The organism is Methylobacterium sp. 17Sr1-1, assembly GCF_003173775.1.
Taxonomy (GTDB): Bacteria; Pseudomonadota; Alphaproteobacteria; order Rhizobiales; family Beijerinckiaceae; genus Methylobacterium.
In genome coordinates this window covers 3,037,735-3,094,253 of sequence record NZ_CP029552.1, presented here as the reverse complement: position 1 = coordinate 3,094,253, position 56,519 = coordinate 3,037,735, and the positions used below count along the sequence as shown (strand labels likewise).

At 71.2% G+C, this 56,519-nt stretch carries 48 protein-coding genes and 1 riboswitch (2 of these 49 only partly in view); of the genes, 24 read left to right on the top strand and 24 right to left on the bottom strand.

Features of this window, described 5'->3' with window-relative positions; translation table 11 throughout:
- The 5 genes from DK412_RS13910 to DK412_RS13890 form a co-directional block, all read right to left on the bottom strand.
- Positions 1-1,457: the 5' portion of a PAS domain-containing methyl-accepting chemotaxis protein gene (locus tag DK412_RS13910; RefSeq protein WP_109972424.1), read on the bottom strand. 19 nt of this gene lie to the left of the window's left edge; the window shows 1,457 of its 1,476 coding nt (coding positions 1-1,457); the start codon lies at positions 1,455-1,457; its stop codon lies beyond the left edge, outside the window.
- Positions 1,458-1,921: 464 nt separating this feature from the next.
- The gene (locus DK412_RS13905; RefSeq protein WP_109972423.1) at positions 1,922-2,176 is read right to left on the bottom strand and encodes a hypothetical protein; all 255 of its coding nucleotides are present in this window, start codon (positions 2,174-2,176) and stop codon (positions 1,922-1,924) included.
- A gap of 445 nt (positions 2,177-2,621) precedes the next feature.
- On the bottom strand, positions 2,622-2,987 hold the full coding sequence (locus DK412_RS13900; RefSeq protein ID WP_093568376.1) for a septal ring lytic transglycosylase RlpA family protein: 366 nt from the start codon (positions 2,985-2,987) through the stop codon (positions 2,622-2,624).
- A 239-nt stretch (positions 2,988-3,226) separates the two neighbouring features.
- Entirely contained in the window at positions 3,227-3,853 is a 627-nt protein-coding gene (locus tag DK412_RS13895) for a response regulator transcription factor (protein WP_093568375.1), read from the bottom strand.
- 52 nt (positions 3,854-3,905) lie between these two features.
- On the bottom strand, positions 3,906-4,790 hold the full coding sequence (locus tag DK412_RS13890; protein ID WP_109972422.1) for a fumarylacetoacetate hydrolase family protein: 885 nt from the start codon (positions 4,788-4,790) through the stop codon (positions 3,906-3,908).
- 487 nt (positions 4,791-5,277) lie between these two features.
- On the opposite strand from DK412_RS13890, the gene DK412_RS13885 reads away from it, so the two are divergent.
- Positions 5,278-6,576, top strand: coding sequence for an outer membrane protein transport protein (locus DK412_RS13885; protein WP_109972421.1), 1,299 nt, complete (start codon positions 5,278-5,280; stop codon positions 6,574-6,576).
- A gap of 851 nt (positions 6,577-7,427) precedes the next feature.
- On the opposite strand, the gene phaC is transcribed toward DK412_RS13885, so the two are convergent.
- Positions 7,428-9,158 carry a class I poly(R)-hydroxyalkanoic acid synthase gene (gene phaC / locus DK412_RS13880; RefSeq protein WP_204165609.1) on the bottom strand — a complete coding sequence of 577 codons (1,731 nt, stop codon included), beginning with the start codon at positions 9,156-9,158 and terminating at the stop codon, positions 7,428-7,430.
- A gap of 211 nt (positions 9,159-9,369) precedes the next feature.
- On the opposite strand from phaC, the gene DK412_RS13875 reads away from it, so the two are divergent.
- The 5 genes from DK412_RS13875 to DK412_RS13855 all read left to right on the top strand — a co-directional run bounded on the left by DK412_RS13875 (position 9,370) and on the right by DK412_RS13855 (position 12,474).
- On the top strand, positions 9,370-9,741 hold the full coding sequence (locus tag DK412_RS13875; RefSeq protein ID WP_109972419.1) for a hypothetical protein: 372 nt from the start codon (positions 9,370-9,372) through the stop codon (positions 9,739-9,741).
- Positions 9,742-9,841: 100 nt separating this feature from the next.
- The gene (locus DK412_RS13870) at positions 9,842-11,062 is read left to right on the top strand and encodes an LL-diaminopimelate aminotransferase (RefSeq protein WP_109972418.1); all 1,221 of its coding nucleotides are present in this window, start codon (positions 9,842-9,844) and stop codon (positions 11,060-11,062) included.
- Positions 11,063-11,319: 257 nt separating this feature from the next.
- Positions 11,320-11,535, top strand: a complete 216-nt coding sequence (locus DK412_RS13865) for a hypothetical protein (RefSeq protein ID WP_109959700.1) — start codon at positions 11,320-11,322, stop codon at positions 11,533-11,535.
- A gap of 106 nt (positions 11,536-11,641) precedes the next feature.
- Entirely contained in the window at positions 11,642-12,013 is a 372-nt protein-coding gene (locus tag DK412_RS13860) for a hypothetical protein (RefSeq protein WP_245447649.1), read from the top strand.
- 26 nt (positions 12,014-12,039) lie between these two features.
- Positions 12,040-12,474 (top strand): hypothetical protein, encoded by a 435-nt coding sequence (locus DK412_RS13855; protein WP_245447647.1) that lies wholly within the window; start codon positions 12,040-12,042, stop codon positions 12,472-12,474.
- A gap of 239 nt (positions 12,475-12,713) precedes the next feature.
- On the opposite strand, the gene DK412_RS13850 is transcribed toward DK412_RS13855, so the two are convergent.
- Entirely contained in the window at positions 12,714-13,730 is a 1,017-nt protein-coding gene (locus DK412_RS13850) for a zinc-binding alcohol dehydrogenase family protein (protein ID WP_109972416.1), read from the bottom strand.
- 97 nt (positions 13,731-13,827) lie between these two features.
- On the opposite strand from DK412_RS13850, the gene DK412_RS13845 reads away from it, so the two are divergent.
- Positions 13,828-14,208, top strand: coding sequence for a helix-turn-helix domain-containing protein (locus tag DK412_RS13845; protein ID WP_109972415.1), 381 nt, complete (start codon positions 13,828-13,830; stop codon positions 14,206-14,208).
- A gap of 4 nt (positions 14,209-14,212) precedes the next feature.
- Here the strand turns inward: DK412_RS13845 and DK412_RS13840 are convergent, their stop codons facing one another.
- Positions 14,213-14,422, bottom strand: a complete 210-nt coding sequence (locus tag DK412_RS13840) for a hypothetical protein (protein WP_093568363.1) — start codon at positions 14,420-14,422, stop codon at positions 14,213-14,215.
- 264 nt (positions 14,423-14,686) lie between these two features.
- Here DK412_RS13840 and DK412_RS13835 point away from each other — a divergent pair, with 264 nt between their 5' ends.
- The 4 genes from DK412_RS13835 to DK412_RS13820 all read left to right on the top strand — a co-directional run bounded on the left by DK412_RS13835 (position 14,687) and on the right by DK412_RS13820 (position 19,201).
- Positions 14,687-15,835, top strand: coding sequence for a histidine kinase dimerization/phosphoacceptor domain -containing protein (locus DK412_RS13835; RefSeq protein ID WP_109972414.1), 1,149 nt, complete (start codon positions 14,687-14,689; stop codon positions 15,833-15,835).
- A gap of 278 nt (positions 15,836-16,113) precedes the next feature.
- The gene (locus DK412_RS13830) at positions 16,114-17,451 is read left to right on the top strand and encodes a sugar ABC transporter substrate-binding protein (protein ID WP_109972413.1); all 1,338 of its coding nucleotides are present in this window, start codon (positions 16,114-16,116) and stop codon (positions 17,449-17,451) included.
- Positions 17,451-18,380 carry a sugar ABC transporter permease gene (locus DK412_RS13825; protein WP_109972412.1) on the top strand — a complete coding sequence of 310 codons (930 nt, stop codon included), beginning with the start codon at positions 17,451-17,453 and terminating at the stop codon, positions 18,378-18,380. Before DK412_RS13830 ends, DK412_RS13825 begins: the two co-directional genes overlap by 1 nt.
- Complete coding sequence (locus DK412_RS13820; RefSeq protein WP_109972411.1) at positions 18,377-19,201, top strand: carbohydrate ABC transporter permease; 825 nt, start codon at positions 18,377-18,379, stop codon at positions 19,199-19,201. Before DK412_RS13825 ends, DK412_RS13820 begins: the two co-directional genes overlap by 4 nt.
- 333 nt (positions 19,202-19,534) lie before the next feature.
- Here the strand turns inward: DK412_RS13820 and DK412_RS13815 are convergent, their stop codons facing one another.
- The 9 genes from DK412_RS13815 to DK412_RS13775 form a co-directional block, all read right to left on the bottom strand.
- The gene (locus DK412_RS13815; RefSeq protein ID WP_109972410.1) at positions 19,535-20,701 is read right to left on the bottom strand and encodes an ABC transporter permease; all 1,167 of its coding nucleotides are present in this window, start codon (positions 20,699-20,701) and stop codon (positions 19,535-19,537) included.
- The gene (locus DK412_RS13810; protein WP_109972409.1) at positions 20,698-21,723 is read right to left on the bottom strand and encodes an ABC transporter permease; all 1,026 of its coding nucleotides are present in this window, start codon (positions 21,721-21,723) and stop codon (positions 20,698-20,700) included. Before DK412_RS13810 ends, DK412_RS13815 begins: the two co-directional genes overlap by 4 nt.
- Positions 21,720-23,663: an ABC transporter substrate-binding protein gene (locus DK412_RS13805; RefSeq protein WP_109972408.1), complete on the bottom strand. Its 1,944-nt coding sequence runs from the start codon at positions 23,661-23,663 to the stop codon at positions 21,720-21,722. Before DK412_RS13805 ends, DK412_RS13810 begins: the two co-directional genes overlap by 4 nt.
- 121 nt (positions 23,664-23,784) lie before the next feature.
- Positions 23,785-24,666: a hypothetical protein gene (locus DK412_RS13800; RefSeq protein WP_109972407.1), complete on the bottom strand. Its 882-nt coding sequence runs from the start codon at positions 24,664-24,666 to the stop codon at positions 23,785-23,787.
- Between the two features lie 16 nt (positions 24,667-24,682).
- Positions 24,683-26,560 (bottom strand): ABC transporter ATP-binding protein, encoded by a 1,878-nt coding sequence (locus DK412_RS13795; RefSeq protein ID WP_109972406.1) that lies wholly within the window; start codon positions 26,558-26,560, stop codon positions 24,683-24,685.
- Positions 26,561-26,603: 43 nt separating this feature from the next.
- On the bottom strand, positions 26,604-28,619 hold the full coding sequence (locus tag DK412_RS13790; RefSeq protein ID WP_109972405.1) for a glycosyltransferase: 2,016 nt from the start codon (positions 28,617-28,619) through the stop codon (positions 26,604-26,606).
- Positions 28,616-29,974: a glycosyltransferase family 4 protein gene (locus tag DK412_RS13785; RefSeq protein ID WP_245447646.1), complete on the bottom strand. Its 1,359-nt coding sequence runs from the start codon at positions 29,972-29,974 to the stop codon at positions 28,616-28,618. The genes DK412_RS13790 and DK412_RS13785 overlap by 4 nt, the downstream gene beginning before the upstream one ends.
- On the bottom strand, positions 29,971-31,215 hold the full coding sequence (locus tag DK412_RS13780; RefSeq protein WP_109972404.1) for a glycosyltransferase: 1,245 nt from the start codon (positions 31,213-31,215) through the stop codon (positions 29,971-29,973). Before DK412_RS13780 ends, DK412_RS13785 begins: the two co-directional genes overlap by 4 nt.
- A gap of 12 nt (positions 31,216-31,227) precedes the next feature.
- Positions 31,228-32,427, bottom strand: a complete 1,200-nt coding sequence (locus DK412_RS13775; protein ID WP_109972403.1) for a hypothetical protein — start codon at positions 32,425-32,427, stop codon at positions 31,228-31,230.
- A 281-nt stretch (positions 32,428-32,708) separates the two neighbouring features.
- Between DK412_RS13775 and DK412_RS13770 the strand changes: the two genes are divergently transcribed.
- Positions 32,709-33,827: a ring-opening amidohydrolase gene (locus DK412_RS13770; protein WP_280953985.1), complete on the top strand. Its 1,119-nt coding sequence runs from the start codon at positions 32,709-32,711 to the stop codon at positions 33,825-33,827.
- A gap of 76 nt (positions 33,828-33,903) precedes the next feature.
- The gene (locus DK412_RS13765) at positions 33,904-34,194 is read left to right on the top strand and encodes a DUF1330 domain-containing protein (RefSeq protein WP_109972402.1); all 291 of its coding nucleotides are present in this window, start codon (positions 33,904-33,906) and stop codon (positions 34,192-34,194) included.
- A 430-nt stretch (positions 34,195-34,624) separates the two neighbouring features.
- On the opposite strand, the gene DK412_RS13760 is transcribed toward DK412_RS13765, so the two are convergent.
- The 3 genes from DK412_RS13760 to DK412_RS13750 all read right to left on the bottom strand — a co-directional run bounded on the left by DK412_RS13760 (position 34,625) and on the right by DK412_RS13750 (position 37,887).
- Positions 34,625-34,942 (bottom strand): cytochrome c, encoded by a 318-nt coding sequence (locus DK412_RS13760; protein ID WP_109972401.1) that lies wholly within the window; start codon positions 34,940-34,942, stop codon positions 34,625-34,627.
- Between the two features lie 61 nt (positions 34,943-35,003).
- Positions 35,004-36,293, bottom strand: coding sequence for a PQQ-dependent sugar dehydrogenase (locus DK412_RS13755; protein ID WP_109972400.1), 1,290 nt, complete (start codon positions 36,291-36,293; stop codon positions 35,004-35,006).
- A gap of 151 nt (positions 36,294-36,444) precedes the next feature.
- Positions 36,445-37,887, bottom strand: coding sequence for an amidase (locus DK412_RS13750; protein WP_109972399.1), 1,443 nt, complete (start codon positions 37,885-37,887; stop codon positions 36,445-36,447).
- Positions 37,888-38,212: 325 nt separating this feature from the next.
- On the opposite strand from DK412_RS13750, the gene DK412_RS13745 reads away from it, so the two are divergent.
- Positions 38,213-38,974, top strand: coding sequence for a bacteriorhodopsin (locus DK412_RS13745; protein WP_109972398.1), 762 nt, complete (start codon positions 38,213-38,215; stop codon positions 38,972-38,974).
- A gap of 139 nt (positions 38,975-39,113) precedes the next feature.
- On the top strand, positions 39,114-39,905 hold the full coding sequence (locus DK412_RS13740) for a Brp/Blh family beta-carotene 15,15'-dioxygenase (RefSeq protein WP_245447644.1): 792 nt from the start codon (positions 39,114-39,116) through the stop codon (positions 39,903-39,905).
- 10 nt (positions 39,906-39,915) lie between these two features.
- Here the strand turns inward: DK412_RS13740 and DK412_RS13735 are convergent, their stop codons facing one another.
- The gene (locus DK412_RS13735) at positions 39,916-42,090 is read right to left on the bottom strand and encodes a PBP1A family penicillin-binding protein (RefSeq protein WP_109972397.1); all 2,175 of its coding nucleotides are present in this window, start codon (positions 42,088-42,090) and stop codon (positions 39,916-39,918) included.
- Positions 42,091-42,337: 247 nt separating this feature from the next.
- On the opposite strand from DK412_RS13735, the gene DK412_RS13730 reads away from it, so the two are divergent.
- Positions 42,338-43,189: a type 1 glutamine amidotransferase gene (locus tag DK412_RS13730; RefSeq protein WP_109972396.1), complete on the top strand. Its 852-nt coding sequence runs from the start codon at positions 42,338-42,340 to the stop codon at positions 43,187-43,189.
- Between the two features lie 122 nt (positions 43,190-43,311).
- Here DK412_RS13730 and DK412_RS13725 read toward each other — a convergent pair whose 3' ends face one another.
- Together DK412_RS13725 and DK412_RS13720 are read right to left on the bottom strand one after the other, a co-directional pair.
- On the bottom strand, positions 43,312-44,451 hold the full coding sequence (locus DK412_RS13725) for an acyltransferase family protein (RefSeq protein WP_109972395.1): 1,140 nt from the start codon (positions 44,449-44,451) through the stop codon (positions 43,312-43,314).
- Positions 44,452-44,909: 458 nt separating this feature from the next.
- Positions 44,910-45,284: a restriction endonuclease gene (locus DK412_RS13720; RefSeq protein WP_109972394.1), complete on the bottom strand. Its 375-nt coding sequence runs from the start codon at positions 45,282-45,284 to the stop codon at positions 44,910-44,912.
- Positions 45,285-45,423: 139 nt separating this feature from the next.
- A riboswitch (TPP riboswitch) is annotated at positions 45,424-45,535 on the top strand.
- Between the two features lie 59 nt (positions 45,536-45,594).
- On the opposite strand from DK412_RS13720, the gene thiC reads away from it, so the two are divergent.
- The 6 genes from thiC to DK412_RS13690 all read left to right on the top strand — a co-directional run bounded on the left by thiC (position 45,595) and on the right by DK412_RS13690 (position 54,425).
- Positions 45,595-47,493, top strand: a complete 1,899-nt coding sequence (thiC, locus tag DK412_RS13715; RefSeq protein WP_109972393.1) for a phosphomethylpyrimidine synthase ThiC — start codon at positions 45,595-45,597, stop codon at positions 47,491-47,493.
- 11 nt (positions 47,494-47,504) lie between these two features.
- Complete coding sequence (locus tag DK412_RS31395) at positions 47,505-50,225, top strand: ATP-binding protein (RefSeq protein WP_348629391.1); 2,721 nt, start codon at positions 47,505-47,507, stop codon at positions 50,223-50,225.
- 203 nt (positions 50,226-50,428) lie between these two features.
- A complete protein-coding gene (locus DK412_RS13705) occupies positions 50,429-50,842 on the top strand; it encodes a response regulator (RefSeq protein ID WP_048426740.1) in 414 nt (137 codons plus the stop codon).
- Complete coding sequence (locus DK412_RS13700; protein ID WP_109972392.1) at positions 50,839-51,876, top strand: response regulator; 1,038 nt, start codon at positions 50,839-50,841, stop codon at positions 51,874-51,876. Before DK412_RS13705 ends, DK412_RS13700 begins: the two co-directional genes overlap by 4 nt.
- Before the next feature lie 102 nt (positions 51,877-51,978).
- The gene (locus DK412_RS13695; protein WP_109972391.1) at positions 51,979-53,289 is read left to right on the top strand and encodes a lipopolysaccharide biosynthesis protein; all 1,311 of its coding nucleotides are present in this window, start codon (positions 51,979-51,981) and stop codon (positions 53,287-53,289) included.
- The gene (locus DK412_RS13690) at positions 53,286-54,425 is read left to right on the top strand and encodes a GNAT family N-acetyltransferase (protein ID WP_109972390.1); all 1,140 of its coding nucleotides are present in this window, start codon (positions 53,286-53,288) and stop codon (positions 54,423-54,425) included. The genes DK412_RS13695 and DK412_RS13690 overlap by 4 nt, the downstream gene beginning before the upstream one ends.
- Here DK412_RS13690 and tsaA read toward each other — a convergent pair.
- On the bottom strand, positions 54,391-54,930 hold the full coding sequence (gene tsaA / locus DK412_RS13685; RefSeq protein ID WP_109972389.1) for a tRNA (N6-threonylcarbamoyladenosine(37)-N6)-methyltransferase TrmO: 540 nt from the start codon (positions 54,928-54,930) through the stop codon (positions 54,391-54,393). The genes DK412_RS13690 and tsaA overlap by 35 nt on opposite strands.
- 116 nt (positions 54,931-55,046) lie before the next feature.
- Between tsaA and DK412_RS13680 the strand changes: the two genes are divergently transcribed.
- Both DK412_RS13680 and DK412_RS13675 read left to right on the top strand, forming a co-directional pair.
- Positions 55,047-56,501, top strand: a complete 1,455-nt coding sequence (locus DK412_RS13680) for an AMP nucleosidase (RefSeq protein WP_210207990.1) — start codon at positions 55,047-55,049, stop codon at positions 56,499-56,501.
- Between the two features lie 4 nt (positions 56,502-56,505).
- On the top strand, positions 56,506-56,519 hold the beginning of the coding sequence (locus tag DK412_RS13675; protein WP_109972387.1) for a hypothetical protein. The gene runs 490 nt beyond the window's last position; the window shows 14 of its 504 coding nt (coding positions 1-14); its start codon is at positions 56,506-56,508; its stop codon lies off the right edge, out of view.

Genomic DNA, 56,519 nt, shown 5'->3' with positions numbered 1-56,519 from the left:
GCCTGCGACACCTTGCGGATCGAACTGTCGACGTCGTCCGCCGAGCCGGTGATCCGCTCCATGTTCCGGCGTACCGAGGCGACGCTGCGGGCGGCGTTCTGCATGTTGGCCGACATGTCGCGGGTCACCGCGGCCTGCTGGGTGATGGCGGTCGAGACCCCGACCGAGATCTCGCTGACGGTGCCGATCGCCGTGACGATCCCCGCGATCGCCGCGACCGCCTCGGAGGTCGCGCCCTGCACGGCGTCGATCTGCGTGCCGATCTCCTGCGTCGCCCGGGCCGACTGGCCGGCGAGCGCCTTGACCTCGGCGGCGACCACCGCGAAGCCGCGGCCGGCCTGACCGGCCCGGGCCGCCTCGATGGTGGCGTTGAGCGCGAGCAGGTTGGTCTGATCGGCGATGGAGCGGATCAGCGACACCGCCTCGCCGATCCGGTCGGCGGCCTGGGTCAGGCTCGCCACGATGCCGCCGGCATCCTGGGCCTTCTGCACCGCCGCGTCGGAGGCGGCGCGGGCATCCTCGGCATGGCGGCCGAGCTCGGCGATCGAGGCGGCGAATTCCTCGGTGCCGGCGGCCACCGCCTCGACGTTGCCGGAGGTCTGGGCCGTCTGCTCGCTGGTGGTGCGGGCCTGGGCCGAGACCTCCGAGACCGCGACCGTGATCGCCGCGATGTCCGCCTCGATCGTCCGCTGGCCCACGCTGCGGCGCTGGCGGTCGAGCACCTGCTGGGTGATGTCGGTGGCGAACTTCACCACCGCGCAGGGCTTGCCGTCGAGGTCGAGCACCGGGTGGTAGGCGCCGAAGATCCACACGTCGCGGCCGCCCTTGGCGACGCGGTGGAACTCGCCGGCCTGGTGGCGCCCGGCGGCCAGGCCCTGCCAGAATGCGGCGTAAGCAGCGCTCGTCCGCTCGGCCTCGGCGACGAACAGGCCGTGGTGGCGCCCCACCACCTCGTCGCGGGCATATCCCATCGCGTCGAGGAAGATGGCGTTGGCCTCGGTGATGATCCCGTCGGGCGTGAAGTGGATCACCGCCTGCGAGCGGTCGAGGGCGGCGATCTGGCCGGCCAGATAGGCGTCGTGCTCCTTGCGGGCGGTGATGTCGGAGGCGAGCTTCACGATCCGCACCACACGGCCGCGCCGGTCGAGCACCGGATTGTAGGAGGCCTGGATCCAGATCGAGCGCCCGTCCTTGGCGATCCGGCGGAACTCCCGGGTCTCGAACCGGCCCTCCCGCAGACCCTGCCAGAACGCCGCGTAGTCCGGGCCGTCGCGTTCGCCCGGCGGCATCAGCAGGCTGTGATGCCGGCCCCGGAGTTCGGCCAGGGTGTAGCCGGTCAGGCCCAGGAAGCAGGCATTCGCGTCCAGGATCATCCCGGCCGGGTCGAACTCGATCCGGCCTTGCGACCGGTCGACGGCCGCGAGCAGGGCGGCATGGCTCGATTGGAGGAAGGACAAGGGGTTGGTCTCTCGCAGCACGTACCGGAGACCGTGCTCCCGAATTCTTATTGAAGGATGAAGGAAATCATACTTATGATCAAAGATTGGCTATGAAAATATACCTATTACCCAACGAGATTTCTTGTCAGATCAAATACTGACGCAGCAAAAGAGCCGTGCATCTCGGAGTATTGCCATAGGATCCGATCGACGGCGCGCGATGCTCCGGCGCGGACCTCGCGTACCGGCGAAAGATAGAGCGGCAGCGTCGCCGGCCAAGCGTGATGTGGAGGCCCTGTCACGATTTGCCGCGCCGCCTCGGATGTGCCGCCCGGGCAGGCGCAAATCATGGAGCAAGCCAATGATTGGGGCGCAATATTGTGGAAGGCAGTCGACCGGCCGCGGACCGGGTGCCCGGGGCTCCGCTCGGTGGGTGCGGCGCCGGGCCGACCGCCCTCCCGCCAGGGGAGGGCCCCCGGTCGTCAGCCCTTGCGCTGCGCCTTCATGTAGCTGCTGATCGCGGCCTGGCAGTCCGGCGACAGCTTGGACTTGTTGTGGCGGAAGCAGGCCTGCACCTCGGGCCCGTCCGGCGAGAGGTTGCCGCAATAGGTCAGATAATCGCCGGTGCAGTACTGCTTGAGCACCGCGCGATCGACCATCGCCGATTGGGCGAGGGCGGGCTGGGCGAGGGCGGCGCCGGTGGTCAGGACGAGGATGAGGGTGGAACGCAGGAGCACGATGTCTCTCCGGGAGGGTGGGGGAAGGCCGGGGGCGGGCGAAGGCGGGAGCCTGCCCGACGATCCCGGCCGCAATAGGGTACCTTGGCCGTACGCGCCCGCCTCGCGGCCGAACAAGGCCGCGCAGACGCGTCCGCTGCGGTAGGATCCAAGACTTGATCATCGGCGAAAGCCGCGGCCGGCGCCGGAACGCCCCTCTCGACTGCCGCACGAACCGATCGACCCGTCCCGGACCGCACCGCTTTCAAGACGAGGCGGCGTCGGGACTGGACGGATCGGATATCGTCTTCGCCGTAGATGATTTCCAGAAGATTTCTTCCGGAGGCTGAATCGCACCGGATGGCGGCGCAGGATCGCGAGAAGTCGGGCCCCCCCTACGCCGCGACGTCTCTTGGTGCGACGTCTCTCGGCGCAACGTCTCTTGGCGCGAGAGCGGGAGCGCCGCTCAGAGGCGGCTGAGGCGCACGCGGGCGACGCCCGCGATGCCGATCGCCCGGGCGGAGGCCTGGGACAGGTCGATCACCCGGCCGCCGACGAAGGGGCCGCGATCGTTGATGCGCACCACGACCGAGCGGCCGTTCGACGTGTTGGTGACCCGAACCCGGGTGCCGAAGGGGAGGCGGCGATGAGCCGCCGTGAAGGCGTGCGTGTTGAAGCGCTCACCGTTCGCAGTGCGCCGGCCCTGAAATCCGGGGCCGTACCAGGAGGCACGACCGGACTGGGCTTCGGCGGGCGTGCTGGCTTGTAACGTCACTCCGACGGCGCCCGCTGCTGCGAGACCGAGGATCGCCAGCTTTGCCTTCGAAACCATTTCGCATTCCCGTTTTTGTTGCTTGACGCGGCGCAACATAAAACTGAAGAAGGCGACATTATGGAACAGTGTAAATAATGATATTCTAGCGTATACTCGAAGATGTTTGTTTCGTCTCCTGGTATGGTTTACATCGGTTAACTGTCTTCGCAAGGAAGACCCGCGCCAAGCGGTGCGGCGCGGCGCGCCATCGTACGGCCAAGGTTCGGGCAAGGTCAGGGGAAGCCGGCCTGCGGGAATCAGGGGTTCCGCCCCGCCTCGCGCAGGGCGATGCGGATCAGGTCGGCGAGGGTGCGGGCGCCGAGCTTGCGGCGCAGCTGCGTGCAGGCATTGGCGATGGTCTTGTAGCTGAGCCCCAGTTCCTCGGCGATCGCCCCGTGCGAGCGCCCGGCGCCGAGGCGGGCCAGGATTTGCCGCTCGCGCGGGGTGAGGGGAGGGGCGGCCGGCGCCTCGCGCCGCAGGCGGTCGACCTCGGCGGCAAGCGACGGCGCGACGTAGGTGCCGCCGTCCCGCACGCGCTCGAAGGCGAGGTGCAGCTCCGACGAGGCGGTGTCCTTCAGCACGTAGCCGGCCGCCCCGCTCTCCAGGGCGCGGACCGCGATCTCCGGGTCGTCGTGCATGCTGAAGACCAGGATGCGGGTGTCAGGAGCCACCGCCCGGATCCGGCGGATCAGCGCCAGGCCGCTGAGCGAGGCGCCCTGGAAGGTCAGGTCGGCGACCACGAGGTCGGGCCGGTGCCGGCGAAAGCGGCGGTAGCCCGCGGCGATGCCGGTGGCCTCGTGCACGGTCCCGACACCGGCATCCTCCAGCACCCGGCGGCAGCCCTGCAGCACGATCGGGTGGTCGTCGACGACGAGCACGTCCATGGCTCTGCCCTCCGGACGGGCCCGCGGGACGCAGCCCGCGGGCCGTCGCGCCTCAGTTGGTCGGCTGGCCGGCCGCCACCTTGGCGGTCCAGTCGTCGAAGGCCACGACGGTCTGGCGCTGCTCGCCCAGGGACTCGATCCCGAGGGTGACGACGTCGCCGGACTTCAGGAAGCGGGCCGGCTTCATGCCCATGCCGACGCCGGGCGGCGTGCCGGTGGTGATGACGTCGCCGGGCTCGAGCAGCATGAAGTGCGACAGGTAGGAGACGATCTGCCGGCAGTCGAAGATCATCGTGCGGGTCGAGCCGGTCTGCATCCGCTCGCCGTTCACGTCGAGCCACATCCCGAGATTCTGCACGTCGGCGATCTCGTCCGGGGTGACGAGCCACGGGCCGAGGGGACCGAAGGTCGGGCAGCCCTTGCCCTTGGTCCAGGTGCCGCCGCGCTCGAGCTGGAACTCGCGCTCGGACACGTCGTGGCAGACGCAGTAGCCCGCGACGTAGTCCAGCGCCTCGTTGGCGTGGACATAGGACGCGCGCTTGCCGATCACGATGGCGAGCTCGACCTCCCAGTCGGTCTTGGCCGAGCTCTTGGGCAGGATCACGTCGTCGTTCGGGCCGACGATGCAGGACGGCGCCTTGTTGAACAGGATCGGCTCGGCGGGGATCGGCGAACCGGTCTCGGCGGCATGGTCGGCGTAGTTGAGGCCGATGGCGATGAAGTTGCGCACATGGCCGACGCACGGCCCCAGCCGCGTGCCGGCCGGCACCTCGGGCAGGGTCGCAGGGTCGATGCCGCGCAGGGTCTGGAGGGTGTCGGCGGCGAGGAACGGGCCGGCGATGTCGCGGATCACCCCGGACAGGTCGCGGATCGCGCCGCTCCCGTCGACGAGGCCCGGCTTCTCCGCCCCGTTCTCGCCCCAGCGCACAAGCTTCATTGGTCGTCTCCCCAAAGCATTTTCCGACGAAGTGGAAACCGGTTCGTCGCAGAAAATGCGACAAAATCAAAGAGCTGGAGCAGTGCCCGATCGCAACGCGATCGGGCACTGCTCCAGATCCACGCGGGCCAGGACATTGGCGCCGGCGCCGGGCCGCCGCAAGCCGGCGAGCCCGTCCGAGGGCGGCTTCGCCCGTTGCAGTTTCGTCACATCTGGGGCGAAACCGTGTCGGCGCGGCGGGCGGGGCCGGCCGGCTCCATCTTTGCCTCTACAGGAGAGGGCCTGATATGCAGACCGGATTCCTAATCTCGACTGAGATGATGCGATCTTGAGCAGAAATTGCACGCCTTTACTTAAGTCGGCCTGATAGATCCTGGGCACGTCCCCGGGATTGCCTGAAAGCTGCCTGCTGCCGCATCATCCCGCTCAAGCTGTGGGCGTCCGTAGAGCCGCGCGGCACGGAATTCTTGGGGTCTGGGGTAACGTCATGACGGGTTCGAGGAGGGTGGCGCTGCTCGCCGGTGCATCGCTGATGCTGCTGGCGGGGGCCAATGGTGCGGCGCAGGCGGCGGCGTTCGGGTTGCGCGAGCAGAGCGCCCAGGCGATGGGCCTCGCCTTCGCGGGCGCGGCGGCCGGCTCCGGCGGCCTGTCGTCGATGTTCTGGAACCCGGCCGTCGTGACGATGAAGCCGGGCTGGAACTCGGACTTCAACGCCACCCTGGTCGCGCCCTCGGCGACCATCACCCCCACGACCGGCACCTTCCCGCCGCTGATCGGGCTCGGCAATTCCGGCGATATCGGCCAGGCGGCGGTGCTGCCGGCGACCTACACGAACTACCAGCTCAGCGACCGGCTGTTCATCGGCCTGTCCGGCGCCGCGCCGTTCGGCCTGATCACCAAGCCGAACCCGGTCTGGGCCGGCCAGACCTACAGCCGGTCGTCGAAAATCTTCTCGCTCAACTTCAACCCGGTGATCGGCTACAAGGTCAACGATTGGCTGTCGGTCGCGGCCGGGCCGGTGCTCGAATACTTCAAGCTGACGCTCCGCCAGGCCACCGGCATCACCCCGGGCGCCCAGACGGCGTTCCTCAAGGGCGACGATTGGGGCTGGGGCTTTACGGCGGGCGTGGTGGCGCGCCTCTCGGAGGGCACCACGGTCGGCGTCGGCTACCGCTCCTCGATCAACCACCAGATCGAGGGCTCGGCCTACGGCATCGGCCAGGTCCGCGCCTCGCTCAACACTCCCGAGAAGGTCTCGGTCGGCCTGACCCAGGCGATCACCCAGGACTTCCGCCTGAACTTCGGCTTCGAGTGGGACAACTGGACCCGGATCGGCTCGCCGGCGATCGTCTCGCTGGCGCTCGGCCGGCCGGTGACGGCTCTGCCGCTGAACTACAAGAACGGGTTCTACTACTCGGTCGGCGCCGAGTACGACTTCACCCCGCAATGGACCGGCCGCCTCGGCTTCGCCTACGAGCAGTCGCCGATCGACCTCTCGAACCGCTCGACCCGCCTGCCCGACGGCGACCGCTACTTCGCCTCGGTCGGCGCCAGCTACCGCTACAGCGAGAAGATCCAGTTCGACGTCTCGTACCAGCACCTGTTCTCCGTCGGCGGCCGCAACCGGATCGCGATCGTGCCGGGCGAGCCGCTCTACACGGCGCCGCTCGCCTTCCTGGCGACCTCGGAGGCCAGCGCCGACATCGTCTCGGTCGGCCTGAAGTACCGCTGGGACAACCCGCCGGCCCCGGCGCCGATCCCGGTGCCGCTGGTGCGGAAGTACTGACGGGAGGGGCTTCGACGGGGGCGTTCGACCGCTCCTCTCGACGGCGTCTCCATATTGCACGTCGTTCCGGGATCCGCTGCGCGGCCCCGGAACCGACCGCGGTACATGACTGCACGCCAATGCCGAGCTTGTAAGGCGATCGATCGTAGACCTCCCCTTTCCCGGACGACTGGAGCGTCAGCGGAAGGAGATCCGGGATCCAGCGTAAGAAGTCGCGAAGCGTCTCTATGTCTGCAACGCCGCAGCATGCAGAGCCGCTTCGCGGCGCTTTCTCTGCTGGATCCCGGATCTCCTTCCGCTATCGCTTCAGTCGTCCGGGAAAGGGGCGAGGTGGAGAACGGGCGATTCGAACAAAAAATCTTAGCATTAACAAATCTCGGCTTTGCGCCGCTGTTGCTTGCAGTCTAGAGTGCGGACAAATCAACGTAAATATTGTATATAATTAAAATAGCGCGATAATTTATTCTATAATAATTCAGTTGGCCGGCGTGGCCAGATCAAGCTCATGTAAGGCAGATGAGAGCGGCATCCGGATTTTTCTCTCTTGTCGCGCGGGCTCTGCGTCCCAACATGTTCTTGCACGGATCGCTCTGCGAGGCCTCGTTCCGTGAACGAATACGCAGTTCTCTCCCTGATCGTGCCCGTCGTCGTCGCCGCCTACGTCGCGGTGCGCCACCATGAGCGACAGATAGCCCGCCTCAGGAGAGACCTCGAGGCCGAACCGAGCAGGCACGGCGCACTGCCCTCGGCTAAGTGTCTCTCACAAAACTCCCGATCGCCGTTGTCGCTGGCTGTGGCGGCGTCAGCATCGAATAGCCCCCGGGACAGGGTCCCGGAGGCTATTCGTCATCTCACGCCTTCTCGAGCACGTAGGTCCCCGGCGCCGCGCCGAGCGACGGCAGCACTCCGCCGCCGGGCTGGCGCGCCGGCACCCGCTCGGAATTCTGGTACTCGAGCCATGAGAACCAGTACGGCCACCACGAGCCGGGATGCTCGGTGGCGGAGGCGATCCAGTCCTGGAGCGAGCCGTGGGCGGGACCGCCGGTCCAGTACCCGTATTTGGGCTTGGCCGGCGGGTTGACGACGCCGGCGATGTGGCCCGACCCCGCCAAGACGTAGTCGACGGAGCCGCCGAAGGCGCGGCAGCCCTCGAAGACCGAGAGGGCCGGGGCGATGTGGTCCTCTCGCGTCGCCAGGTTGAAGACCGGGACCGTCACCTTGCCGAGGTCGAGGCGCACGTTGCCGATCATCATCTCGCCGCGCGACAGCTTGTTGTCGAGGTAGCAGTTGCGCAGGTAGAACGAGTGGTTGGCGGCCGGCATCCGGGTCGCGTCGGAGTTCCAGTACAAGAGGTCGAAGGGCAGCGGCGCCTTGCCCTTCAGGTAGTTGTTGACGACGTAGGGCCAGATCAGGTCGTTCGGCCGCAGCATGTTGAAGGCGTTGGCCATCTTGGCGCCTTCGAGGTAGCCGCGGCTCTGCATGCCGGATTCGATCGAGCGGATCTGCGCCTCGTCGACGAAGACCTTCAGGTCGCCGGCATGGGTGAAGTCGACCTGGGTGGTCAGGAAGGTGGCGCTGGCGATACGGTCGTCGCCGACCGCCGCCATGTAGGCCAGGCTCACGGCGAGCAGCGTGCCGCCGACGCAGTAGCCCACCGCCGAGACCTGGCGCTCGCCGGTCGCCCGCTCGATCGCCTCCAGTGCCGCGAAGATGCCCTCGCGCATGTAGCTCTCGAAATCCTTGCTGGCGTGGCGCGCGTCCGGATTGACCCAGGAGATCACGAACACCGTCAGGCCCTGGCTCACCGCCCAGCCGATGTAGCTCTTGTCCTTGTTCAGATCGAGGATGTAGAACTTGTTGATCCACGGCGGCACGATCAGCAGCGGGCGCTTCAGCACCGTGTCGGTCTGCGGGGCGTACTGGATCAGCTCGATCAGGTCGTTGCGGAACACCACCTCGCCCGGGGTGTTCGCCATGTTGACGCCGACCTTGAACTGGCCCGGATCGGTCTGGCGCACGCGCAACTCGCCGCCGCCGGCCTCGACGTCCTCGGCCAGCATCTTCATGCCGCGCACGAGGTTGGCGCCGTTCTCGCGAAACGTCTCGCGGATCAGCTCCGGGTTGGTGGCGAGGAAGTTCGACGGCGACATCGCGCCGGAGATCTGCCGGACGTAGAACTGCGCCTTGGCCCGGGTATGCGGATCGAGCCCCTCGGCCTCGTCGACCAGGATCTCGGCCCAGCGGGTGGTGATCAGGTAGCCCTGCTTCAGGAAGTCGAAGACCGGGTTCGTCGTCCATTCGGGCGCGGCGAAGCGCTTGTCCTTGGGATCGGGCAGGGCGACGGGGGTGACCGTCGTCTCGCCCTGCATCCGCTGCAGCGTCGAGCCCCACAGGGCCAGGAACTGACCGCCGATCAGCGACTGGGCCTCCAGCGCCTTCTGCGGATCGGTGAACCACTTCTCGGCCACGGTGCCGAGCGTGCGCACCACCTCGGTCACCGATTCGGCGAGCGCCGTGTTCGGCTTGCCCTCCTCGAGGGGCTTGGCGTAGGCGGCGAGCGCCCGGCTGAACTGCTCGGTCATCAGGCCCGCATTGCGCGACAGGGCCTCCACATCCGCAACCGGCGCCGTACTCCTCTCAGACGTCACGCGCGTTCTCCTCCCTCATGTCGACGGTCCGCCGCAGCAAGCCGCCTTTCCGACAAAATATCGTCGCAAACCGCCGGTTCCGCCAGATGACCGGACCGGGTTTCCGCACTGCCACGGTGCCCTCGCGCAAGGTTTCCCAAACGTCATGCCCGCGTTTCCTGCTCTTTCGCCCGTCGCCGCCCGCACCGCAATCCTCTTGACCTGCCTCTCCGCCGGCGGCTGCGTCCTCGACGGGGCCGGCATCCGCGACGCCGCGAAATCCGCCGGGTTCGGCCCCAAGGAGGTCGCGGCGCCGGACTTCGTGAAGGAGACCCGCCGCGGGGGCGGCGAGTTCCTGCCGGTCGGCGTCTCGGCCCCCCCTCGCGAAACCCGCGCCAAGTCGGCCGCCGGGGTGAAGCAGCTCGAGGCCGAGCTCGATGCCAGCCGCCAGCGCAACGAGGCGAAGGGCCGCGACGCCGCCAAGGTCGGCGGCGCCGTCAAGCCGCCGGCTCCACCGAAAGTCCCGCCGGCCGAGTGACGCGACGCCCCGTCCTCGAACTTCCTCTTCCCCCAAAACCCCTCTAGACAGCGTGTGTGACACGCGCGTCGCAGCGGCGGCGCCGATCCAGGACCCGGCCATGACCGATTTTCATCGCATCAAGCGACTGCCCCCCTACGTCTTCGAGCAGGTCAACCGGATCAAGGCCGCCGCCCGCGCCAACGGCGCCGACATCATCGATCTCGGCATGGGCAACCCGGACCTCGAGGCGCCCCGCCACGTGATCGAGAAGCTGGTGGAGACCGCCGGCAAGCCGCGCACCGACCGCTACTCGGCCTCGAAGGGCATCGCGGGCCTGCGCCGCGCCCAGGCGCACTACTACCAGCGCCGCTTCGGCGTCTCACTCAACCCCGACACCCAGGTCGTGGCGACGCTGGGCTCGAAGGAGGGCTTCGCCAACATGGCGCAGGCCATCACCGCGCCCGGCGACGTGGTGCTGGTGCCCAATCCCAGCTACCCGATTCACGCCTTCGGCTTCCTGATGGCGGGCGGCGTGATCCGCTCGGTCCCGGCCGAGCCGACCCCGGCCTTCTTCCCGGCGGCCGAGCGGGCGATGCAGCACTCGATCCCCAAGCCCGTCGCGCTCGTCGTCTGCTACCCGTCGAACCCGACGGCCTACGTCGCCTCGCTCGATTTCTACCGCGACCTCGTCGCCTTCGCGAAGAAGCACGAGCTGATCCTGCTCTCCGACCTCGCCTATGCGGAGGTCTATTTCGACGACGACAACCCGCCGCCGTCCGTGCTCCAGGTGCCGGGTGCGATCGACGTCGCGGTCGAGTTCACCTCCCTGTCCAAGACCTTCTCGATGGCGGGCTGGCGGATGGGCTTCGCGGTCGGCAACGAGCGGCTGCTCGCGGCCCTGACCCGGGTGAAGTCCTACCTCGATTACGGCGCCTTCACGCCGATCCAGGTCGCCGCCACCGCGGCGCTCAACGGCCCGGAGGATTGCATCCACGAGATGCGCGCCACCTATCGCCGCCGCCGCGACGCGATGGTCGACGCGTTCCAGAAGACCGGCTGGGACATCCCGGTGCCGTCGGCCTCGATGTTCGCCTGGGTGCCGATCCCGGAGCGTTTCCGGAGCCTCGGCAGCCTCGAATTCTCGAAGCTGCTGGTCGAGAAGGCCGACGTCGCGGTGGCGCCGGGCATCGGCTTCGGCGAGCACGGCGACGATTACGTGCGCATCGCACTGGTCGAGAACGAGCAGCGCATCCGCCAGGCCGCCCGCAACATCCGCCGCTTCTTCGACAACGCCGACCGCACGCTGCACAACGTCGTGCCGATGCAGAAGGTCGGCTGAGCTTTCCCATGAACGCGCCCTGCCATCGACGATGTCGGTGGCAGGGCGTCCGGCGCATCAGCGCCGGCGCCCGGTCGGGCTTGCCCAGCGATGACGAACGGATCCGCTCGCCATCGCCGGGGTATTTCTTGTGGCCGGGGGGCGACAGGAGCGGCGCAAACGCGTCCCCGGTCGCCCCCCGGTCCGGCTCCGGCTTGATCCGGGGCCGTCGCGGCGTCAGGGTGCGGCCAAGGTTTGGTTTCACCTTAGGGTCTCCGATGCGTCGCTCGCTGAAGCTCGTCGTTCTCGCCGCCGCGGCCGCCCTGCCGGCCGCCTGCGCGCCGAACCCGATCATCGCCCGCGACCCCGTCCCGGCCCCGAGCCCCGACATCGCCTATCGCTGCTCCTCGACCCCCGCGCTCCTCAACGGCTACTGGGCCGATTGCGAGCGGGTGCGGCGCGAGCGCGAGGTCGTGGTCCGCACCAAGGGCTGATCGGCGGGGCCGAGTCGGGCCCCGACCCAGGACAGCACGCCGCGCCCCGGAACCGGGCGCCGCTCCCCGCGCGTTGACCGGCATCCGTCACCGGAGGATGCCCCGCGTGGTCCGTCATCGTCTCCTGCCGCTCGCCGCCCTGGCCTGCCTCGCGAACCCCGTCGCGTCCGGCCCGGCCCTGGCGCAGTCGCCGCTCGCGGTGCGGGTGCGCCCGCCGGCCGTCGAGCCGGACATCTACAATCGCGTCGCAGCCAGCGGTCCCGCCGTCCTGCAGGTCTCGCCCGACCTGGTCGCCGGCCCGCTGCCGGTCGGCCGCACCGGCCTTGTGGCGATCCGCGCCGTGCCGGTCGCCGCCGTCACCAATGGCGGCGCCTTCGGGCCGACCGGGTTCGGCTACTACAATGACAGCGTGAGCGAGGGCCCGCTCAACCGCCCGCACCGCATGGCCGAGTACGTCCTCGGCAGCCGGGCCTACTGACCGTCACATTCGGAAAGGACACGTCCATGCGCGCACGCTTCCTCGCGGCGGGTCTCCTCGCCGGCTTCGCCACCCTCGCCGCAGCCCTGCCGGCCGCCGCCCAGAGCGTCGGCTACGTCACCGGCTTCCCGGGCCGGGACCCGGCCGGCGACGACGAGATCGGCTGGGGCCCGGCCTACCGGCCCGAGACCAGCTTCTCGCAGCCCGGCACCCCGCCGACCCCCGGCGACTTCGCCGGTGCGGCCTACCGCGCGCGGACCGGGCACGGTCCCTACGACGCGGTCCAGGCCCCGATGCGGCCGGTCCGCGGCTACCAGTACGGAGCGCCGGGCGACGGCTACGCGCCGGCGGGCTATTACGGCGAGCCCGGCGCCGCGCCGCGGGCGCGGGCCGTGCGGGTGAAGCACCGGCATCACGCCAGGGCGAAGATGCATCGGACGTCTCGGCAGGTGATGCGCTGAGGCCGTGCGAGAATTCGCGCGACGTTCTTTCCACATACAGGGTCATGCCGGGGCCGCGTAGCGGAGCCCGGAATCCAGAAACTCAGGTGGTGCAGAACCAAGCCGAGCGCCCCAGCCCTCTACCCGAGGCCTCGGCGTTTCTGGATCCCGGGCTCTCGCCTGCGGCGAGCCCCGGGATGACCCTGTGAGTTCGGATCGTCAGTTCGACATCGGTCGACCGATTCCCGAGCGGGCGCCCCTCACGCGAACCCCTCCAGCACGATCTTCCCCTTCGCCCGCCCGCTCTCGAGGAGCGCGTGCGCCCGGCGCAGGTTCGCGGCGTTGATCGGCCCGAAATGGTCGGCGAGGGTGGTGCGCAGCTTCCCCGCCTCGACGAGCCGTGCCACCTCGTCCAGCAGCTCGCCCTGCGCCGCGATGTCGACGGTGCCGAACATCGGCCGGGTGAACATGAACTCCCAGTGCAGCGACAGGCTCTTGCGCTTGAGGAGCGACACGTCGAGCGTCGCCGGATCGTCGATCAGCGCGAGCCGCCCCTGTGGCGCCATCAGCTCGACGAGGGCCGGCAGGTGCGTATCGGTGTGGGTGGTCGAGAAGACGAGGCCCGGGGCGCCGAGGCCGAGATCCGCAACCTGTTGCGCCAGCGCCGCCCCGTGATCGACGACGTGATGGGCGCCGAGCTCCCGGCTCCAGGCCTGCGTCTCCGGCCGCGAGGCGGTGGTGATGACGGTGAGGTCGGTGAGCTGGCGCGCGAGCTGCGTCGCGATCGAGCCGACGCCGCCGGCCCCGCCGACGATCAGCACCGCCTTCGCCGCGCCCGGCACGGGCTTGCGCAGGTCGAGCCGGTCGAACAGCGTCTCCCAGGCGGTGATCGCCGTGAGCGGCAGCGCCGCGGCCTCGGCGAAGGAGAGCGAGGCGGGCTTGTGGCCGACGATGCGCTCGTCGACGAGGTGGAACTCGGCATTGGTGCCGGGGCGCTCCAGGGCGCCGGCATAGAAGACTTCGTCACCGGGCCGGAACCGCGTCGCCTCGGGGCCGGCGGCGACGACGATGCCGGCGGCATCCCAGCCCAGCACCTTCCAGCCGCCGGCCTCCGGCGCGGCGCGGCGGCGCACCTTGGTGTCGACCGGGTTCACCGACACCGCCCGGACCTCGACCAGGAGGTCGCGGCCCGTGGGCTCGGGCCGGGGCAGGGTGATGTCCTGGAGGGCGGCTTCGTCCTCGATCGGCAGGGAGGTCTGGTAACCGACGGCGCGCATGGGCGGGCTCCTTGATGACGACACCGGAAATGACCGCTACCCTCGAACCGCGCAAGAACGCACATGAAGCGCCCATAGTGTCGAAAAGGATACCGTGATGGCCCGCACCCGGCACCGCAGCCTGGATTGCAGCCCGGGCTGCGCCGTCGAGGCGACGCTGCAGCTGATCGACGGCAAGTGGAAGGGCGTGATCCTCTACCATCTGCTGGCGGAGGCGCCGGCGCCGGAGGAGTCGCTCCGGTTCAACGCCTTGCGCCGCCGGATGCCGAACGTGACCCAGCGCATGCTGACCAACCAGCTGCGCGAGCTGGAGGCGGACGGGTTCATCCACCGCACGGTCTATGCCGAGGTGCCGCCGCGGGTGGAGTATCGCCTGACCGAGCGCGGCCGCAGCCTCGAACCGGTGATCCGGGCGCTCAAGGCCTGGGGCGACGCGCATGCGGCGCCGGCCGTCGTCTCGACGGCGGACGCCGCCTGACCCGTCAGCGCGACAGGCTGCGGAAGGTGCAGACCCGGCCGCGATCCTCGTAGCCCGCCGGACACTGCGCCACGCAGGCGCCGGCGGCGAACTTGAGGGGAGGGCGGCAGTAATACTCGTCCTGCTGCGCCCGGACCGGCGGTGGCCGCAAGAGGCTCGCCAGGATCGTCACGGCGGCGGTCAGGATGATCCCGAGGGCGACGAGGCGCAGCACGGATCCGCACTCCTGCTGTGTGTGCACTGCACTGTATCATATGGAACAGGGCTAAGCACGAACAGTGCGGCGCCGGATTCGGGAATCCCGGGGGCGGGCCTGGGGATGACGCAGTGCGGCATCCTGGCTTCGCCCGCCTGCGCGCTTGACCCGCCCAAGCAGACGTGGCCCCACTCACCGACGCTTTTCCCGGCCACGCTGCCGGCCTCGCCCTCGAAGCACGGACCCCGCATCTCGCGCAGGGAAAGGACAGGATTGCAGACGATGGCGGAGCTCAGCCGTCCGGATCTCGATTACCGCCTGAAGCAGCAGAAGATCCTGTCCGAGTTCGGCGTCGAGGCCCTGCGCGCCGACGATCTCGGCCGGCTCCTGCAGCGCGCGACCGAGCTCTGCGCCGAGGGGATGTCGGCGCAGTTCTGCAAGGCGCTGGAATACAAGCCGGGCCAGGACACCCTGCTCGTCATCGCGGGCGTCGGCTGGGGGCCGAACGTCGTCGGCCACGCCCTCGTCGGCGCCGACCTCGCCTCGCCGGCGGGCTACGCCCTCAAGACCGGGCAGCCGGTGATCTCCAACCACCTCGAGAACGAGCGCCGCTTCCGCACCCCGCAATTGATGGCCGATCACGGCGTGCGCCGGGCGCTGAACGTGCTGATCCGCAACCGCGAGGGCGATTTCGGCGTGCTGGAGGTCGACGACACCCGCGAGGGCCAGTTCGACGAGACCGACATCGCCTTCATGCAGGGCTTCGCCAACCTGCTCGGCGGCGCCATCGAGCGCCAGCGCAGCGAAGCCCGGCTCCAGGCCGCCCTCGACCGGCAGGAGCTGCTCACCCGCGAGATGAGCCACCGGGTCAAGAACAGCCTCGCCACCGTCGCGGGCCTGCTCTCGCTCCAGGCCCGCACCACCGAGAGCCAGCAGGCCCGCGACGCCCTGGCGGATGCCCGTTCGCGGGTCGAGGCGGTGGCGCAGGTCCACGACCAGCTCTGGCGCCAGCCCGACCTCGCGGCGGTCGAGCTGTCGGGCTTCCTCGGCTCCCTGTGCGAGAAGCTGCGCGAGAGCGCGCCCGGCCATGCCATCACCTGCACGGCCCCGGCCATGCCGATCCCGGCCGATCTCGCGATCCCGCTCGGCCTGTTCGTCAACGAACTCGTCACCAACGCGGTCAAGTACGCCTATCCGGGCGCGCACGGCCCGGTGCGGGTCGAGGCGGTGCCGGCGGGCGAGGGCAAGGTCCGCCTCAGCGTCTCCGATGACGGCGTCGGCCTGCCCGAGGGGTTCGACACGGCTGCGGCGCGCCGCAGCCTCGGCATGCGGGTGATCCACGGGCTCGCCCGCCAGCTCGGCGGCGACCTCGCGGTGTCGGGCACGAAGGGGGCGTGCTTCGCCCTGACGCTGGACCTCGCCGCACCGTAGCCGCGTCCTCACGGATTTTCCGGGGCCGTCCCGTCGAGCCGCTTCCCACGGCGGCGCGTCTTGCACCAGAGCATTTTCCGACGAAGCGGATGCCGGTACGTCGCAGAAAATGCGGCAAAGCCATGAATCGAGAGCGGTGTCCGATTGCAACGCGATCGGGCACTGCACTAGGCTCCGGCAGCGCTGCCGTTGACGCGGCGCGACGGGGACGGAGCACCGGCCCCGAACCGAACAAGCCCGGGCACCAGACCCGGGCGGATCGTCAAGGGCAGGAAACGATGGGCGAGTTCTCTCGCGGCGGGCCGACCCGCCGCCGCATCCTGGCATCCGGCGCCGCCGCGGCCGGCCTCGGTCTGGTCGGTGCCCGCCCGGCCTTCGCGGCCGTGGACTGGAAGCGCCACGCCGGCACCACCCTCGAGGTCAACCTGATCAAGGGGCCGCGGGGCGACCTGCTCCAGCGCCACGCCGCCGAGTTCACGGCGCTGACCGGGATCAAGGTCAATTCCGAGGTGATCCCCGAGCAGCAGCAGCGCCAGAAGATCGTCATCGAGCTGACCTCCGGCCGGCCGAGCTTCGACGTGGTGCACCTGAGCTACCACGTGCAGAAGCGCCAGTTCGACAAGGCGGGCTGGCTCGCCGACCTGTCGGGCTACCTCAAGGATCCGAACCTGACCGATCCGGCCCTGCGCGAGGCGGATTTCAGTGCGGCTGGCCTGCAATACGCCAAGACGCCGAAGGGCGAGATGCGCTCGCTGCCGATGTCGGTCGACTACTTCATCCTGTACTGGAACAAGGAGCTTTTTCAGAAGAAGAACGTCGCCTACCCTGAGACCTTCGACGACATGATGCGGGCGGCCGAGACGCTGACCGACCCGAAGGCCGGCACCTACGGCTTCGTCGGCCGGGGCCTTCGCAACGCCAACATGGCGCTCTGGGGCGCGTTCTTCCTGGCCTATGGCGGCCGCTTCCTCGACGACAAGGGCAACCTGCTGATCGACGGCCCCGAGGCGGTCGAGGCGACGAAGCTCTACCAGCGCCTGCTGACCAAGACCGCGCCGCCCGGCGTCGTCGGCTTCAACTGGATGGAGTCGATGGCGGCGTTCACGCAAGGGAGGGCGGCGATGTGGCTCGACGGCGTCGGCTGGGCGCCGCCGCTCGAGGATCCCAACGCCTCGCGCGTCGTCGGCAAGGTCGGCTACGCGGTCGTGCCGAAGGGCCCGAAGGACCACGCCTCGGCCACCTACGGCGACGGCATCGGCGTGACGGCGGCGAGCACCAAGAAGGAGGCCGGCTACCTCTACTGCCAGTGGGCCATCTCGAAGATCATGGGCGGGCGCCTGCTCCAGGCCGGCGGCGGCGTGCCGTTCCGCGATTCGATCCTCAGCGACGCCGAGGTGCAGCAGGGCGTGAAGATGCCGCGCGAGTGGCTCGATTCGGTGATCGGCTCGTCGAAGATCAGCAAGCTCGGCCTGCCGGTCGTGGTGCCGGTGGCGGAGTTCCGCGACATCGTCGGCTCCGCCGTCACCGCCACCCTGTCGGGGGCCGACCCGGCGACCGAGCTGAAGAAGGCGGCCGAGCAGTACCGGCCGATCCTCGAGCGCAGCGAGAAGGCTTGATGGCCCGGGCCGGCCTCGCGCCCTCGTCCGTCGCGCCGGCGTCCGACGCGGCGCCGGCGGCCCGCTGGCGCCCGCCGGGCTACTGGCCCTTCGTGGTGCCGGCGCTCGTCGTCGTCGTCGGGGTGATCGTCTTCCCCTGGGCCTTCACCCTGTGGATGAGCCTGCACGAGTGGAAGGTCGGGGCGGACCCGGCCTTCGTCGGCCTGTCGAACTACGCGCGGTTGCCCACCGATCCGCGCTTCCTCGACGCGGTGTGGCAGACGCTCGTCTACACCGCGCTCTCGGTGGTGCTGCCCTTGATCCTCGGTACGCTCGCGGCCTGCGTGTTCCACGCGAGGTTCCCCTTGCGCGGCTTCCTGCGCGGCGTGTTCATCCTGCCGATGATGGCGACGCCCGTCGCCATCGCGCTCGTCTGGACCATGATGTTCCACCCCCAGCTCGGGGTGCTGAACTATCTCCTGTCCCTCGTCGGCATCCCGCCCCAGCTCTGGGTGTTCCATCCCGCGACCGTGATCCCGTCGCTGGTGCTGGTCGAGACCTGGCAGTGGACGCCGCTCGTGATGCTGATCGTGCTCGGCGGCCTCGCGGCGCTGCCGACCGAGCCCTACGAGAGCGCGCAGATCGACGGTGCCTCGCTCTGGCAGGTGTTTCGCCACATCACCCTGCCGCTGGTGGCGCCGTTCCTGTTCGTCGCCGCGATGATCCGGATGATCGACGCGGTGAAGAGCTTCGACATCATCTTCGCCATTACCCAGGGCGGGCCCGGGACGGCGTCGGAGACGATCAACATCTACCTCTACAGCGTCGCCTTCGCCTATTACGACGTGGGGTATGGGTCGGCGATCGCCGTGGTGTTCTTCCTCCTCATCATCGCGCTCGCCGCCGCTCTCCTGGTCGTCCGCAAGCGTACGCAGGGAGCCGTCGCGTGAACTGGCGCTGGCTCCTCAAGCAGGCCGCCCTGCTCTTTGCCGTCCTGGTGATCGTCTCGCCGGTGATCCTGTTCTTCGTCTGGATGCTGTCGCTCTCGGTCAAGTACGAGATCGACAACGCCGCCTATCCGCCGATCCTGATCCCCGAGCGCTTCGCCTGGAAGAACTACCTCGACGTGCTCGAGTCGAACCGGTTCTCGACCTACTTCCTCAACAGCCTGCTCGTCACCGGCACCGCCACGGGGCTCGCCCTCCTCGTCGGGGTGCCGGCCGGCTACGGCATCGCCCGGATGAAGGCCGCCAAGGCGGCGGTGGTGATCCTGGTCGCCCGCATCACGCCCGGCCTGTCCTACCTGATCCCGCTCTTCCTGCTGTTCCAGTGGCTCGGGCTCCTCGGCACCCTGTGGCCGCAGATCATCATCCACCTCGTCGTCACGGTGCCGATCGTGATCTGGATCATGATCGGCTACTTCGAGACCACGCCGCTGGAGCTGGAGGAGGCGGCCACCATCGACGGGGCGAGCCGCTGGCAGGTCTTCCGCTACGTCGCGCTGCCGATCGCCAAGCCCGGCATCGCGGTGGCGATGATCCTGGCGGTGATCTTCTCCTGGAACAACTTCGTCTTCGGCATCGTGCTCGCCGGGCGCGAGACCCGCACCCTGCCGGTCGCGGTCTACAACATGATCTCGTTCGACCAGCTGAGCTGGGGGCCGCTCGCCGCCGCGGCGCTGATCGTGACGCTGCCGGTCCTGGTGCTGACGGTGTTCGCCCAGCGCCAGATCGTGGCGGGCCTGACGGCGGGGGCGGTGAAGGGGGGGTGATACGGCTTCCCGCCTGCTCCCTCGAACAAAGATGAGGCGCCTCTCCCCTCTCCCGTGTGGGAGAGGGGCCGGGGGTGAGGGTGCTACGGTGCCGCGTGAAGCGCTCAGCGTTCCGCTGCCAGCACCACGCTCAGTAGCTAATCCTTAAACGTGTCACCCTCGCGCGATCTTCGATCGCCCCTACCCCTCTCCCACACGGGAGAGGGGATCCCGCGCTTTACTGAAGTATTGGTGCAGATCAGGCGGGCAGGTTAGGATCTCTCAACCTCAGGATGGCGGGTCGGGGGGCGAGATACGGACATTCTCAAGGATCCCGATCCGCCCCAACAACCCTCAATGGTACGGATCCGCCGCGTCCCGCAGCCCATCCCCGAGGAAGTTGAAGGCCAGCACCACGATCACCACCGGCAGGATCGGCGCCAGCAGCCACGGATGCAGCTGCACCGCCGCGAGGTTCTGCGCCTCGTTCAGGAGCACGCCCCAGCTCGTCACCGGCGGCCGCAATCCCAAGCCTAGGAACGACAGGGCCGTCTCGCCGAGGATCATCGAGGGGATCGACAGGGTCGCCGAGGCGATCAGGTGGCTCATGAAGTTCGGGATCAGGTGCCGGGCGATGATCCGGGTCTTCGAGGCACCCATCAGCTCGGCGGCGCGGACGTAATCCTCCTCGCGGAGCGCCAGCAGCTTCGAGCGCACGGCGCGGGCGAGGCCGGGCCAGTCGAGCAGCCCGAGGATCAGCGTGATGCCGAAGAAGACCAGGATCGGGCTCCAGTTCGGCGGCAAAGCCGCCGAGAGGGCGAGCCAGAGCGGCAATTCGGGCAGGGAGCGCAGGATCTCGATCATGCGCTGAATGACGTTGTCGACCCAGCCGCCGAGATAGCCGGCGAGCCCGCCGAAGAAGAGCCCGAGCGCGAAGGACACCGCGATGCCGACGAGGCCGACGGTGAGCGAGATCCGGGTGCCGGTGATGATCCGCGAGAGCAGGTCGCGCCCGAGCCGGTCGGTGCCGAGCAGGAACATCGTCCCGTCCTTCGGCGGGCAGACCAGGTGCCAGTTGGTGTCGACGAGGCCCCAGAACGAGTAACCCTCGTCGCGGCAGAAGAAGCGCAAGTGTTGCACCTTCGTTCGGTCCACCGTGTAGTCGCGGTGGAAGGTCTCGATGTTGAAGGTGAAGTGGTAGGGATGGGTGTAGGGGCCGACGAATCGCCCCTCGTGGAACAGGTGGATCGATTGCGGCGGCGCGTAGAGGTAATCGCCGTGGCGCTTGGCCGGGTTGTAGGGCGCGATCACCTCGACGAAGGGGATCAGCGCGTAGAAGACGATCAGGATCAGCCCCGCCGCCACCGCGACCCGGTGCTTGCGGAACTTCCACCAGGTCAGACGCCAGGACGAGGCGCGGTCGACAGCGCTGCTCTCCGCCCCCACCGGCTCGGTACGGCCGGGATCGAAGGGGGCGGTGTCGACGAAGTGGCTGGGTCGGTCGCGCAACTCGAGACTCATCGACCGTCCCCTCCGAGGCGGATGCGCGGATCGAGCCAGGCGAGCAGCAGGTCGGAGATCAGCATGCCGATCACCGTGAGCATCGCCACGAACATCAGGATGAAGCCGGCCAGGAACTGGTCCTGGCTCTTCAGCGCGGCGAGCAGGATCGGCCCGACGGTCGGCAGGCTCAGCACCAGCGACACCAGCACCGAGCCCGAGATGAGATGGGGCAGGAGGTTGCCGATATCGGCGATGAACGGGTTGAGCGACATCCGGAACGGGTACTTCAGGAGCGCCCGGGTCGGCGGCAGGCCCTTGGCGCGGGCGGTGACGACGTATTGCTTGCCGAGTTCGTCGAGCAGGTTGGCGCGCATCCGCCGGATCATCGCCGCGGTGCCGCCCAACCCGATCACCAGCGTCGGGACGACGAGGTGGGCGAGCAGCGAGCGGATCTTGTCCCAAGTCCAGGGCAGGCCCGAATAGGCGCTGTCGTAGAGCCCGCCGATCGACACTTCGAACCAGCGGTTGGCGTAGAACAGCATCACCAGCGCCAGCAGGAAGGACGGGGTGGCCAGCCCGATATAGCCGATGAAGGTCGCGACGTAGTCGCCGATCGAGTATTGCCGCGTCGCCGAGTAGATCGCGATCGGGATCGACACCAGGTGGACGAAGATCACCACCGCCAGGTTGACGACGAGGGTCAGCCACAGCGCGTCGCCGACCACCTCGCGCACCGGGCGGTCATACTCGAACGACCAGCCCCAATTGCCCTGGATCAGGCCGTTGAAGGCGCCTTCCGGGTTGGGCCAGAGCCCGATCCAGCGCAGGTACTGCTCCCAGACCGGCCGGTCGAGGCCGTATTGCTGCATCAGGAACTGCGCCTTGGCGACCGACGCCGCCTCGCCCTGCGAGCGCAATTCGGCGATCTGGTTGGTCAAAAAGTCGCCCGGCGGCAGCTTGATGATGACGAAGACGAGGGCGGAGATGATGAGCAGCGTGACCGCCATGGTCAGGAGGCGGCGGGCGAGGTAGCGGATCACCGCGACGCCTCCTTCGGGTTCGGGCCCCAGTAGAACTGGTCCATCCGGTAGACCCCGATCAGGGCCGTCGGCTTCCAGCTATAGGTCTGCTTGTCCGGCACGTTGAGGAGCCGGGTCTTGGCGACCACCGGCTGCAGCGCCCCCGAGACGGTGCCGATCACCCACTGGTTCTCGGCCCGGTTCTTCAGCATCTCGGCCCAGATCGTCGCCTGCTCGGCATTGTCGGCGGTCGCCATCCAGCGGGCGTTGAGGTCGATCAGGACCTTCGCCTCGGGGATGTCGCAGGCCTCGCCCTCCTTGCCCCGCGTCTCGACGTACTGACCCCATTTCGGCCAGGCATAGGTGTCCTGGTGGACCGGCGCGAGCTCGTCGGGCGACATCTCGGCGGTCGGCATCGCGAGGTCGAGCCCTTGCGCCGCCACCATCACGGCGGCGCCCGAATAGGCGCGGTTGCGCAGGACCGTGCGGTCCTGCGGCTTGACGAACAGCTTGACGCCGACCTCGCGCCAGAATTCGGAGATCAGCGTCAGCCCGTCGGTGAGCATGCTGCTCTCGCCGTCGGTCTCGACCACGATCTCCAGTTCGCGCCCGTCCGGCAGGAGGCGGATGCCGGCGCCGTTGCGCTGGGTCAGCCCGACCTCGTCGAGGAGGCGGGAGGCTTCCCCGGGGTCGTAGCCGGCGTTGAGGGTGCGGTATTCGGGCTTGTAGAGCGGGCTCTTCTCGACGACCGTGTCGTTGCCCTCGGTGCCGAGGCCGAACAGCAGCGCGTTGTTGAGGGTGCGCCGGTCGATGGCGAGCGAGAGCGCGCGGCGGTAGCGCAGGTCGCGGTTGAGCTGGCGCCAGACCGGGTCGGTGACGGTCAGGTTCGGGTAGAGCGCCAGTTCCGAGCCGCGGGCGGTGGGCCAGAGATGGGTGCGGTAGCCCTTGGCGCGCTCGCCCTCGCGCAGGATCGGGATGTCCTCCATGTTGAGGCCGCGAAACAGCAGGTCGGCCTCGCCGGCATTGGCCTTGGCGGCGAGGAGCCCGCCGGCCGCCACATCCATGTTGACCTTGTCGATGTAGGGCAGTTGCTGTCCGTTGGTGTCGACCCGGTGGTAATAGGGGTTGCGCACGAAGACGAAGCGGGCCGCCGGCGCGGTGTTGGTGACGCGCCAGGGCTGGAGGGTCGGCAGGTCGGGGTTGGTCTGCTCGAACATCGCGTCGAGCCGGTTGTGGAGCGCCGCCCAGCCCTTGACCTTGGCCTGCTTCACCAGCGGCTCGATCTCGGCCTTCGACGCGTACTTGGCGTGGAATTTCTTCAGGTAATGCGCCGGCCGGTAGATGAAGGGATCGCGCGGCGAGGCCAGCTCCGGCAGGAAGCGCGGATTCGGCTTGTCCCAGGTGAAGCGGACGTGGAGCGGGTCGATCAGCTCGAAACGCGGCGGCTGCCCGTCGACCATCATGAATTCCGGCGGGCCGGAGGGGCTCAGCTCCTTGTTGAGGGCGACGTCCTCCCACCAGTAGCGGATGTCCTCCGCGGTGAAGGGCTGGCCGTCGGACCAGCGATGGCCCTCGCGCAGGGTGAAGGTGTAGACCTTGTCGCCGTCGTTCTCGAACTTTTCCAGGATGTCGGGCTGCAGCGCCAGCTTCTCGTCGTAGCCGACGAGGCGGGTGTAGGCGTAGGTCGAGATGTAGCGGATGTCCCGGGCCTTCGAGACCAGGGTGACGATGTCGCCGCCGGGCTTGCCGGTCTGGCGGCCTTGCGCGGCGAGGTCGACGACGAGGGGTTGCTTGGGGAGGCGGTCGGAGGTTTCCGCGGAGAAGGCGGGGGAGGCAAGGAGCGGGAACAGGACGGACAGAAGTGCGACGCGCCGCCAAACCTCCCCCCTCTGCGGGGGAGGGTGCCCCGCGGAGCGGGGCGGGAGAGGGGACGCCGTTTCCGGAGAGGTCGAGGCCGTCATGAAGGGAGCCCCCTGGATCAGCGTCGCGCTGCCCCTCTCCCGCCCCGCATCCGCGGGGCACCCTCCCCGCAGAGGGGGGAGGGGTGAACCGTCGCGGTTGTGAAAAGGCGTCCGAGCCAGGTCATGTCCCGTCCCTCCCGTGCAGGCGCACCCAGGTGAGGCGGGTGGGCGAGTAGCCGGTCGCGGCGTGCAGGTCGTCGAAGGCGTGGGTGGCGGCGATCACCGCGCGGGCGGCCTTCGCCTCCGGGTCATCGGGCCGGTAGACGAATTCCCGCCCGTTGCGGCGCCAGCGCACCGGCTCGCCGGAGCGGGGCGCGGTCAGCATCGCGATGGTCGGGAAGGCCGGGCCCCCATGGGCGTGGAGCCGGTGCGCCGCGGCGTCGTCGTCGAAGATCAGCCGGGTCAGGCCGCGCTCGCGCGCCTCCAGCACCCGCCGGGCCTGGCTGATATGGTCGTCGAAGAAGCCGACCGCCTTGTCCGCCTCGAGACGCGGCAGGCGCGCCGCCGACCAGTCGCCGGCGTGGTAATGGGCGCGTGCATCGCGGTAGCGCAGTCCCGAGAGGTCGGGATCGAAGCAGAAGATCTCGGCCTGCGGGCAGGCCTGGCGCATCACCCAGGTGGTCAAGCCCCGGAACACCCCCGATTCGACGATCACCTCAGGCGAGAGCGCCCGCATCAGCACGTAGAGCTGGAGCGCTCCGTTGAAGCCGTTGCCGCCGCGCTTCTGCGCCACCGGGGCCGCGGCGATCAGGTCCCAGAACGTCGCGACGGCTGGGCCTGTGCCGCCCGGCAGGCTCAGGCCGGATTCCGCGAGGTCGTGGTCGAGGCGCGCGGCCGCCGCCGCGATCAGCGCGTCGGTCTCCGGGCCCGAGAGCGGGCGGTGGTTCCAGTCGGAGACGGCCGGAACGAGGTCGTAGCCGAGGCGGTCGAACAGGCGGCCGAGGAAGCGGCGGCGCAGCCGCTCGACGAAGGGGTGAGGACGGAGGGCGGCGCCGTGGGGCATCGGAGTCTCTGAGAAATCAGGCGGCTTGCCGGAGCACCGGCCCGGCGACCCGGACGAAATGCCCGGGTTCGATCTCGGTCATGGTGCCGGCCGCGCCGCCGGTGAGGCGATAGGGTTCGGGCCAGCTCGCCGGGTCGGAGAAGCGGTCGCTCATCAGGAGCTTGAGGTCGAGGGGATGGTCGAGGTCGGGCTCGGGGACCGCGGCGAGCAGCGCCCTCGTGTAGGGGTGGGCCGGGTTCTTGAACAGGGCGGCCTTCGGCGCCTCCTCGACGATGTACCCCCGGCACATCACCGCGATCGTGTCGGCGATGTAGTCGACCACCGCGAGGTTGTGGGACACGAACAGGTAGGAGACGCCGAGGCTCGCCTGGAGGTCCTTGAGGAGATTGAGCACCTGGGCCTGGACCGAGACGTCAAGGGCCGAGACCGGCTCGTCGCAGAGCAGCACCCGCGGCTTCAGGGCGAGCGCCCGGGCGATGCCGAGGCGCTGGCGCTGGCCGCCCGAGAAGGCGTGCGGGTAGCGGCGCAGGGACGACTGGTCGAGCCCGACCATGTCGAGCAGCTCCTTCGCCCGCTCGTAGCGCTCGTCCGACGACCCGACGCCGTGGATGCGCAGGGGCTCGGTCAGGAGCTCGTAGACCGTCATCCGCGGGTTGAGCGACGAGAACGGGTCCTGGAACACGAACTGCACCGCCCGGCGGAAGTCCTTCAGCTCCCGGTCCTTGAGGGCGAAGACGTCGCGGGGGCCGCGGCCGGAGCCGTCGTCGAAGGTGACGGTGCCGGAATCGGGGCGCAGGGCCCGCATCACCACCTTCGACAGGGTGGTTTTGCCGCAGCCCGATTCGCCGACGAGGCCCAGCGTCCGGCCCGGATGCAGCTGAAGCGACACGCCGTTGACGGCGTTGATGGTGCGGGTCTTCCCCTTGAACCAGCCCGAGCGCAGGGTGAAGGACTTGCGCACCCCCTCGATGGCGAGCAGCGGCCCGGCCGGATCGGGGCGGTGCGGCTCGCCGGCCTTGCGGGCGAGCACGGCGCTCTTCACCTCGCGGATCGGCGTCAGGCGCTCGCCGGGCGCCATGTGGAAGCGCGGCACCGCCCGCATCAGGGCCTTGAGGTAGGGGTGGCCGGGGCGGCGAAAAATCTCGTCCCGCGCGCCCGCCTCCATCACCCGGCCGCGATACATCACCACCACGTCGTCGGCCATGTTGGCGACGACGCCGAGATCGTGGGTGATGAGCAGCATCGCCATGCCGGTCTCGGCCTGGAGGTCGCGCATCAGCTCCAGGATCTGGGCCTGGGTGGTGACGTCGAGCGCCGTGGTCGGCTCGTCGGCGATGAGGAGGGCGGGCCGAGTGATCAGCGCCATCGCGATCATCGCGCGCTGGCGTAGGCCCCCCGACAGTTCGAACGGGTAGGTGACGAGCGCCCGCTTCGGGTCCGGGAAGCCGACCCGCTCGAACACCTCGATCGCCCGGGCCTTGGCCTGATCGGCCGAGACGTCGGCGTGCAGCCGCAACGCCTCGGTGACCTGATCGCCGACGGTGTGGAGCGGCGACAGCGAGGTCATCGGTTCCTGGAAGATCATCGCGATCCGCCCGCCGCGCAGCGCCTGCATGCGGGAGGAATCGGCCTTGAGGGCCGCGATGTCGACGCCGCCGGCGGGGCCGGAGGGATCGGCGAAGCGGATATGGCCGCCGCTGATCCGGGCGACCTTGGGCAGGATCTGCAGGATCGCCTGCGCGGTGACCGACTTGCCCGAGCCCGATTCACCGACGAGCGCCACGGTGCGGCCGGCCGGCACGTCGAGGGACAGGCCGTCGACCGCCCGGAACGAGCCGGAATCGGTGGTGAAATCGACCGTGAGGTCGCGGATCGACAGGAGCGGTGCCGTCATCCTGGTGCCGTGCGGTCCTCTCGGGGGGAGCGTCCCCGGATTGTCACGGGAAGATAGGGTCCGTTTGTGACACGGGCGACGCCGTGGGCGCAAACAAAGCGGCGGCGCGCGATATTCTCGAGGCCGGATCTTTCGCCGCATGGGCGGCGAGGTGGTCGAGCAGGCGCTCGCAGAACGCCCAGGTCGCCGCGTCCTGCACGAGGTGGTGGGTGAGGAGCCCGACCGGGCCGCCCTCCGCCACCGCCCGGGCGGCCCGGGCGACGACGCCACCCGGATCGGCGAGCCCGCCGCCGGCGCGCCAGGCGACCGGGTCGATCGCCGCGTGGGCCTGGGCGAGGCCTGCGACCGGGCGCAGGGAATGGGCCGCCGAGACGCCCTGGTAGCCGAGGGCCGGGAGAGTCGCGGGCAGGTCGGGGGCGAGGCGGTTCCAGGGCGGCACCAGCACCGGCAGCAGGCGGGGGCCGAGGCGGGCCTTCGCGAGGGCCAGGGCTTTTGCGGCGTCGGCCTGCAATGCAGCCAGTGGCCGGTGCGAGCCGAACTCCGCCCTCTTGCTGTCGAGCGGCGCGTGGTTGGTATGGGCGAGGCCGTGGACGAGGAGATCAATCCCCGCCTCGTCGGCGACGCGTGCGGCCAGCGACGGCTCGGCCCGGGCAGGAATCGCGGCGAGCGCCACCGGCCAGCCGGTCCGGACGGCGAGGGCGAGCAGGCGGTCGAGGGCAGGGGTGTGGGCGACCGCGTCGTCGTCGCGCCACCAGAGGATGGTGGTGCGGCCTGCATCCGCGGCGCGTGCGAGGGCGTCGGTGAGGGGTGTGAAATCGACGGCAGCGTCAAGGTAAACCGCCTTCCCCTCCCCAGGCGATCTCGGGCTTGCCCGAGATCCAAGCCCGAGATCGCCTGGGGAGGGGAAGTGCCGTACTTCGTCACGATTGAGGCTGGCATCCGCCAGCATCGCCTCCACGATCGCTACGCTCCGCCGCGCCCCGTCCCGCGCGATGGCGTGCCCGATCCCCGGCGGCGGGGCGGCCAGGACCGCTGCCGCGAGGCGTTCGGCCGTGAGGTCGCTCTCCGGCAGCACCCGGGCGAGGCCGTGGGCGGCCAGCGTCTCGGCGCGCAGGCGCTGCTCGGTCTCGTGGCCGGCCTCGAACGGCACCAGCAGGGCCGGGCAGCCGCCGTGCAGGAGATCGAGCACCGTGTTGTAGCCGGCCTGGCTCACCGAGAGCGCGGCCCGGGCGAGGAGTGCGCGAAAGTCCGGCCGCGCTCGCTCGACGACCACGTTTCCGGGCGCCGCCGCCGCGAGGGCCGCGAAGGCGGGCTCCGGCACGGCGCGGCCGACGAGGATGCGCCAGGAGAGGCCGGGGGTGAGGGAAGCCGCCGCGACCGCGGCCTCCTGCAACGGCAGGCCCGCGGCGCTTGACCCGCCCGAAACCACGATCCCGGCGCGGGGACCATCCGGCGCCAGCGCCGCGTCGCTCTCGTCGACGTAGCCGGTGTAGCGCAGGCGCCGCGCCACCGCCTCGTCGACCGGCCATGAGGCGTCGAGGGGCAGGAAGGCGGGATCGCCGTGCACCAGCACGGCGTCGTAGGAGTGAAGGCGGGCGTGGGTCGCGGCGATCCGCTCCGGGCGGCTCGGGGTCGCGAGGATGTCGCGGATCGAGGCGAGGAGCAGCGGGCGTGCTGCGGCCCCCCGCACGGCCTCGGCCAGCGCCTCGAATTCCGGCGCGAGGACCCGGCGGCCGAAGGGATAGAGCTCGGTGATCACCGCGTCCGGGGTCGCCTCCGCGAAAGCGGCGCGCAGGGCATGGCTCCGGGCCGCCAGACGCTCCGCCGTCACGGGCGCGCCCTCCGGGTCGAGGAGCGCCGTGAAGGCGGTGCCGGTGATCCGCACCGGCGGCAGCTGCACCAGGCGGATGCCGTCGAGGCGGGGCAGGGCCGCCGGGAGGCCGCCGGAGACGAGCGTCACGGCGTGGCCCGCGCCCGCGAAGGCCCGGGCCAGGGCCGCCGCCCGGGTGAGATGGCCGGCGCCGAGAAGGTGGGTGACGGCGATCAGGATCCGGCTCATGCGCGCTCCCCCAGGAGCGGGGCGAGCGCCGCGCGCAGGCGGGACGCCGCCCCGTCGAGGCTCCGCTCCGCGCGGGCGAAGGCCAGCGCGGCCGTCCGCATCGCCGCGAGGCGGCCCGGTGCCGCGGCGAGGTCGCGGATCGCGGCGGCGAGCGCAGCAGGGTCGCCCGGCGGCGTCACCCGGCCGGTCACGCCGTCCTGGACCACGTCCGCCACGCCGCCGTAGCCGCCGGCCACCACCGGGCAGCCATGGGCCTGCGCTTCCAGCAGCGCCATGCCGTAGGCCTCGTTGACGGCCGGCCAGACCAGGAGGTCGGCGGCGCCGTAGAGGGCCGAGAGGCCGGTGGCGTCGACGGCGCCGTGGCGGCGCACCCGGTCGCCGAAGGGCGCGAGCAGGGCCGACACCTCGGCCGCGGCCGGGCCGTCCCCGGCGACGTCGAGGCTCCAGGCATAGTCGCCGATCTGGCCCAGGGCCTCGGCCAGCAGGCGGTAGGAGGCGAGCTTGTCGCCTTCCCGCATCATCGCGACAGTGAGGAGGCGCAGAGGGCGGGGCGGCGTCGCGATGCGATGGTCTGCCCGGATACTCGAGAGCCGCGGGATCCCCTCTCCCGTGTGGGAGAGGGGTAGGGGCGATCGAAGATCGCGCGAGGGTGGAGACGGTGCCGCAAGTGGCACCGAACGTTCCGTTGCCAGCACGACAGTTCGAGCCTTACTCGGAAGCGCGCCACCCTCGCGCGATCTCCGATCGCCCCCACCCCTCTCCCACACGGGAGAGGGGATCCCGCGCCAATCTCGCCTCGGGTCGTGTCCAGACAGACCCCGAGCCCCGGTAGACAGCGGCCACTCCGCCGGATCGAGGAACGGCGGCAGGTCGGCGAGCACTTGGGCCCCCGGCCGCGCCGCCTCCAAAGCCGGCCGGTCGCGACGGTTCATGACGAGGATCAGGTCCGCCGCGTCGAGGGCAACCTCGGCCCCGGCATGGCCGAGGGCGTGCGGGCCGGACGCGCGCCGGGGCGCCCGCGAGCCCTCCGCCACCACGTACGGGATTCCGAGGGCCCGCGACACGACCGGGCCGATCCAGTCCGGCGCCTTGTAGTAGACGTGGTAGGTGAACCACAGGGCCGGCGGATCGGCTCGGTACGCCGTAATCAGGCGCTCGGCCTCCGCCAGCGACGCGGCGCGCAAGCCCGGATGCCGCGACCCGTCGGGATCGCGGGTGCGCAAGCAACTGGCGACCTCCGGGGCGAACCCGGCGACGGCCAGCGCCCGCAGCAGCAGCCGCGCCATCGTGCGCTCGCCGGACGGGACCGGGTGGCCGGGGGCCTTGAGGGGCGCGTAGAAGGCGACCCGGCTCATCGCCCGGCAGCATTCCGGAGCAGGCGCGCCACGGTCTCGAACCCGGCCTCGGCGCCGAACTCCGCCCGCAGCCGGGTGAGGGCCGCCGCCGCCAGGCGGGCCCGTTCGGCGGGATCGCGGGCGAGCAGGTTGACGGCGTTCGAGAGCGCCCCCCAATCCCCCGGCGGCACCAGCCGGCCCTCGATGCCATCGCGCAGAAATTCCGGGATGCCGGCGAAGTCGGTGGCGACGACGGCCAGGCCCTGAGAGGCCGCCTCCATGATCACGTTGGGCAGCCCGTCGCGGTCGCCCGACGGGGCGCGCTTGGCCGGCAGCACGAACAGGTCGGCCTCGCGCAGGAGCGCCACCACCTCGGGCTGGGGCTTCGCGCCGAGAAACATCACCTTCTGCGACAGGCCCAAAGCCGCGGCCTTCGCGCGCAGCGACCCCAGCGCCTCGCCGCCGCCGACATGGGCGAGGCGCCAGTGCAGGTCGGGGGGAAGGGCGGCGAGGGCGTCGAGGAGGTCGTCGAAGCCCTTCTTCGCCACCGCCCGGCCGACGGTGACGATTCTCAAGGGATCGGCCGGGTCCGACCCGTCCCGGGCCGGGCGGGATTCCGGGGGGGCGGGAAACCGCGACAGGTCGAGGCCGTGATAGACGAGCGCGACCCGCGTCGGATCGCCGGCGACCTCGCGCAGGCGCGCCGCGCCCGCTGCCGTGCAGGTGACCGCGAAGGCGAGCCGCGCGTCGGTGAGCTTCTCGGCCAGCTCCCAGTCCGGCGTGGTCCAGATGTCCTTGGCATGCGCCGAGGCGCTCCAGCTCCGCCCGGTCAGCAGGGCGGCGTAGCGCGCTACCGAGGCCGGGGTGTGCAGGTAATGGACGTGGATGTGGCCGATCTCCGCCGGCAGCTCGCGGGCGAGCACCAGGGCCTGGCCGAGGCGCCGGCCGCGATTGGGCGTGCGGTCGCGGGCGAGGTCGCGCCAGGCGAGGCGGATGAGCGGCAGGAGGCCCGGCCGGCGCAGGGCGGAGAGGGCCCCGCGTAGCACCCGGAGCGGCGCCTGGTAGAGGTATTCCGGCAGGTAGGTGACGGGGGCGCGGATCTGCCGGTGCATCGGGTGCACCGCGCCGTCATGCGGTTGGCGCAGCGACCAGATCGCGAGGTCGAGGCCCCGCGCCTCGAGCCCCAGGAACTCCTGGGCGATGAAGGTCTCGGACAGGCGCGGGTAGCCCTTGACGAGGACGGCGATGCGGAGCGGGGGCATGGAGGGGGAGGCTTACTCGGCGGCCACGCAAGGAGCGTCCGCGGCGGCGGCGAGGCGGCGGATCGCCGGCAGGCCGTCGAGGAGGCCGGGGATCGGCCGGGACGAGGGGGTCGGACGGTGGGGCAGGGCGTCGAGCGCCGCGGCCATGCGGGCGGTATCGTCGTCCGCCCCGGGCTCGATGACGCCGACGAGGCCGAGCCGGGCGGCGGCGCGGGCGCGGATCAGCTGCTCGCGCCGCGGCCGGACCCGCGGCAGGATCAGGGCCGGACGGTCGAAGGACAGTATCTCGCAGAAGGTGTTGTAGCCGCCCATCGCCACCACGCCGGCGGCGCGGCGCATCAGCCGCTCCAGCCGCGCGTCGAAATCGAGGGAGGCGAGGCGCGGATGGGCGGCGATGCGGGCGCGAAAGCGCTCCTGCTCGGCGGCCGGGAAGAACGGGCCGAACACCACCAGCGCCCGGTGCTCCAGCGTTTCCGCCTCGTAGGCGCGCACCACCGCCTCGACCAGCTCGACCCCGTCGCCGCCGCCGCCCGGGGTGACGAGGAGGAACGGCTCCTCCGCCGCCTCGTCGGGCCCGCCCGCGTCGGGGGCCTCCCGGCGCAGATAGCCGGTATAGGTCAGGCGGTCCCCGACGCCGGCGGGCAGCGCCAGCCCGTCGAGGGGGGCGTAGATCGCCTCCAGGCCGTAGACCCAGAGCGAATCGTAGAGCGGCAGCACCGCGAGCGCGCCCTTGCGCTCCCATTCGGGTGCCAGCAGGTCCGGCGCGTCGAGCACGTCGCGCAGGCCCAGCACCAGCCGGCAGCCCCGGGCCTTGAGGCGGTGGAGCGTCGGCAGCACCTCGCCGTGGAAGCCGGCCGGCTCCTTGTCGACGAGGAAGAGGTCGGGGTCGAAGCGGTCGGCGACGTGGCGGATCAGGGCGGCGCGGGTCGCCACCACCTCGTCGAGGCCGTGGCCGGGACCGAGGCTCTGGTACTCGCCGCTGGCGAGCTTGGTCACGCCGGGCAGGCGCCGGCAGCTCACCCCGGGGGCGAACCGGAAGGCGTGGCTCACCGGCGAGCCCGACAGGATCACCACCCGCCGCTCCGGCGCCCCCGCCACCAGGGCATGCGCGATCGCCCGTGCCCGGCGCAGGTGGCCGAGCCCGAACGTGTCGTGCGAGTAGATCAGCACCCGCTGCGGGGACCCGCCGGGCACGGGCGAGACGAAGCTCATCCTGCGGACACTTCAGTCCGGGCGGACATCTCGGTCCGGCGAAACAGGGAGGCCCGTGCGGACACGGCGGGCCGGGTGCGGCTCAACGGTATCGGCATCGGGTTGCGGACCTCCCGGGCGCGGAACCCCAGACTAGCGCATCCGCCCCCGGCCCGGCTACCCGGGTGGGGCCGTTATGGTCACGCTTGTGGCGGCGCCGCACCGCCGAGCGGGTTGGCGGCGCATTTGCAAGGGCGGCGCGGCCGCTCCCCGGTCGCACGCATCCGGGGCGGCGAGATGTGATGACGGAGTCCCCGATGCCCGAATGCCTCGTCTTCCGCGTGCCGACCCGGCACCCCGCCGACGTCTCGGGCCTCGACGCCCTGATCGAATCCGGCGCGGTCTCCGCCGGCGAGATCGTGGCGGTGTTCGGCAAGACCGAGGGCAACGGCTGCGTCAACGACTTCACCCGGCCGCTCGCCGTGATGGCCCTGGAGGCGGCGCTCGGCGCCCGACTCGGGGTTTCGCCCGCCGCGATCGGCGCCCGGGTCGCCCTGGTGATGTCGGGCGGCACCGAGGGCGGGCTCTCGCCCCACTTCCTCGTCCTCGCCCGGCGCGAGGGGCCGGCGGGGACGGGCCGGGCCCTCTCAGTTGGCACCGCCTTCACGGAGGATTTTCTCCCCGAGGAGATCGGCCGGATGGCGCAGGTGCGCGCCACCGCGGCGGCCGTGCGCCGCGCCATGGCGGCGGCGGGGCTCGACGCGGTCGAGGACGTGCATTTCGTGCAGGTGAAGTGCCCGCTCCTCACCAGCGCCCGCATCCAGGAGGCGGCCGCCCGGGGCGAAACCGTCGCAACCCACGACACCTACGCCTCGATGGGCCTCTCCCGCGGCGCCTCGGCGCTGGGGATCGGGCTGGCGCTCGGCGAGATTCCGGACGCGGCGCTCGACGATGCGGTGATCGGCACCCGCACCGACCTCTATTCCGGCCGCGCCAGCGCCTCGGCGGGGATCGAGCTGATGCGCAACGAGGTCATCGTGCTCGGCAACGCCCCGGGCTGGAGCGGTCCCCTGCGCATCGCCCACCGGGTGATGCGCGACGGCATCGACCTTCCGGCGATCCAGGGGGCGCTCGCCGATCTCGGCTTCCCCGCCGCCGGCCAGCTCGCGCCGGAGGCCGCCGCCCGCGTCGTCGCCCTGCTGGCGAAGGCCGAGCCCTCGGGCGACGGGCTGATCCGCGGGCAGCGCCACATCATGAACGACGACAGCGACATCAACGCCACCCGCCACGCTCGCGCCCTGGTCGGCGGCGTCGCCGCGGCGGCGATCGGCCGGACGGACCTGTTCGTGTCGGGCGGGGCGGAGCACCAGGGGCCGGACGGGGGCGGGCCGGTGGCGGTGATCGGGCGGGTGGAGGCGTAGTCCCGGCCCGGCTCGCCGTTCCCTCGGCCTGGGGACCGGGCTACAACCCGCGTCGCACTCCTGGGAGATGTCCACCATGGCCAAGGCCTACTGGGTCGCGACCTATCGCGCCGTCAGCAACCCCAACGCGCTCGCCGCCTACGCCAAGCTGAGCGCACCGGCGATCACCGCCGCCGGCGGGCGAATCCTCGCCCGCGGGATGCCGGCGCATACCTACGAGGCCGGGCTCATGCAGCGCACGGTGGTGATCGAGTTCGACAGCGTCGCGCAGGCGATGGCGGCGCATGACAGCCCGGCCTACCAGGAGGCCCTCGCCGCCCTCGCGGGCGGGGCCGAGCGCGATATCCGCATCGTCGAGGCGGTGTGATCGGTTGCCCTGAGCGATGGCGGCAGACCGACATCTCTCGACGTAGTCCCGGGGCGAGCCTTGGCGAGCAACCGGAGTGATGAGGACGGTTGGATTTGGGTGGTCGGCCACCTGACGGTTTCGATACCCTTTTCGTCATCCCGGGGACGCGCAGCGGAACCCGGGATCCCCAACCGCTGACGCTTCAGGATAAAGCGGATCGCGTCGCAACCCATCCTGCATCGTCAGCGGTTAGGGATCCCGGGTTCTCGCCTTCGCGAGCCCCGGGATGACCTGGAGAGATGCCGGTCTTTTTGCCAGAGCGGCGAGCGTCATCGATCAAACAGGTTCTGAATATCCGGAATCCGAGTTCCGCCGACTCGGGATGATGCGGAGAATGTCAGGATTTCTTATAATGTAAATTAGCTCTCAGGCTCTCGGAGAGCACCGCTCACCCCGGCGGAATGACATCGATCTGAATCCCACTGTAATACGCCGCCAGGTTCGCGATATCGGCATCCGACAGATCCTGCGCCGCCACCGACATCACCTCGTTCTTCCGCGTCCCGTTGCGGAACTCGGTCAGCGCCTTGACGAGGTAGGGCTCGACCTGGCCGGCGAGGTTGGGGGCGTCGGGCAGCTTCGAGAGGCCGTCGAGGCCGTGGCAGGCCTGGCAGCCCACCGCCTTGGCCCGGCCGGCCTTGGCGTCGCCGGCCGCAGCAGGCGCGGTCGCGGCGAGAAGGAGCAGGAGGGCGAGGGCACGGGTCATGAACGGTTCCTGAGAGAGGGGAGGGAGCGGCCCTTCGGCCGCCCCCTCCTCGAGAAAAAACCTATTTCTCGTAGGAGATGCGGTAGATCGCGCCCGCGGTGTCGTCGGAGACGAGCAGCGAGCCGTCGGGCAGGGTCGCGACGTCGACCGGCCGGCCGAGATACTCGCCGCCTTCCGTCAGCCAGCCCTCGGCGAAGGGCTCGGGCTTGCCGGCGGTGCCGTCCTTGTTGACCGGCACGAACATCACCCGGGCGCCGATCGGCGTGGTGCGGTTCCACGAGCCGTGCTCGGCGGTGAAGATGCCGCCGCGGTACTTCTCCGGGAACGACTTGCCCTTGTAGACGATCATGCCGAGATCGGCGGCGTGGGGCGGCAGCTCCGCCTTCGGCGGCACCACATCCGCCGGGACCTTGTCGTCCTTGTACTCGACCGTGCGGACGCCGCCGCCGCCGTAATACGGGAAGCCGAAATTCTGGCCCGGCTTGGTGATCTGGTTCAGTTCGCCCGGCGGCTGGTCGTCGCCCATGCCGTCGACCTGGTTGTCGGTGAACCACAGGGTCTTGTCGGGCGCGAAGTCCATGCCGACCGAGTTGCGGATCCCGGTGGCGTAGACCTCGCGGTTCTTGCCGTCGGCATCCATGCGGATGATGCCGCCGATGCCGGTCTTGGCGTAGAGTTCGGCCTTGTCCTTCGGCGGTACGTTGTAGGGCTGGCCGAGCGAGACGTAGAGCTTGCCGTCAGGCCCGATGCGGCAGATCCGGGCGGTGTGGTTGTAGCTCTCCTCGGCGGGCGGGATCAGCTCGCCCTGCTTGACCACCACGACCGCCGGGCCGTCCGTGCCCTCGTAGAAGAACTCCGCGGCCGGGAAGGCCAGCACCCGATTCTGCTCGACGATGGTGAGCACACCGTCGCGGGAGAAGCAGACGCCGTTCGGGATCTTGAAGTCGACGCCCGGCGCGTAGACCTTCACCTCGTCGGCGACCCGGTCCTTGTCGCGGTCGGTGACGGTGTAGACCTTCGACTTGCGGGTGCCGACCCAGACCACGCCGGCATTCGGTCCGACCGCCATGGCGCGGGCATCCGGCACCACGGCGTAGAGCTCGATCTTGAAGCCGTCCGGCACCTTGATCTTCTGGAGCGTCCGGTTGATCGCGTCGGCGCGCCGGCCGGTCTGCGGGATCGGCGGCGGCTCGGCGACGCCGGTCTGCTTGAAGCTGCCGAGCTTCTCCAGGTTGTCGACCTTGGCCTTGGTGTCGCCGGCGGTGCTGTCCTGCGCGAGGGCGGCGCCCGCCAAGGATACGCCCACGAAGGACACGCTCGCGGCGAGGGCCGCCATCAGGAAGGGCTTCATCGGGGTCTCCTCGCGTGTCGGCCGGTTGAGGCGTGGCCGAGCTTGTTGCCCGCCATGTATGCCGGCAGCTCTGACAAGCGGCAAGCACAGCAGGGCGCCTCGACCGATCACGCCGCCGTGATCGGCCGTGCAAGGATCGGCCGTGCAAGGATCAGCCGCGCAAGGCCGGCGGCACGACCCGGTCGAAGCCCGTCACCGCCTCGTAGGCCGCCGCGATGGCGAGGAGATCGGCCTCGGCGTGGTTCGGAGCGATGAGCTGGATGCCCATCGGCAGCCCGGCCGGGTTGAAGCCGACCGGCAGGCTGATCACCGGGCAGCCCGACAGCGTGCCCGGCACCACCACCTCCATCCAGCGGTGGTAGGTGTCCATCGGGCGACCATCGATGCTGCGCGGCCAGGTCTCGCCGGCGTCGAACGGGAAGACCTGGGCGGTCGGCAACGCCAGCACGTCGAAGCGCTCGAACAGCCCGCGCACGCAGTGGTACCAGGCGGTGCGGGTGACGCTGGCGGCGTGCACGTCGAAGGCCGAGAGGGTTTGGCCCTGCTCGACCTCCCAGACCGCCTCCGGCTTCATCAGCGCGCGCTTCTCCGGATCGCGCCAATGGGCCGCGAGGGTGGCGCCGGTGGTCCACTGGCGCATCACGCGCCAGGCGCGCCAGATCGCCTCCGGATCGAAGGCGGGGAGCACCGGCTCGACCGCGGCGCCGTTCGCGGAGAACACGGTGAGGCCGGCCTCGCAGAGGTCGAGCACGCCGGGCTCGAAGGGCAGATGACCGCCGAAATCGCCGATCCAGCCGATGCGCAGGCCCTTCAGCTCCCGCGGCGGGACGGATGCGAACATCGCCGGATCCTGGCGGATCGCGTTCGGGGTGCGGGGATCGTACCCGGCCTGGACCGAGAGCAGCAGGCCGAGATCGGCGGCGCAGCGCGCCATCGGCCCGTTCACGCCGAGCGGGGGCAGGAAAACCTCGTCGGTGTGGCCCGGCACCCGGCCGGCGGCGGGGCGCAGGCCCAGCACGTTGTTCCAGGCGGCCGGGTTGCGCAGCGAGCCGCCGTGGTCGCTGCCGTCGGCGAGCGGCACCATGCGCATAGCGAGCGCCACCGCCGCCCCGCCGCTCGAGCCGCCACCGGCCTTCGCCGGGTCGTAGGCGTTGCGGGTGACGCCGAAGACCGGGTTGGTGCTGTGCGAGCCGAGGCCGAATTCCGGCACGTTGGTCTTGCCGATCAGGATCGCGCCCGCCGCCCTCAGCCGCGCGACGTGGAGCGCATCCAGCTCCGGCACGGTGTCGCGGAACAGCGGCGACCCTTGCGTGGTGCGGATCCCGGCCGTGGCCGAGAGGTCCTTGACCGCGTGCGGCAGGCCGTGGAGCGGCCCGCGCGGGCCGTTCGCCGCCAGGTCCCGGTCGGCGGCCTCGGCCTCGGCCAGCAGCGCGTCCGGATCGCGCAGGGAGACGACCGCGTTCACCGCCGGGTTGTGACGGGCGATCTGGTCGAGATGGGCCTGCATCACCTCCCGGGCCGAGACGGCCCGGTCGCGGATCGCCCGCGCGAGGTCGGTGGCACGCATCGTCACGAGATCGGAGGAAGGGGGCATCGGGTCGTCCTGGAGCGGCGTCGCGGCAGCTTCGCCCGGGGCAGGAGGCGCGGCAAGCGCGGCCGGCGCAGGGGTCTGCCTCGTTTCGCGCGATGGTTCGGCGCCGCAGCGCCCGGACCGCATCCGCCATCGGCGCGGGACGACGATCGGACCTCCCCGGGACGCTCGCGGGCGATCCGAGCGGCTACCCTCGTCCTGCCCTGCGGCAACCCCGCGGCCCTGACCCAGAGGAACCGTTCCCGGCGGGCGCGGTTGTCCGGCGCCGCGCGGCCGCACGTTCGAGCCGTCGCGATAATCCCGCCTCCGAGACGAAACGGACGATTCGATGACCCCTCAGTTCTGGCTCTGGCTGGGCTTCGCCGGCATGAGCGTCGGCGCCGCCCTCATCCTGTTCATCGGCAAGAGCCGTACGAGGGCCGAGGAGACCGACACGATCATTCACGGGCTGGTGCCGATCATCGCCGCCTGCTCGTACCTCGCCATGGCCGCGGGACAGGGGAGCATCGCGCTGCCGGCCGGCCCCGATGCCGGCACGGCGACCCGCGCGTTCTACTTCGCCCGCTACATCGACTGGTCGTTCACCACGCCGCTCCTGCTGCTCGGCCTCGCCAACACCGCGATGCATAGCGGGATGCGCCGGCCGGCGATCGTGTGGGGCATGATCGGCTCCGACCTGATCATGATCGTCACCGCCTTCGTGTTCGGCCTCTCCCAGGTGGCGTGGCTGAAATGGACCTGGTTCGCGATCTCCTGCGGCGCCTTCCTGGCGGTCTATTACGGGATCTTCGTCCAGCTGCGGCAGGAGAACGCCCGCGAGCGCGACGACGTCCGCGCTGCCTTCCTGCGCAACGCCGTCTTCCTGTCGGTGGTCTGGCTCGCCTATCCGGTGGTGCTGCTGTTCGGCGACGACGGCCTCGGCCTGCTCGGCCCGGCGCTCGGCCTGGGCATCATCGCGGTGCTCGATCTCACGGCGAAGGTCGTCTACGGCCTGATGGCGACGGTGCAGACCGCCAAGCGCGTCGATCGCGACATCGCCGAGGGCATCGGGTCATCGCCGGCCCGGCCCCACCTCGCGGCGGCGGAGTAGGGCGGTGGCGCGCCGGCCCGCTCCGATCCCGGCGCCGGCCGGCGCGCGGATGCTCGACGACTCGACCGCGACGCTGCCCCGGGGCGCGGCCGCGTGCCTTCTCCCCGCGGCTTCCCTCCTCCTCGCGGCGACAGCCCTCATGCCCCGGGAAACCGGGTGGGCCGTGGTGCTCGCCCTCGTCATCGGTCTGGGGGTGCCGCACGGCGCCCTCGACGGCGAGGTGGCGAAGCCCTTCCTGGCGCCGCGCTTCGGCCGGGCCTGGTTTCTCGTCTTCGCCGCGCCCTACCTCGCGCTCACCGCCGCGGTGCTGGTCGCCTGGCGGCTCGCGCCGGACCTCACCCTCGCGGGGTTCCTCGGCCTGTCGGTGCTGCATTTCGGCCGCGAGGATGCCGGGCCCGGCCGGCCGGTCGAGGCCCTGGTGCGCGGCGGCCTGCCGATCGCGCTGCCGGCCCTGATGCAGCCGGGCGAGACCGCCCGGATCTTCGCGGTCGTGACCGGTACGGCGATGCCGGTGCTGCCGGGCTGGTGGACCGCCTTCGCCTGGGCCTGGCTCGGCCTCGCGCTCGCCTGGCTCGTCCTGCGGCGGCCCCCGCCGGGGCTGCTCGCCGAACTCGCGGCACTCAGCCTCGCCTTCCGGGTCCTGCCGCCGCTCAGCGCCTTCGGGCTCTACTTCGTCTGCCTGCACGCGCCGCGGCACATGCGGGCGCTGGCCGCCGATCCGGTGCGGGCGCCGGCGGTCGACGGGATGGGCCGGGCGGTCGTGCTCGCGCTGCCGGTCTTCGGCCTCACGCTGCTGATCGGCCTCCTGCTGTGGCCGACCTATCCCCAGCCGGACGGGACAGAGCGCCTGCTCGCGCTGACGCTCCAGCTTCTCGCGGCCCTGACCCTGCCCCACCTCCTGCTGGACCGGTGGGTCGAGGGCCGGACCTAAGCCCGCCGCCTCAATCGACCCCGAACAGCCGCTCCAGGAAGTTCTTGTCCTCCCGTGTCGGCCCGCCGCGCTGCGGCGCCGGCTGGCGCGCCGGGGGTTGGCCGCCGCCGACGAGGTTGTCGATCAGGCCGCCGAGCGTCTGCGGCTCGGCCGGGGCCGCCGCCGCCGCGACCGCGGTGCCGCTGCTGCGGCGCCAGCGGGCGGCGCCCGGGAGCGGCACCGGCTTGTCGCCGCGCAGGGCCGCGGTCATCACGCGGTTCCAGATCTCGATCGGCAGGTTGCCGCCCGAGACCTTCTTCGTCGCCTCGCCGTCGTCGTTGCCGAGCCAGACGCCGGTGACGAGCGTGCCGGAGAAGCCGACCGCCCAGGCATCGCGAAAATCCTGGGTGGTGCCGGTCTTGCCGCCGAGGTCCCAGCCCGGGAGGTCGCCCTTCTTCGCCGTGCCGCTGACGAAGACCTCGTGCAGCATGCCGTTCATCATGCCGACCGCGTTGGCGTCGATCACCCGGCCGAGCCCGCTGGGACTGCGCTTGTAGATGGTGCGGCCGTCGACGGCCTTCACGCTGGCGATCACGTAGGGGATCACCCCCATGCCGCCATTGGCGAAGGCCGCGTAGGCGCCCACCAGCTCGAGCGGCGTGACCTCGGAGGTGCCGAGCGCCAGCGAGGCGTTGGCCTGGAGGGCTGAGGTGATGCCGAGGCGCTGCGCCGTCTGCACCACCGCCTTCGGGCCGACCTCCTGGCTGAGCCGCACCGCCACGGTGTTGAGCGAGTGGGCGAGCGCGTCGCGCAGGGTGACCGGGCCGCCATAGGTGCGCGAGTAGTTCTCCGGGCTCCAGCCCTTGATGGTGACCGGCGAATCGTCCCGCACCGTGTCGGGGGTCAGGCCGCGCTCGATCGCCGCCAGGTAGACGAAGGGCTTGAAGGCCGAGCCGGGCTGGCGCTTGGCGGTGGTGGCGCGGTTGAACTGGCTCTGGGCGTAGTCGCGCCCGCCGATCAGCGCCCGGATCGCCCCGTCCGGCCGCATCGACACCACGGCGCCCTGGGCGACGTTGTAGCGCCCGCCCTTCTGGTTCAGCTCGTCGACGAGCGCCCGCTCGGCGACGCCCTGGAGCGTCGGATCGACGGTGGTCTGCACCGCGACGTCGGTCTCGATCTTGCCGACGTAGTCGTCGAGCACGTCCATCACGAGGTCGGCGACGTAGTTGGCCGAGCCGCCGCCCTTCGCCCGCGCGGGCTTGGCCGGCTGGGCCAGAGCCGTCTGCACGTCGGCGGGCTTGGCGAAGCCCAGCTCCTGCATCGCCGCCAGCACCTGGGCGGCCCGGGCCTGCGCCGCGGGCAGGTTGCGGTTGGGCGCGAGCCGCGACGGCGCCTGGACGAGGCCGCCGAGCATCGCGGCCTCGGCCAGCGTCACGTCCTTCGCGGGCTTGGCGAAGTAGCGCTGCGCCGCCGCCTCGACGCCGTAGGCGCCGGCGCCGAAATAGACCCGGTTGAGGTAGAGTTCGAGGATCTCGTCCTTGGAGTACTTGTGCTCCAGCCACAGGGCCAGGATCGCCTCCTGGATCTTGCGCGAGGCGGTGCGCTCCTGGGTGAGAAAGAGGTTCTTGGCGAGCTGCTGGGTCAGGGTCGAGCCGCCCTGGGCCACGCCGCGGCGGGTCAGGTTCTGGCCGATGGCGCGGGCGATGCCGACCGGGTCGATGCCGAGATGGCCGTAGAAGCGCCGGTCCTCGATCGCCACGAAGGCGCGCGGCAGGTAGGGCGGCAATTCGCGGATGCTCACCGTGCGCCCGCCGGTCTCGCCGCGGTTGGCGAGAAGCGAGCCGTCGGCGGCCAGGATCGCGATGTTGGGCGGGCGCTTGGGCACCGCGAGCTGATCGATCGGCGGCAGCTGCGAGGCGTGATAGGCGACGATGCCGGCGACCGCCACCAGGCCCCACAGGCCGAGGATCATGGTGCCGTAGACTAGGGTGCCGAGGAACGAGCGCCGGCGCCGCCGCGGCGCGGGCGCCGCGCGGCTGGCCCGCTTCGGGGCGGCCTTCCCGGATCCCCTGGATGTCCCCTTCGCCACGCCGCCTCCCGCCCGGTCGCCGCGCGAGAGGCGCAGGTCGAGGGCCGCCGGGTCGGCGGGCCCGTCCGCTTCGAATCGCGGCTCGACCCGACCCTTGCGCTCGCGTCCCTTCGCCATCCCGCCGCGTTCCCCTTCACGCCCCGGACAATCCCAGCCCACGCAGGGCGTCGCCGGCCTGCGCGGGGCGTCGCCGGCCCACGCGGGGGTACTCAAGAGACGCTAAATGAGGCGGGTTTAAGGGCCGTTAACCGAAATTTTGTCGAACGATCGTCGTGACTTAGCGCTGTGGCCGCGGGGCTGCGGCAAGCCGTGCCGGAACGGCGCGTTCCCGGTCGCGTTGCGGTCGCTCTAACAAGGAGCCGACATGCTGCACCTTCTGGTGGCCGACGGGAACGACCGGGCCGGCCGCGAGACGCATCTCACGGTCTGCGACAAGACCTCGGCCGAGACCTATGCGGGTATCCTGCGCGCGCTCGCCCCGGAGGCGCGCTGCCATCTCGTCGCCCCGGCCGATGCCGATGCGGTGCTGCCCCGTGCCCTCTCCGAGTGCGACGCCCTGGTGCTCACCGGCTCGACCCTGCACGTCGAGGAGGGTGGTCCCGCGGTGACGCGGCAATGCGACCTGGTGAAGGCGGCGCTGGAGGCCGGCCTCCCGGTCTTCGGCTCGTGCTGGGGCGTGCAGGTGGCCGCGACGATCGCCGGGGGCCGCGCCGGCCGCAACCCGCGCGGTCCGGAATACGGGCTCGCCCGCTTCATCGGCCGGACGCGAGCCGGCGAGGGGCACCCGCTGCTCGCCGGCCGGCCGGCGGCCTGGGACGCGCCGGCGATCCACGACGACGCCGTCATTGACCCGCCGCCGGGCAGCTGCGTGCTCGCCGGCAACGATCGCCTCGACGTCCAGGCGATCGAGATCCGCCTCGGCGAGGGGGTGTTCTGGGGCACGCAGTACCATCCCGAGCTCGACCTCGACGAGGTCGCGGCGATGCTGCGGCTCTCCGCGCAAGGCGTGGTCGAGGCGGGCCTGTGCCGGGACGAGGCGGCGCTCCACGCCTACGCCGATGCCTTGCGCGCCCTGCACGAGGACCCGGAGGGACGCCCCGACCTCGCCTGGCGCCTCGGCGTCGCCGCCGAGGTGCTGGTGCCGGAGCGCCGCCGGCGCGAGATCCAGAATTTCCTCGATCATCTGGTGCGGCCGGCGGTGCAGGGGCGGCGCTGATCTGGAGCGCTTCACGATCGCGTCCCCATCGCGAAGCGCTCTACGCCTCTGTTCAGCCACATTTTCTTCGACGAACCGGTATCCCCTTCGTCGGACAATGCTCTGGCGTCAGGGCTCTGGCGTCAGGTCGTGCGGGCGGCGGCGAGGTGCGGGGCCGGGCCGGGCCGCTCCTCGCCGACGAGGTGGAAGGCGGCCGGGCGGCGGAACAGGAACCGGGCCGGGGTGTGGCGCACCAGCCGCTCGATCCCGAGCGGCACCGCCACCGCGGTCGCGGTGACGAGGAGCGAGGCGAGGCCGACATCCTCGATGATCCCGCTCTTCACGAGCGCCGTGCGCAGGGCCGCCATCGGCAGGAAGAAGGCGAGGTAGATCACGATCGAGCGCTCGCCGCAGGCCCGGAGCATCGCCGTGACCGGGCCGCCGGCCCGGGTCAGCAGGGCGGCCGTCGCTACGATGGCGAGCGCCCCGGCGGCGCCGAGCATCAGGCTCACCCCCGGCAGGCTCGCCAGGTTCGGGCGCGAGGGGAGGCCGGTCGGCGTGAAGACCAGGGCGCCCTCGACCAACGCCCAGCCGGCGAGGGCGGCGAGGGCCAGGCCGGACCGCGCCCGCACCCAATCGGCCAACCCGAAGATGCGGGCCGCGAAGAGATAGCCGGCGACGAAGTAGACGAAGCGTTCGCAGAACTCGTCGATCAGGGTCGACCCGGTATGGATCGGGGCGAGCTGCAGCAGCGCGGCGCCGATCAGCAGCACCGGGCCGGGCACCCGGCGCAGCAGCTTCACGGCGACCGAGAACACCGCCAGCAGGTAGATGAACCACAGGGTCGAGTACGGCTCGATCAGGCCGTGGGCGAGATGGGCGAGGAAGGCGCCCGGGCCTGCGCCGTCGGTGATCTGGCCGTACTTCACCGCCGACTGGAGCACCATCCACAGCAGGTAGAAATACGTGAAGTGGACGATGCGGCGGTCGGCGAAGAGGCGCCAGTCGCGGTCGACCACGCGGCCGAGGAACAGGCCGGACAGGAGGAAGAAGTCGGGGATCCGGAACGGTTTGGCGAACTCGACGACGTGGTGCATGAAGCCCTCGGCCCCCATCGCCTCGCCGGTCCCGAGGGTGGAGTGCATCATCACCACCAGGATGATGCAGATACCCTTGGCGGCGTCGACCCAGGCGAGGCGCCCGGCCTCCGGCGCGGCGCGCGGACGCACCGGATCGTCCGGCCGGACCGAGAGGGCGGGTTCGGTGCTGGGGCGGGCGGACATCGGCGTCTCCACGAGGACGGCCCGACGCTCGCAGGGAGACGTAAAGATCGGCGCACGGTCGGCGGGTCGAATTGTTCAGGGAGTCGCAACCGCGAGTTTACCATCCCACTGGGATGCGACAGCGCCGAGACAAGCAAGGTGTGTGCTGCCGGAGGGGTGTCGCGGTCCGAGCCGGACTGACTCCGCCGTTCCTCGTGCCCAACCCCCTTTCCCGGACGACTGAAACGAAGTGGAAGGAGATCCGGGATCCAGCCGTAAGACTCGCCGCGAAGCGGCTCTGCATGCTGCACCGTCGCAGACAAGCGGTCGCTTCGCGATTTCTTGTGCTGGATCCCGGATCTCCTTCCGCTATCGCTTCAGTCGTCCGGGAAAGGGGTGGGGATCACGATAGCTCCGGCAGCATGACCGTCCGCCGTTGTCCTATGCCGTGGCCATTTCGACCGCAGGTTCTGCTTGCTCTACCGGTAGCTCCGCTTCGCGTCCCGCCGCGTCCGGGTCATGCGCGTCGCGGTGTGGAAGTCGTCCGGCTTGGTGCGGACCCAGTCGAGGAAGCGGGCGATCTCCGGTTCGGCGCGCAGGCTCGCGACGTCGCTGAGGCGGCGCGCCAGTTCGGCCTCGCTGTGGCGGGCATGGATCGCCGAGTGGCAGATCTGGTGCAGCTGCACCGTCGCGCCATGGGTGCCGCCCTTCAGCTTCGGCGTCAGGTGATGCTTGCTCTGGCGGGCGTCGCGCGGGATCGGCCGCTCGCAGAGCGGGCAGATCACCGGTTCGCGTATGGCTGGGCCGTGGGTGGAAGGATCGTCGTCGCGCCAGCGCCGGTCACGGCGTCCCAAGGCAAGCTCCCGAAAGGTGGTGGAGGGCCTTCGGTATCTGGGTCGTGGCGTCCGGGCGTTTCAAGGCCGTGGCCGGGATGCCGCAGCGCTCCTCTCATGGCCCGTGATTGACAAACCCCGCCCCCCACCCGACAGTCCCCCCGTTACCGAGGGGAGCCCCGCCATCTGGGGCTGAGATTGGACGAGCGTGCGTCCTGACCCTTGAACCTGATCCGGTTCGTACCGGCGGAGGGACGGGAACCTGCCATGATCGACGTGACCCGTGCGTCCTCGCGCCCGCAAGGCCGGATCGTCTCCCCGGGAGAGATCCATGAACGCACCCATCCTCGCCAAGGGACCCATCCCTGAGACGGGATCGCCGACGCGCGTCACCACCGGGCCGGTCACCGGCTCGGTCAAGGCCTATGCCTCGCCGAGGGACCGCCCCGATCTCCGCGTGCCCTACCGCGCCATCGCGCTCTCCGATCCGGGCGAGGCCCCGGTGCGGGTCTACGACCCGTCCGGTCCCTATACCGAGACGGGTGCGCGCATCGACCTCGCGGCCGGGCTGCCCGAGATCCGCAAGCCCTGGATCGAAGGCCGCGGCTACGCGGCGGTCGCGCCCCGGGCGGTGCGCCCGGAGGACAACGGATTCGCGAGCGAGGACAGGCTGGTGGCGCCGTGCCCGGCCGCCCGCACCATCCGCCGGGGCGCCCCGGGCGAGCGCGTCACGCAATATGAGTTCGCCCGCGCCGGGATCGTCACCGAGGAGATGATCTACATAGCCCACCGGGAGAACCTGTGCCGCGAGGCGATGCTGGCGGGCGCCGAGGGGAGGCTCGCCGACGGCGAGAGCTTCGGGGCGAGCATCCCGCCCTTCATCACCCCCGACTTCGTGCGCGACGAGGTGGCGCGCGGGCGGGCGATCATCCCGGCCAACATCAACCACACCGAGCTCGAGCCGATGGCGATCGGCCGCAACTTCCTCGTCAAGGTCAACGCCAATATCGGCAACTCGGCCGTGACCTCCTCGGTGGCGGACGAGGTCGAGAAGATGGTCTGGGCGATCCGCTGGGGCGCCGACACGGTGATGGACCTCTCGACCGGCCGCAACATCCACAACATCCGCGGCTGGATCCTGCGCAACGCTCCCGTCCCGATCGGGACGGTGCCGATCTACCAGGCGCTGGAGAAGGTCGGCGGCGATCCGCTCAAGCTCGACTGGGAGGTGTTCAAGGACACCCTGATCGAGCAGGCCGAGCAGGGGGTGGATTACTTCACCATCCATGCCGGCCTGCGCCTCGCGCACGTGCCGCTGACGGCGCGCCGCGTCACCGGCATCGTCTCGCGCGGCGGCTCGATCATGGCGCGCTGGTGCCTCGCCGGGCACCGGGAATCGTTCCTCTACGAGCGCTTCGAGGAGATCTGCGACATCTGCCGGGTCTACGACGTGTCGTTCTCCCTCGGCGACGGCCTGCGCCCGGGCTCGATCGCCGACGCCAACGACGCGGCGCAGTTCGCCGAGCTGGAGACCTTGGGCGAACTCACCAAGGTCGCCCATGCCAAGGGCTGCCAGGTGATGATCGAGGGCCCCGGCCACGTGCCGATGCACAAGATCAAGGTCAACATGGAGAAGCAGCTGGCCGAGTGCGGCGAGGCGCCGTTCTATACGCTGGGCCCGCTCACCACCGACGTGGCGCCGGGCTACGACCACATCACCTCCGGCATCGGCGCGGCGATGATCGGCTGGTTCGGCACCGCGATGCTCTGCTACGTCACCCCGAAGGAGCATCTCGGCCTGCCGAACCGCGACGACGTGAAGACCGGCGTCATCACCTACCGGATCGCCGCTCACGCCGCCGACCTCGCCAAGGGTCATCCGGCGGCGCGACTGCGCGACGACGCCCTGTCGCGGGCCCGGTTCGACTTCCGCTGGGAGGACCAGTTCAACCTCTCCCTCGATCCGGACACCGCGCGCGCCTATCACGACGAGACCCTGCCGAAGGACGCCCACAAGGTCGCGCATTTCTGCTCGATGTGCGGCCCGAAGTTCTGCTCGATGAAGATCACCCAGGACCTGCGCGCCGAGGTGCTGGCGATGGAGGCGGCGGGCGCCGTGGTCAATGAGGCCACACCCTTGAACGAAGCGGCCCGGGCGGCCGGCATGGCCCAAAAATCGGCGGAATTCTTAGGCGCTGGCGGGAGGCTCTACGTCGAGCCCGGCGAGTAGGACCCCATTTCATGCCGATGCAGGCCCAAGCAGCCCCGCCGGGGCCTGCCCCGACACTCGCGACGGGACGTTCGCGTCCCGGCTCGATCGTGCGCCGCCTCGTCGTGTTCGCCCTCGGCCTGGCGGTGCCGATCCTGATCTTCGGCGGCGTGGTGCTGTGGCAGTTCGCCGGCGCCGCCCGCGAGCGCCTGGAGGCCGACGCCCTCGGCCGCGCCCGGATGGAGGCGGCGGCGGTCGACCGCGAGGTCGCGAGCCTGATCGCGACCCTCGAGGCCCTGAGCCTGTCGAACGCGCTCCAGCGCGGCGACGTCACGGCGTTCCGCGAGCAGATGCAGGAGCTCCATCGCCGCAGCGGCCTGTCGGCGACCCTGCGCGATCCCGACGGGCGGCGCCTGATCGATCTGGGCGCCGAGCCGATGGCGGAACGCCTCGATGCGGCGGATGCGAGCGCGCTGAACGGCCGCCCGGCGGTCTCGGGCGTGGCCGAGGGGCGCTTCCGGGTGACGGTGCCGGTGGTGCGCCGGGGCGGCGACGCGGTGCTCTACCTCCTGTCCTTCTCCCTGCCGACCTCGCGGATCCGCGACGTGCTCGCCTCCGGCGGCGTGCCGAAGGCTTGGGTGCTGACGGTGATCGACCGCGACCAGCGGGTGCTGACCCGCACCCGGGCGCCGGAGCGCTTCACCGGGACGCCGGCCCCCGACGAGCTGCGCGCGGCCACCGGGGCGGAGGGCAGCTGGCGCGGCGCCTCGCTCGAGGGCGACCCGTTCTTCATCGCCTATGCGCGGGCCGGCGTGCCGGACTGGCGCGTCGCCGTGGGCGTGCCGGAGGAGGCGCTGGCGGCGCCCGTGCGGGCCTCGCTCGTCTGGTTCGCCGGCCTCGGCGGGATGCTGGCGGCCATCGCGGCGCTCCTGGCCTTCGCCTTCGCCCGCGGCATCGCGGCGCCGCTCCAGGCCCTGCGCGACCAGGCGGTGGCGCTGGGCCTCGGCCGCGCGACGCCCGTCCTGGCGGGCGTGCCGGCGGAGGTCGCCGCGGTGAGCGCCGAGATCGCGGGCGCCGCCCAGCGCCAGCGCGAGCGGGCGGCCGAGCGGGCGCGGGCCGCCGCGGCCCTGCGGGCCGAGACCCAGCGCCTGGAGGTGCTCAACCGCCTCGGTACCGCCCTGTCGAGCGAGCTCGACCGCCAGCGCCTCGGCGACGCGGTGGTGGAGGCCGCGACCCACCTGACGGGGGCGGCGTACGGCGCCCTGTTCGAGCGGGTGCCGGAGGGCCCCGAGGGCCCCGAGCACTGGCAGCTCCTCAGCCTCACCGGGGCGCCGCGGGAGGCCTTCACCCGGTTCGGCCTGCCGCGGGCGACCACCCTGTTCAGCGAGACCTTCGCGGCCGGCGGGGTGGTGCTCAGCGAGGACGTGACGACGGATCCGCGCTACGGCAGCCATGGCGGCATGCCGAAGGGCCACCTGCCGGTGCGCAGCTACCTCGCGGTGCCGGTGGTCTCCGGCACCGGCGCCACCCTCGGCGCGCTGCTGTTCGGCCACCCCGAATCGCACCGCTTCGGCGCCCGTGAGGCGGCGCTCGTCGAGGGCCTGGCCGGCCAGGCGGCGGTGGCGATGGACAATGCCCGCCTGTTCGCCTCGGTGCGGCGCGAGCAGGACCGGTTCGAGGCCGCCGTCCAGGCGGTGCGCGGCGTGCTCTGGACCAACGACGCCGCCGGCCGGATGAGCGGCGACCAGCCGGCCTGGGCCGCGCTCACTGGCCAGACGCCGGAGCAATATGCCGGCTACGGCTGGGCCGACGCCGTGCATCCGGAGGACCGGGCTGCCAGCGTCGAGACCTGGAACCAGGCGGTGGCCGAGCGCCGGCGCTACACCCACGAGCACCGGGTGCGCCGCCACGACGGGGTGTTCCGCACCTTCGCGATCCAGGCGGTGCCGGTGCTCGATCGCGACGGCACGATCCGCGAATGGGTCGGCGTGCATTCCGACATCTCCGAGCAGCGCGCCGCCGAGACGGGCTTGCGCGAATCGAACGAGGAGATCCAGCGCTACGCCTACATCGTCAGCCACGACCTCAGGGCGCCGCTCGTCAACATCATGGGGTTCACGAGCGAGATCGAGGCGAGCCAGGACGACATCCGGGCGGCCCTCGCCGGCCGGCCGGACGCGGAGCGGATCGACGCCGACCTCTCGGAATCGGTGAGCTTCATCAAGGCCGCGATCACCAAGATGGACGGCCTGATCAACGCGATCCTCAAGCTGTCGCGGGAGGGGCGGCGCACCTTCCAGCCCGAGCCCCTGGCGATGACCGCCCTGGTCCGGGAGCTCGCCGACGCCCAGCGCCACCAGGCCGAGACGGCGGGCGCGGTGATCGAGATCGGCGACCTGCCGGAGATCGTCGCCGACCGGGTCGCGGTCGGGCAGATCTTCGGCAACCTGATCGACAACGCGATCAAGTACCGGGCCAAGGACCGGCCGGCGCGGATCGCGATCACGGGCGCGGTCTCGGACGGGCTCGCGCTCTTCCAGGTGACGGATAACGGCCGCGGCATCGACCCCCGCGACCACGGCCGGGTGTTCGAGCTCTTCCGCCGCTCCGGCGTGCAGGACCGGCCGGGGGAGGGGATCGGGCTCGCCCATGTCCGCACCCTGGTTCGGGCGCTCGGCGGGCGCATCGACCTGTCCTCCGAGTTCGGAGCCGGCACCACCTTCAGCGTGACGCTGCCGTTGCGTCAGGGTTGAGGGAGTGCAACGCCAGGTTAACCTGGTCCCGGTGTTTTCTACGCCAGCCGCGTGTCCAAGCCCAAGGGAAATGGTCTAGAGAGAGGATGACGGGAGCCTGTCTCCCGCGGTCGGCGCAGTCGCGCTCAGCAAGGAAAAGGCGTCCCGGCCCGGCCGGGCTCTGCGCCACGAGGAGTTGTCAGGTGCCGGCCGTACACATCGTGATGATCGAGGATGACGAGGGCCACGCCCGGCTGATCGAGCGGAACATCCGCCGCGCCGGCGTGAACAACGTCATCGAGTCGTTCCGGGACGGGACCTCGGCGCTCGCCGCCCTGTTCGGACCCGACGGCAGCGGCGAGATCAATGCCGGCCGGCCGCTGCTGATCCTCCTCGACCTCAACCTGCCGGACATGACCGGCATCGACATCCTGCAGAAGGTGAAGTCGAACCCGCACCTGAAGCGCTCGCCGGTGGTGATCCTCACCACCACCGACGACCAGCGCGAGATCCAGCGCTGCTACGACCTCGGCTGCAACGTCTACATCACCAAGCCGGTGAACTACGAGGGCTTCGCCAACGCGATCCGCCAGCTCGGCCTGTTCTTCTCGGTGATGCAGGTTCCGGAAAGCGCGTGACCGTGACCGAACCGGTCCGCCTGCTCTACATCGACGACGATCCCGGGCTGGCGCGGCTGGTCACCCGCACGCTGGCGGGCCGCGGCTGCGAGGTGGTGCACGCCTCCGACGGCGAGGCCGGCCTCGCGCTGATCGCGAGGGAGCGCTTCGACGTGGTCGCCCTCGATCACCACATGCCGCTGGAGACCGGCCTCGACATCCTGCCGCGCATCCGCGCGCTGCCCGAGGCGCCGCCGGTGATCTACGTCACCGGCTCGGAGGACAGCCGCGTCGCCGTGGCGGCGCTGAAGGCCGGCGCCGTCGACTACGTCTGGAAGGACCTCCAGGGCCATTTTCGCGAACTGCTCGCCGAGGCGGTGGCGACCGCGGTGCTCCGGGACCGCACCCGGCGCGAGAAGGAGCGCGCCGAGGCCGAGGTGCGCGAGGCCCGCGACCGGGCCGAGCTCCTGCTGCGCGAGGTCAACCACCGGGTGGCCAACAGCCTCGCCCTGGTGGCGGCGCTCGTGCGGATGCAGGCCAACACCGTCACCGACGCCTCCGCCCGCGCGGCGCTGGAGGAGACCCAGACCCGCATCACCGCGATCGCCGGCATCCACCGGCGCCTCTACACCTCCGACGACGTGCGGGTGGTGGCGGTCGACGCCTATCTGGCGACCCTGGTCGAGGACCTCGACGGGGCGATGAACGCCACCGGCCAGCGCCACCGCATCCTCCTCGACGCCGAGCCGGTCGAGGTCGCGACCGACAAGGCGGTCTCCCTCGGGGTGATCGTCACCGAGCTCGTCACCAACGCCTACAAGTACGCCTATCCCGAGGGCGTCACCGGCGAGATCCGCATCACCGCGCGCCGCGACGGCGCCAGCTTGCGCCTCACGGTCGCCGATGACGGCGTCGGCTGGCAGGGCAGCGGCATCCCGCGCGGCACCGGGCTCGGCTCGCGCATCGTGCGCGCCATGGCGTCGAACCTGCGGGCGCAGATCGATTACGCCCAGGCCGAGAGGGGCACGGCGGCGAGCATCGACATCGCGCTGTGACGGTTCGGCGGCTCCGCAGCACCGGTTTCACCCGATCCGCTTAACCCCCCCGCAAGCCCGGCCCGCTACACGAGGAATCTCGCGCGGCGAAGGAGCAGCGGGATGGCGGCTGGGGCTTCGATCGGCGACGCGGAGGCGGGCGGGAGCGCCGGCACCGCCCTCGCGGTGTTCGGCGTGCGGATCGCGGCTGCCGCCTGCGCCTTCGTGGCCCAGGTGCTGATGGCCCGGCTGATGGGGGCCGAGGAATACGGGATCTTCGCCACGATCTGGGTCTGGACCGCTCTGCTCGGCCATGCCTCGACCTGGGGCCTGTCGCAGGCCGCCTGCCGCTTCCTGCCGACCTACCGGGCGCAAGGGGCGGCCGGGCCGGAGCGCGGCTTCCTGGCCTTCGGGGCGGTGTTCTCGCTTGCCGCGGCCTCCGTCCTCGCGGGGTGTGGCGCGGCCCTGCTCTGGCTCGTCCCCGGCCTCGTCTCCGGTGACTATGCCGGCGCGCTCCTCGTGGCGGCCCTCGTGCTGCCGCTCTTCGCGCTGCAGGATTTCTGCGAGGGGGTGGCCCGCGGCCGCAACTGGACGCTGCTCGCGGTCGTGCCGCCCTATCTCCTGCGCCAGGGCCTGATCATGGCGCTGATGCTGGCGGCGGTTGGGTTCGGCGCGCCGGCCGAGGCCGGGATCGCCGTCGCCTGCACCCTCGCCGCCACCGCCCTGTCGCTCGCGTGGCAGGCTGCGATCCTGCTGCGGCGCCTGCGGGTCGCGCGGCCCGCCGCCCGCGCCCTCTATCCCTGGCGCGACTGGCTGCGGGCGGCCCTGCCGATGGCGCTGATCGACCTCGCCGGTTCTGGGTTCAACTTCGTCGACGTGCTGGTCCTCGGCTTCCTCTTGCCGCCGGCGGAGGTCGGGGCCTACTTCGCCGCGACGCGGCTGCTGCAATTCGTCGTCTTCGTCCAGTACGCCGCCTCCTCGGTCACCACGCAACGCTTCGCCGCGGCGCAGGCGCGGGGCGACCGGTCCGGGCTCGAGACCCTGGTCCGGCGCTGGTCGCGGCTGACGCTGCTCGCCACCCTGGCGACCGGGCTTGCCGTCGTGGCGGCGGGGCCGCTGCTGCTCGGCCTGTTCGGGCCGCACTTCCGCGAGGCCCTGCCGCTCCTCGCCCTCCTCGTCGCCGGCCACGGGCTCGCCGCCGCCTGCGGGCCGGCGGAAGACCTCCTGACCATGCTGGGGGCCGAGCGCGCCTGCGCCGCCGTCACGGTCGCGCTCCTCGCCGCGGCGGTCCTCCTCACCCTGGCGCTGGTGCCGCCGCTGGGCCTCGCCGGCGCGGCGCTGGCCGCCGCCCTCGTGACCGCCGGGCGGGGCATCGTCCTGGCTGTCCTCGCCCGTCGCCGCCTCGGTCTCCTCACGCCGGCCTTCGCCCGATGAACGCGCACGCGGTTCCGTTCCCGACGCTCGCCGCCGCTCCGGCCTGCGAGGTCACGAATCTGGCAGCCTTGAGCCGCGAGCCGACGGCCTGGGACGCCCTCGTCGCCCGCGCCGCCGGACCGACGCCCGATTATTCGCGCCGCGTGCTGGAGGCGCATCGCGACCACGGCCTGGCCCCGGCGGACCTGCCCTGCCTCACGGTGCGCGCCGGCCCGGACCTGCTGGCGCTGCTGCCCTACCGGATCGGGCGCGGGCCCCTCGGCCTCGGCCGGGTCGCCCGGCCCTTCGCCTCGCCCTACCTCACCGTGACCGCACCCCTGGTGGTCTCAGGATCCGAGGGCGCTCCGGCCCTGGATTCCCTCGTCGCCGGCATGCGCGCCCTCGGGCTGGCCTGGTGGTGGCCGCTCCTGCCGGCGGACGCGGCCCTTCTCGCCGCCCTCGCCCGCCACGGCTGGCGCCGCGCCGAGGTCTCGGGCTTCTCGCGCCCGGTGCTCGACCGGCGCGCGAGCCACGACGCCTTCCTGAAGGAGCATCCCCACAAGGGACGGCTCAAGGACCTGCGCCGCCGGCGCCGGCGCCTCGACGAGGCCGGGAGCGTCACCCTCGAGGCGGTCGGGCCGGACGGCGATCTCGCCGCCGCGGTCGCGGCCTTCCTCGACCTGGAACGGCGCGGCTGGAAGGGGAGGGCCGGCACCGCACTCGCCTGCCGGGAGGAGACCGCGGGCTTCGCCCGGGACCTCTTCCGGGCGGGCGTCGGGCCGGTGACGGCGCGGGCGGACCTCCTGCGCCTCGACGGGCGGGTGGTTGCCGCGAGCCTCGCGCTGGTCTGCGGCGGCACCGCGACCCTGCTCAAGACCGCCTACGACGAGGATCTGCGCGCCCTCGCCCCGGGCGTGCTGCTCGAGTCCGAGATCGTGCGGGCCCTGCACGAGACCCGTTTCGCCGATCGGCTCGATTCGGCGACGCTGGCGAGCGCGGTGCTCGACGACCTCTACCCCGAGCGCACCCGCATCGCCGAGATCGTGGTCGCGCCGCCGGGCGGGCCGTCGACGGAGCGGATCGCCGCCCGGGCCCGCCGGCAGCACGCCGCGAAGGAATGGCTCAAGGCGCAGGCCGCCCGCCTTCGCGGCCGCTGACCTCTGCCTCCCGCTCCGCCTCCCGCCAGCCGACCCGGGCCTCCGGCCGCGCGTCGGTCTTGGCGAAGTAGGGCTTGATGTCGAGGAGCGGCGTGCCGTCGAGGCAGTCGAGCCCGCGGACCCGCACCGTGCCGCCCTCGATGCCGAGCATCTCCACCACCGAGACGGCGATCGGGTTGGGCCGGGCCGGCGAGCGCAGCGCGAAGGTGCCGCGGGGCTCCGGCGCGTGCCGGGGCTGCTGCGCGACCAGGTTCCGCGGCGCCCGGTCCATCCAGTAGAGCACGATCAGGTGGGTGGTGCGCTCGAGGCTCCGCAGGCCCGGGACGAAGCGGGGATCGACCTCCAGGGTGCAGACCGCGTCCGACTGCGCCGAATTGCGCGGGCACTCCGCCCGTGCGGTCCAGGGCGTGCGCACCCGGCCGACGAAGTAGAGCCCGGCATCGAACGCCGCCGGCAGGTCGACCGTCTCCTCGCCCGGCCGCGGGCCGAAATCCGCTTGCGTCATCTGTCGTCCTGTCATCGGGGCGGGATCCGGGTCGCCCCGCCGCTCCGCCCGGTATAGGCTGGGCCTACGCGCATCAGGGAGACCGATCGACCGTGTTCGCCGACGAGCTGAGACCGATGGAGACGGTGGCCGATCCCGAGACGGCGGTCGACCGGCTGGCGGCGCTCCACGCCGCCGCCACCGGGAGCCTGCGGGACGCGCTGACCCGCTTCCTCGCGGACGGCGTGCCCCCCGACGCCGCCGAGCGGCTGACCTTCCGCTACCCCGAGCTGCGCCTGACCTACCGCCCGACCGGGCCGATGCCGCGGATCACCCGCGCCACCGCGAAGTTCCAGGGCCCGGGCGCCTATGCCACCACGCTGACCCAGCCGGCGCATTTCCGCGCCTACCTGCTCGAGCAGCTGCGCCCCCTGGTGCAGGATTACGGCGCCACGATCGAGGTCGGCCTGAGCGCCCAGGAGATCCCGTACCCTTACGTGGTCGAGCCGGGCGCCGAGCTCGCCCGCGGCGTCACCTCGAGCGACCTCGCGCGCTACTTCCCGACCCCGATGCTGTCCAGCGTCGGCGACGAGATCGCCGACGGCCTGTGGCTGGAGGCCGGCGACGAGCCGCGGCCGCTCGCCCTGTTCGACGGGCCACGGGTCGATTACTCGCTGCGCCGCCTCGTGCACTACACCGGGGCGGACTGGCGCCAGATCCAGCCCTGGATCCTGCTCACCAACTACCACCGCTACGTCGACCAGTTCGTGCGGGTCGGCCTGAAGGCGCTCGCCGCCGAGCCCGAGCGCTATGCCCGCCTGGTCCTGCCCGGCGGCGTCGCGGTCGAGGCCGGGGAGGCCGCCGGCGCCGAGGCCGACGCGCTGATCGCCGCCTCGCCCTGGCACCGGTTCCAGATGCCGGCCTACCACCTCGTCGCCCGGGACGGCCAGGGAACGAGCCTCGTCAATATCGGCGTCGGTCCCTCCAACGCCAAGACGATCACCGATCACCTGGCGGTCCTGCGGCCGCATTGCTGGCTGATGGTCGGCCATTGCGGGGGCCTGCGCCAGTCGCAGACCATCGGCGACTACGTGCTCGCCCACGGGTACCTGCGCCGCGACCGGATCCTCGACGAGCTGGTGCCGCCCGACGTGCCGATCCCGGCGCTCGCCGAGGTGCAGGTGGCGCTGCAGGAGGCCGCCGCCAGCGTCACCGGCGAGCGGGCCGAGGCGCTGAAGCAGCGCCTGCGCACCGGCACGGTCGTCACCTACGACGACCGCAACTGGGAGCTGCGCTGGTCGCAGGAGCGGCGGCGGATCAACCTGTCGCGGGCGATCGGCGTCGACATGGAGAGCGGCACCATCGCGGCGCAGGGCTACCGTCTCCGGGTGCCCTACGGCACGCTGCTCTGCGTCTCCGACAAGCCGCTGCACGGCGAGATCAAGCTGCCGGGTGCCGCCAACGCCTTCTACGAGCGGGCGGTGGGCGAGCATCTGCTGATCGGCCTTGCGACCCTCGATTCCCTGCGGCGCAACCGCCACGGCCTGCACTCGCGCAAGCTGCGCAGCTTCGACGAGCCGCCGTTCCGGTAAGTCGATGCCGCTGCCGAT

Bases quoted from the DNA above. Each gene is read 5' to 3' on its own strand.
- DK412_RS13865 (WP_109959700.1), top strand. From the start codon at position 11,320: ATGCGTCGCTCGCTGAAGCTCGTCGTTCTCGCCGCCGCGGCCGCCCTG.
- DK412_RS13890 (WP_109972422.1), bottom strand. From the start codon at position 4,790: ATGAAGCTTGTGCGCTGGGGCGAGAACGGGGCGGAGAAGCCGGGCCTC.
- DK412_RS13690 (WP_109972390.1), top strand. From the start codon at position 53,286: ATGAACGCGCACGCGGTTCCGTTCCCGACGCTCGCCGCCGCTCCGGCC.
- DK412_RS13815 (WP_109972410.1), bottom strand. From the start codon at position 20,701: ATGAGTCTCGAGTTGCGCGACCGACCCAGCCACTTCGTCGACACCGCC.
- DK412_RS13785 (WP_245447646.1), bottom strand. From the start codon at position 29,974: ATGAGCCGGGTCGCCTTCTACGCGCCCCTCAAGGCCCCCGGCCACCCG.
- DK412_RS13795 (WP_109972406.1), bottom strand. From the start codon at position 26,560: ATGACGGCACCGCTCCTGTCGATCCGCGACCTCACGGTCGATTTCACC.
- DK412_RS13790 (WP_109972405.1), bottom strand. From the start codon at position 28,619: ATGAGCCGGATCCTGATCGCCGTCACCCACCTTCTCGGCGCCGGCCAT.
- DK412_RS13850 (WP_109972416.1), bottom strand. From the start codon at position 13,730: ATGCGCGCCGTCGGTTACCAGACCTCCCTGCCGATCGAGGACGAAGCC.
- DK412_RS13885 (WP_109972421.1), top strand. From the start codon at position 5,278: ATGACGGGTTCGAGGAGGGTGGCGCTGCTCGCCGGTGCATCGCTGATG.
- DK412_RS13845 (WP_109972415.1), top strand. From the start codon at position 13,828: ATGGCCCGCACCCGGCACCGCAGCCTGGATTGCAGCCCGGGCTGCGCC.
- tsaA (WP_109972389.1), bottom strand. From the start codon at position 54,930: ATGACGCAAGCGGATTTCGGCCCGCGGCCGGGCGAGGAGACGGTCGAC.
- DK412_RS13835 (WP_109972414.1), top strand. From the start codon at position 14,687: ATGGCGGAGCTCAGCCGTCCGGATCTCGATTACCGCCTGAAGCAGCAG.
- DK412_RS13695 (WP_109972391.1), top strand. From the start codon at position 51,979: ATGGCGGCTGGGGCTTCGATCGGCGACGCGGAGGCGGGCGGGAGCGCC.
- DK412_RS13830 (WP_109972413.1), top strand. From the start codon at position 16,114: ATGGGCGAGTTCTCTCGCGGCGGGCCGACCCGCCGCCGCATCCTGGCA.
- DK412_RS13855 (WP_245447647.1), top strand. From the start codon at position 12,040: ATGCGCGCACGCTTCCTCGCGGCGGGTCTCCTCGCCGGCTTCGCCACC.
- DK412_RS13725 (WP_109972395.1), bottom strand. From the start codon at position 44,451: ATGTCCGCCCGCCCCAGCACCGAACCCGCCCTCTCGGTCCGGCCGGAC.
- DK412_RS13825 (WP_109972412.1), top strand. From the start codon at position 17,451: ATGGCCCGGGCCGGCCTCGCGCCCTCGTCCGTCGCGCCGGCGTCCGAC.
- DK412_RS13805 (WP_109972408.1), bottom strand. From the start codon at position 23,663: ATGACGGCCTCGACCTCTCCGGAAACGGCGTCCCCTCTCCCGCCCCGC.
- DK412_RS13875 (WP_109972419.1), top strand. From the start codon at position 9,370: ATGCCCGCGTTTCCTGCTCTTTCGCCCGTCGCCGCCCGCACCGCAATC.
- DK412_RS13800 (WP_109972407.1), bottom strand. From the start codon at position 24,666: ATGCCCCACGGCGCCGCCCTCCGTCCTCACCCCTTCGTCGAGCGGCTG.
- phaC (WP_204165609.1), bottom strand. From the start codon at position 9,158: ATGACCGAGCAGTTCAGCCGGGCGCTCGCCGCCTACGCCAAGCCCCTC.
- DK412_RS13870 (WP_109972418.1), top strand. From the start codon at position 9,842: ATGACCGATTTTCATCGCATCAAGCGACTGCCCCCCTACGTCTTCGAG.
- DK412_RS13760 (WP_109972401.1), bottom strand. From the start codon at position 34,942: ATGACCCGTGCCCTCGCCCTCCTGCTCCTTCTCGCCGCGACCGCGCCT.
- DK412_RS13740 (WP_245447644.1), top strand. From the start codon at position 39,114: ATGCCCCGGGAAACCGGGTGGGCCGTGGTGCTCGCCCTCGTCATCGGT.
- DK412_RS13750 (WP_109972399.1), bottom strand. From the start codon at position 37,887: ATGCCCCCTTCCTCCGATCTCGTGACGATGCGTGCCACCGACCTCGCG.
- DK412_RS13735 (WP_109972397.1), bottom strand. From the start codon at position 42,090: ATGGCGAAGGGACGCGAGCGCAAGGGTCGGGTCGAGCCGCGATTCGAA.
- DK412_RS13730 (WP_109972396.1), top strand. From the start codon at position 42,338: ATGCTGCACCTTCTGGTGGCCGACGGGAACGACCGGGCCGGCCGCGAG.
- DK412_RS13895 (WP_093568375.1), bottom strand. From the start codon at position 3,853: ATGGACGTGCTCGTCGTCGACGACCACCCGATCGTGCTGCAGGGCTGC.
- DK412_RS13705 (WP_048426740.1), top strand. From the start codon at position 50,429: ATGATCGAGGATGACGAGGGCCACGCCCGGCTGATCGAGCGGAACATC.
- DK412_RS13780 (WP_109972404.1), bottom strand. From the start codon at position 31,215: ATGCCCCCGCTCCGCATCGCCGTCCTCGTCAAGGGCTACCCGCGCCTG.
- DK412_RS13755 (WP_109972400.1), bottom strand. From the start codon at position 36,293: ATGAAGCCCTTCCTGATGGCGGCCCTCGCCGCGAGCGTGTCCTTCGTG.
- DK412_RS13680 (WP_210207990.1), top strand. From the start codon at position 55,047: ATGGAGACGGTGGCCGATCCCGAGACGGCGGTCGACCGGCTGGCGGCG.
- DK412_RS13745 (WP_109972398.1), top strand. From the start codon at position 38,213: ATGACCCCTCAGTTCTGGCTCTGGCTGGGCTTCGCCGGCATGAGCGTC.
- DK412_RS13770 (WP_280953985.1), top strand. From the start codon at position 32,709: ATGACGGAGTCCCCGATGCCCGAATGCCTCGTCTTCCGCGTGCCGACC.
- DK412_RS13775 (WP_109972403.1), bottom strand. From the start codon at position 32,427: ATGAGCTTCGTCTCGCCCGTGCCCGGCGGGTCCCCGCAGCGGGTGCTG.
- DK412_RS13765 (WP_109972402.1), top strand. From the start codon at position 33,904: ATGGCCAAGGCCTACTGGGTCGCGACCTATCGCGCCGTCAGCAACCCC.
- DK412_RS31395 (WP_348629391.1), top strand. From the start codon at position 47,505: ATGCCGATGCAGGCCCAAGCAGCCCCGCCGGGGCCTGCCCCGACACTC.
- thiC (WP_109972393.1), top strand. From the start codon at position 45,595: ATGAACGCACCCATCCTCGCCAAGGGACCCATCCCTGAGACGGGATCG.
- DK412_RS13900 (WP_093568376.1), bottom strand. From the start codon at position 2,987: ATGGTTTCGAAGGCAAAGCTGGCGATCCTCGGTCTCGCAGCAGCGGGC.